We start from the raw sequence: 57,671 nt of genomic DNA, 5'->3' as shown, positions 1-57,671 counted from the left end.
GCACAGAGCGAAGAATCCGCGCTTCCTGTCATTACCGAGAGCGGGTTGCTCATCGGACGTTTAGATATGGGGCTGGCATACAGGCTGCAATCTGAACGGGCTGAATCGCAGATCATGGCTACCGCCGGTCTTGATGAAAATGAAGATCTTTTCTCGACGGTTCGGAAAAGCACCCAGAATCGTGCCATCTGGCTTGGCATTAATCTTCTGACCGCCTTCCTTGCGTCTTGGTTTATTGGCTTATTTGAAGCGACATTGCAACAAGTTGTTGCGCTGGCGGTTCTGATGCCTATTGTCGCATCAATGGGAGGGGTTGCAGGCAGTCAGACTCTTACCCTGATTGTAAGGGGCTTGGCTCTTGGGCAGATTTCGCGAGCAAACCTCAAACCGTTACTCACCAAAGAGGTTAAAGTTGGCGCACTTAATGGTGTGCTGTGGGCACTGGTGATTGGGATCATCACCGGTTACTGGTTCAGTAGTATCATGCTGGGGCTGGTCATCGGTCTTGCGATAGTCGCCAATATTATCAGTGCGGCACTTGCCGGTATCTTTGTTCCCGTTATTCTTGAAAAGTTTAAAATTGATCCTGCTTTATCCGGTTCGGTTATCCTGACCACAGTAACGGATATTACCGGATTTGTGGTGTTTTTGGGGCTAGGAACCCTGTTATTACTGTAACCTTTTCGGGGATTCAGATTCTGCTCTGAATCCCTTTTCTCTCTAAGCCCACTCGTATTCTTTCACAGCAATCATAATGCGTTGACGTTCCTAATATGTTATCCCGTAATTGAGGCGATATCGGGTTCAGCAGCCCACATCTGTGTCAAATGTATTCGAAATCGCCTGCCCCCCACTTAGTACTTCCTCCTTGAATATAGCGGGTTGGAATCACTCTGAATCCTGAATCCTGAAGTTACTGGCGTATAAGCACAACTGTCATAATTTTTTCGTATCATCAAAACAACCGGATGAACTTGTGTGGCAGCTAACCTGTTTTAGCGTTAGGAATGGATCATTTCCAATTGTTCTTAGTTAAAAGTTATTCCCATTTTTTGGGATTTTAACCCACTAATAATCTTTTAATTCTCACCTGATGAGAAAGTTGGTTGTATTATCATTTAAGGAAGATTAAAAACACCGCAGAGAATGATTGTGAATAAAAACACCTTGAGCCCGAATCAGCGATTACTTCAGATTTTAATGACAATATCTTCATCATCTGAGCCGCTGTCCGCGCAGATGATCAGTGATCAAACCAGTACGCCGATTAGCTCTGTTTACCGGTATATAACAACACTGAGAGAGTGGAATCTGATTGAAGAACAGCATGGCCACAAACGCTATATTATTGGCCCTGCTGCCCTGCAATTACTCAGTAATTTTCGTTCTTTTTCGCCGTTATCGGAAGGTGTGAGGCCGGTACTGAAACGCTTACAGAACCAGACCGGGGAAATGTCGGCCTATATGGTTCCTGTTGGTTTTTGTGCTTTATGTGTGGAAATGGTCGAGAGTCCTCATGCGCTGCGTTGTAGTTATCAGCAGGGGCAAAGTCAGCCACTTATCCTGGGCGCCTCGTCGAAGGTGCTGTTAGCACAATTTAGTGAAAAACGATTACTTGCTACGTTAGCGCATTTTGGGATCAAAGAAGAGTGTGAAAGAACTAAGTGGTTAGTTGAACTTCAACAAATAAAACAAGATGGTTATGCGTTGAGTACTTCAGAGTTTGACCCTGGGGTCTCAAGTGTTAGTGCCCCGGTCTTTCTGAATAAAAAAGTGGTGGGTGCTATTAGTGTTATGGCACCCGAAGAACGTATTAACCATAAAAAAAACAGCATTATATTTAACGTATTACAAGCGGCCCGAGCATTACCTCCAGAATGGTAATGCGATAGACCAGCAAGGGTAGGAGGCGAGATGATTTTTAAACAAGTTAACCAGTGGTTTAACCGTGTGTTTTCTCACGAGAACTACCATACGACAGCTACTTTTCGCCCTTATACCGAGCAATCGCGAGTAGGGGCAGTATTGTTTGGTGTCGCTTCAGATCTGAGTCTTGGACGCTATCGTGGCCGGCTGGGCGATAGTGACGGACCTGAAAGCATTTGCCGGATGTTGGCAATATATCATAAGTGTTCACCGCATTTACCGCTGTATGATGCTGGAATTATTGATGATTTGGATGGCCTTGAATTTAATGAGTTGCAGGCAGTGCAGTATAGAAAAGTGTCTGGTTTTTTGGCAAAAGGTCATTTCCCTGTCGTTATCGGGGGAGGACACGAAATATCTATTTCAAGCTACCAGGCACTCTCTGATTATGTTAATCAGCCAGGGTATATTGTGAATCGCGCCGAAGAATGTTCGGAATATAAAGAGCCGCTGGCACGAGTGGGGATCATTAATTTTGATGCAAACTTTGAACTACGTCCAACGCTGTCACCGAGAGTCGGTTCAGTGTTTCACTCTGTCGCGAGTTTTTGTACCCAAAATCATCGTCCATTTCACTATTTGGCGCTGGGAATATGCGAGCGCACAAACTCGCAAGCTTCATTTGAATATGCAGAGCAATTAGGTTGCCACTGGCTGCAAGACAAAGATATGACGATACGCAAGAAAAAAATTGTGCAGAAAAAAATCGACCTGTTTTTGAGGGGGGTGGATTATGTTCATATCAGTTTTGATCTGTCGGTTTTTTCTGCTGCAGTGGCTTCTGGCGTCAACTTATCTCGGATACAAGGTGCTGACTGGTCTATTGTGGAGTTTGCACTTAATCAGATTGTAAGCAGCGGTAAAGTGAGGCTATTGGATGTCGCAGAATTAAATCCAGAGTTTGATGATGGACACCAAACAGCGAAAATTGCGGCAAAAGTGGTCAGCACCGTTCTGGAGAAATATTCACTTTTAAACGAGTAAAGTCGTTGTATTAAGACTGTATTGTATTGTGATTAAAATTGATTGACTAAATAGGGTTTGATGATGCTCGATATAACGCCTTTCGAGTGGGAGGATATAATCACGTGTATTTTGTGCGGGTCAGTACTGGGTATAGAGCGCCAACTGCGAGGTAAGCCGGTAGGCCTTCGCACTGCAACGCTGATAACGATAGGCACGTACTGTTTTATCGCATTAGGTGTAAGCTTGTCTGATGATCGAGGCGATCATGCACGTGTGATGGCACAAGTGATCACGGGCATCGGTTTTTTGGGCGCTGGTGTCATGATGACTCGGGATGGACAGATCCACGGTGTGACATCGGCTGCGGTAATATGGCTGCTTGCCGCTCTGGGTGTCACGATTGGTTTGGGATATGGACAAACAGCCCTTATTCTTACGGTGTTGATATTAACAGTGTTACTCGGCGTGGATAAGCTTGAAAACAGTATGCTGGCCTTGCGCAAGGGAGTGCATGTTCATATTTCTCGTCGTGTGCAGCGTCGTAGAAAAAAGGTGACAGAGAAAAGCGGCGAGTCTAATTCGGGAATCGGTGAAAAGTTATAAATGTTACGGAATAACAAATCCGTGCTTCTTATATTCAAACCCTCCGCTTTGATGCGGAGGGTTTGTTAGCAAAAGAGATCGCCTCTTTATGGTTAATTCTTCTGACAGCTCGCCCAGAGGTGTAGCAAGTCAGTGGCAATGGTTGCTCCGGCTAATGCCGTAATTTCAGCATGGTCATAGGCAGGGGCGACTTCTACCACATCCATGCCAATTAAGTTAATACCCACTAAACCGCGAATGATCTTCAGTACTTTGTCTGAACTCAAGCCGCCGCATACGGGGGTTCCGGTACCCGGAGCATAAGCTGGATCCAGGCAATCGATATCAAAGGTAAGGTACACCGGACGCTTTCCTATAATGTCTTTGATCTGCTCAACAATCACTTCGACGGTTTGGTCATTGGCGCTCGCGGCATCAATTACATTGAAACCTAATGTATCGCTGTGCTCGGTACGGATACCGATTTGAACCGAGTGCTTAGGGTCGATTAATCCCTCATTGGGCGCATGATAGAACATGGTGCCATGGTCATATTTACTTCCCATCGCGTAAGTATCTGTATGGGCATCAAAGTGGATCATGGCCATTTGACCGTACTTTTTTGCATGTGCGCGTAACAATGGCAATGTAACGAAGTGATCGCCGCCAAAGGTCAGTAATGTTTTACCTTGTTGAAGTAAGCTATTGGCATGCGCTTCTAACCGCTCACTCATTTGCGCAGGATCGCCACAATCGAAAACCAGATCTCCACAATCCTCGATCTTTACTGTTTTAGTCAGATTGAATGTCCACGGCCAGCGCTTACCTTCCCATGCTAAATTGATCGATGCCTGACGAATAGCCCCCGGCCCCATACGGCTGCCTGAGCGACCGGTGGTGGCAAGGTCGAAAGGAACGCCGGTGATGATCACATCCGCATCTGACTGTTGCGGCATGAAGTTTAGTGGTTGACGTAAAAATCCAAATGCATTGGAATATAAAGAGTAATCGGCATGAGTTGCTAACGTTGCCATATCTCGCTCCATAATTATAAGCGGCGATGAAGAAGCCGCTTACAGACGAATTAATTAGACATTGGTGGATGGGTAAAAAAGAGCGTTCATAATCATGATGCTCTCTTTAACGGCCATTGAGGCTATATTTCAGAAGAAATTATTTGTTATAACAAATATCTTCCAAATAGGTATATCCGTGTAGGCCTTCTGCCAATTCAGCCAGAATGTCGCTATGTTCAGATTCAGGTAGATTTTCCTTAACCATATGTTCGTATTGGCGGAGGAATTTTGCTGGATCAAGATGAACGTAACGCAACACATCTCCGACAGAATCACCACGGTCGATATTTTCAATCTTATAGTGACCATTATCATCACAACGAACGACTGCCGTGTCTGTATCACCAAATAAGTTATGCATATCCCCAAGAATCTCTTGGTAAGCACCGACCAGGAAGAAGCCGATTCGGTACGGGTTTTCATCATTCCATTTAGGTACAGGCAGCGTACTTTCAATACCTTGCCCTTCAACATAGTGCTCGATAGCACCATCTGAATCACAGGTTATATCTAAGATTACAGCACGACTATCTGGTGCCGTATCAAGATTAGATAACGGCAATACCGGGAAAATCTGATCGATACCCCAGGCATCCGGTAACGACTGGAATAACGAGAAGTTAACAAAGAACTTATCTGCCAGCCGCTCGTGTAATTCGTCCAGTAAAGGGCGGTGAGCACGGTTTTTGGCTGACAACACTTTTTCCAGTTCATAACAAAGGCGTAAGCTTACTTGCTCTGCCCATGCGCGATCAACAAAGCTTATTAATCCCATATTAAATGAAGTATGTACTTCAGTGAGATCACTTTGGTTATCGTGGAATATTTCAACCAAAGAACGGTCAGCAGTATTGCCTGATAATTCTTTCCATGAACGCCACATGTTATGCAGGATCTGTGGAGCATCTTCTGCTGGTGCTGAAATATCTTCGGCTTTATAACTTTCTACGCCAATTACATCGGTGATTAATACCGCGTGGTGGGCCGTTAGGTTACGTCCGGATTCCGAAATAATACGAGGCATTGAAATATCGTATTCAGTACAGATATCGCCCAAGGAATACACCACGTTATTGGCATATTCACTTAGGGTGTAATTCATCGAGCAACTGCTCTGGCTGCGCGTGCCTTCGTAATCGACGGCTAAGCCGCCCCCCACATCAACCGTGGTAATGCTGGCACCGAGTTGCTGTAGCTCGGCATAAACCCGTCCAGCTTCGCCGACGCCGCTTCGAACGTCTTTAATGTTGGCGATCTGAGAGCCTAAATGGAAGTGCAATAGCTGCAAACAATCCAGCATGTCACGCTCGCGCAGTGCATCAATCACGGTTAAGACTTGTGATGCAGATAAGCCAAATTTAGACTTCTCGCCACCGCTGGCCTGCCATTTCCCTTTGCCCTGAGACGCTAAACGCGCCCGTAAACCCAGACGTGGAGAGACACCCAGTTGCTTAGCTTCTTCAAGAATGACTTTTAGTTCAGACAGCTTTTCAAGCACGATGTAGACTTCATGCCCGAGTTTTTCGCCAATAAGTGCCAGACGAATGTACTCACGATCTTTATAACCATTACAGACGATGACAGAGCTTGCCTCTTGCGCCATAGCCAGCACAGCCATTAACTCGGGCTTACTGCCCGCTTCTAAACCAAGTTGACGTTGTTGTTTGGCATATTGGCTCTTTAGAATTTCACTGACCACGGCTTCTTGCTGGTTTACTTTAATTGGATAGACCGCAAGGTAGCTGCCTTGATAGTTATACGATTCGATGGCCTGATTAAAGGCACTGCAAAGGCTGTCGACGCGGTTATGCAGAATATCAGGAAATCGAACCAATACCGGCAATGATGCACCTGCGGCAATTAATTCATCCGCTAAGTGCGATAAATCGATGGCATTGTTAGGATTGTTTTTATCCGGACAAGCAACAACCGATCCTTGCTCGTTGATATCGAAGTAACCTTGGCTCCAGTAGGGCGTGTTATACATTTCACGCGCATCATAAATCGACCAATCGCTCATTGTTATATATCTCTAAATGAAAAATACGATTGTTGCTGCAATAACACAGCAACCTTTTATATAGGCCATGGCGTTGAAAGATAATCCAACGTCGTCTAACGGTATTAAACAGATACCGCGGTACAGTAGGATCCTGTTTCACAAAATCTGTCGACTGCCTGGCAATACTTAAATTTAAAAAGCCTTCTGACGAAACACACAGGTGAGTACGTAAGAAAAAATGTAAATGAATAGCTCGCTGGGCCAATATGAGCGATGGTATTCCTAATAAGGTCTATACTGATCGAGCGGATTAAACAATTGATTTATTGTTAGTGCAAATTAAAAAGTTTCATCGTAACCACAAAAATAAATCATCTTATAATTTCTCGATTTTTTACTCATTTGGCATCATAGTTATCAGCCATTTAGTCAGGAGCCGAAGAACGCCAAACTTCCTCCTTTTTTTGGGTCATCCTTAAATTTACCTATCGTGAGTAACGTAATGAAAATTGGCATTCTTTCTCAAAACAAAGACTTGTACTCAACCCGACGCCTGCGCGAAGCGTGTGAACAACGAGGCCACCAAGCGGTTATTATCAATGCGCTTCGTTGTTATATGAATATAAACTCGATACAACCATCAATTCATTTTGAAGGCAGTGATTTAACTGGGTTTGACGCCATAATTCCTCGCATCGGCGCTGACATCACTTTTTATGGTTGCTCCGTATTGCGCCAGTTTGAGATGATGGATGTATTTTCGATTAATCAATCCATTGCGATTACCCGTTCTCGCGACAAACTGCGTTCACTTCAGCTGCTTAGTCGTAAAGGTGTAGGGATGCCGATTACTGGCTTTGCGAGCAAGCCTGATGATGTGGCCGATTTAATCAAAATGGTAGGCGGTACACCTCTTGTCATTAAGTTATTGGAAGGCACTCAAGGTATTGGTGTTGTCCTGGCCGAAACGAAAAAAGCGGCAGAAAGTGTGATTGAGGCCTTTATGGGATTAAAGGCAAATATCATGGTGCAAGAATATATTGAAGAAGCTGGTGGCGCCGACATTCGCTGCTTTGTGATTGGCGATAAAGTAATTGCTGCGATGAAGCGTCAGGCTGCAGATGGTGAGTTCCGATCCAACCTGCATCGGGGTGGCAGCGCTTCACTTATTCGTATCAGCCCGGAAGAGCGAAAAACGGCTGTGGCTGCAGCAAAAGCGATGAACCTGAAAGTTGCCGGAGTGGATCTTTTACGGTCGAAACGCGGCCCGTTGGTGATGGAAGTGAACTCATCACCAGGCTTAGAAGGTATAGAAGCCGCAACAGGAAAAGATATTGCAGGTATGATTATCGAGTATATTGAAAAGCACGCTAACAATAAAAGTTCTCGACATTTGCAACATCAATAGACAAGCTTTATATTGAACAGCCTTAGCGAATGTTCGGCCATTCGCAAAAAAAAAGCAGCAGGTAACCGCTGCTTTTTTGTTAAATAAAATATATTGCTGAGTCATTCAGCCACTTCACTTATGATTTACTAACACTGTATTTATGTTGGACATTGCATTGGAAAAACTTGAACTTCTATTTGTTTACTTGATGGCACACAAACTCCTGCTCAGCGTGCTGGGTATTGTATTTGTTCTAATTCTCCGACGGCTGACGATTACTCAAATTCGTGGTGATAGCAATTTTCTCAGCGCAGAACAGCGTAAATGGATTTCACGGACCAAAAACGGTGCATTTACATTAGTGTTGCTGACTCTATTTATCTTATGGCAATCCGAGATCAGTGAGTTTGCATTGTCGCTGACTGCAATTGCCGTTGCTGTTGTTGTCGCATCAAAAGAGATCATTTTGTGTTTCACGGGATCGATACAACGTGCCAGTTCGCGTTCATTCCGGATAGGTGATTGGATTGAAGTGGGGACATTATGCGGTGAAGTTATCGAGCACAATCTGATGGCGACCATGATTCAAGAAATTGACTTACATCATGGCCAGTATCATTACACCGGTAAAACGGCGACGATTCCCAATAGTGTATTCTTCAGTGTTCCGGTGAAGAACCTTAGCTTTATGAAACGCTACGTATATCATGATTTCTTTATAACTATTCGGGAAACCGTCAACCTTTATCCATTACTGCCGATTATGCTGGCAAAAATCGATGATCACACAGAAGACTTCATCGATGTCGCTAAGCGTTATAATTATGTCATTGAAAGACATGCTGGCGTCGATTTACCGGGAGCGGAGCCGCATATCCATATAACGAACACCGACACTGGTGAACAACTGGTTCATTTCATGTTGTTTTGCCCAACGTCGCGAGCATCAGAGCTTGAACAGTTGATCCGTGAGGACTTTATGATCTTGTATTGTGCCCGTTATTTGAATAAAGATGGAAATAGTTTAACGTCACAGAGTCAGTGTGCTTTGGTTTGATCTGGAATCTGTAAGGGCTGGTAGCCCACACGTTATTGAAGATGTTTGACGTTATAAGGCAGAGATGGCCGACCTCTCTGCCTTTTTTGCCTTGGCAATAGCGAGTACTTTATTTTATCTACTTTACTGACTCACTTCAGCTTTATGCACTACCTTAAAGAGAGACATTTCAACAGGGCCACAGCTGGGTACTTTAAACGAGAATAAACGCGCCTTTCGGGAGACTCCAGTTCTTACTATGTCAAATATGCTTGAAAGGATCTGCTATTCGTTCGAATATTGTCTTTAATTAAACTGGCTGTTATTACTCTGAATCCTGTAATTTAAGTATATTTATATCGTTGATGACAATATTAGGTTACTACGGAGAGTATCGTGATAGAGGTTTCAGATAAGATTTCAGCTGACGATTTAATTATGATCAAATCACATCTCAGTGAATATAATGAAAAATTCATGACCCCTGATTTCCGTGACTTAGGCGTATATGCAAGGGCTGAGAATGGTGAGTTGCTGGCTGGATTAATTGGTAAAACCGCATGGGGTTATTTTGAGATAAATTTTCTCTGGGTATCAGATAAGATGAGAGGGTGCGGTGTTGGTTCTCAGCTTTTACAAGCCGCTGAAAATGAAGGTATCAGGCGTGGTTGTAAATACGCATTGGTAGATACTTTTAGTTTTCAGGCGAAAGGGTTTTATGTTAAACATGGTTATTCTATCTTCGGTGAGATAGATGATTATCACGATGGACACACCAGATACTACCTTCGAAAAGATATCCAATGATCAATCAAAGGTGATGCGTTAATTGAAACATAAAAGCAATGACAAATAGCGGTATCAAGATTTTCCGCTTCATCAACCATGATTACGTAAGAATAAAACGGAAATTCAATGTATTGCAACTGAAGGAGTCGCAGCATGGATAACAGCAAGGAAGGTCTGATCTATGGGTGTGTTTTTGATGGCCAAGGCAGTGGCCGGGCTATTGGTTGGGCGGATATTGCACAATGGAAGCCCGAGCAAGGCATTGCCTGGCTTCACTTTAATTATACTAGTGAGCAGGCCAGAAATTGGTTAGAGCATGAAAGTGGTTTAGACAGCCTTGTGGTTGACGCTTTGCTAACCGAGGAAAGTCGTCCTCGAACCACTCAACTGGCTGGCGGGTTGTTAATTGCCCTGCGGGGCGTGAATCACAGCCCTGGTTCGGATCCGGAAGATATGGTCGGGATCAGGATTTGGAGCGATGGTCATCGAATAATTAGTACCCGAAGGCGCAAGCTACTTTCTATCGGTGATGTGATTGCTCGGCTGGAAGCAGGGGAAGGGCCTAAAAGCATTGGCGAATTCTTGGTTATTTTATCCGATAGATTAATAACCCGAATGGGAACGACTATTGACGATACGGAAGATCAGGTCGCGGCGATTGAAGATCAGATATTGAGTTCCGATAGCGACGGTCTGCGCAGTCAAATTACGTCGCTGAGGCGGATGGTGATCGCTCTGCGGCGCTACTTGGCCCCCCAACGTGAGGCACTGGCGCAGATGCAGGCGCTCAGGGGCTCTTTGATCAGTAGTGATGAGCAGCAGATGATACGAGAGGTGACCGATCACCTTATTCGTTATCTTGAGGATCTGGACTCGGTGCGTGACCGTGCTGCCGTGGCCCATGAGGAGTTGGCCAACCGCCTGACTGAGCAAATGAATAATCGGATGTATGTGTTGTCACTGGTCGCAGCGGTATTTCTGCCGTTGGGTTTTTTTACCGGATTGCTGGGTATTAATGTCGGCGGCATCCCGGGAGCAGACAATCCCTGGTCTTTTGGAATTTTCTGCTTGCTTCTTATTGTTATTGTCACGATTCAGGTATGGATTTTTAAGAAAAAGAAGTGGCTTTAGTTTTCTTTCATGAACACACCGATATCGCCAGAGCGGATATGCAGATCACGCTGGGGGAAGGGGATCTCGATCCCTTCTTTACTAAATGTTTTGCTAATCAGTCGGTTGAGTCGATCACGTATTGGCATAATATCGTCCGGAGAAGGGACAAACACCCGTAAGTCCAGATCAAGCGAGCTTTCTCCATGTCGCATGAAGATGACGGTAGGCTCTGGGATGGTCAGTATTTCGGGCTGCTCAGTGGCGATTTTCATCAGTAACTCACTGACACGGTCTACGTCGCTGCCATAGGCGACACCGATAGAAATAACTACCCGGTTGACGGTGTCGCTCCGGGTCCAGTTAATAACATCATTAGTGATCAGACTCCGGTTGGGAACCATCACCTCCTGGCGGTCGAAGTTTACGATAGTGGTGGCGCGGATGTTGATTCGACTCACCGTGCCGGAAAGGTTACCGATGGTAACGGTATCGCCGGGTTTTACCGGCCGCTCGACCAAGAGGATGATGCCGCTGACAAAATTCGAAACAATTTCCTGCAGGCCGAACCCGAGCCCGACACCGATAGCCGCCATCAGCCAGCTAAGCCGGCCAAGATCAAGGTGGAGCTCCGCCAGTGCAAAGAAGAAACCCACCAAAAAAATACTATAACGAGAAATAGTTAGAATGGCATATTTGATTCCGGCATCAACATTCCAATGCGGGAACACCCACAGATTAAACAGCCCCGGTAAAACCCGAAGAATCCAGATAGTGACAACAAGCAGCAGGATACCGCGCAGAATATCTCCGAAGGTGACAAATTCAGGCTCTGCACCCGTTATCCGTACTTTATAAAGCTGCATGTCATCGAAAGTCCGCAGTGCCTGCTCATTGATACCCCAGAGGTTGAGCAGCAAGATAGCACCCAGAATAATAAAGATCAGGCGCAATACTCTAACGTATTTAGTTCTCAGTTCCCGGTGGGTCACCAAATTGCCATGCGGCTCTGGCGTGAGCATTCTGCTACGTTTGACAAAGGCGTGCATTCGTCCCCGAAAAAGGCGATAGATCGGAGGTAAAAGCGTCAGTACGATCAGTGTGCCAGTAAGGCTCAGGGTAATAGATAGTGAAGCATAGTGATAACCTGCCACCTCAAGCAGGATGACCGCCCAGGCAAGGATATTCAGGATCCCATAAAGTAGCTTCCAGTGGCGGAATATAGGTTCAAATTTAAGTGTCTCCAGCGCATGTTGCACAAAGGCGGAGCCCGGGCGTGTCAGTTTATATACGCCAATGGCTGAGGTGATCAGAAAAAGAGTATAAAAAATGCGTGGCAGAACTTCATTTTCGAACGGAGGCTGCCGGAAAACATTCCACGGCAGAAGCCATATGAGGAAACCGAACAAAAACCATTTTAGTGCAGAATATAATGCGTTGGCGGCAGAGTGTGGGAACCCAAACTGAATCTCTGAAATACTACGGCGGGCAAAGAAAGAACGGCTCAAGAACCAGAGAAAGAAAAATAGCGAAAAATGCTCGAAGATCTGGCTGCTGACACTGCCTATACCGGCAGGTAGCTGGGCAGAATCTGCCAGACGGGCCACAACGTAAAAGTAGGCAGGGATCAGTGCCGCGCTGAGCAGCGCGGTGATAACCACCAGACCAGATAAATACAGTAGCTTACCTTCAGCCTGGACACGATCGTTAATGCTGTGACTGAAGCCGCGGAGATATGCTCTTGTCTGATATAAGCCGATGGGCAGTATCAGAAATAGTACTAATGTATAGAGCAGGTTGATCGGCGTTTTTCCGGCATTGGTCAGGCGTGACCTGATTTCGGGGGAAGCCAGTTTAGCGAGCCAGGAGGCATCTTTCATAATTTCGTTAGGCAGTATGACTAGCGTTTGCCATCCCAGAGGCCGAGAGTCACGTATCCAGAAAGAGGTGCTGCGAATAATATGCTCAAATTGATTAAGGTTTTCAAGTCGTTGCTCTGTTACCAATTGTAATTTTTGTCCCTGGCTGATCACCTCGGTGAGGGCGGCTTTTTCATCACGTAAAGTATTTCTGTACGTAAACAGCAATCCTTGGCTGGCAGCCTGAAACCGTCCTCGCTCGTTTTCATCAAGTTGGTCGGCAATCTCACTGCGCAGCAATTCAAATTGTTCTGTCAGACCAAGTAAACTGTCTGCAATGGTAAAGCGGCGTTCACGGTACAGGTTCAGCGTTTGGAACCTGTCGTTACGCAATGTTCGGATCAACAAACTACGGCGCTGGCTTATCTGCTGCAGGGTCAGTTTTATTCGATCCGCAGCCGCATAATTATCTGGGCTGGATAGCAGGTTTGTAATTGCGAGAAACTCATCTTTTTCGGCATTAAACCATTTCTCTTGCTCTGTCACATCTTGATTCAGGCTAATCAACAGCGACTGCAGCTCGCGGGTGTTTTTCTGAGAGCGGGCTATCTGGGCTTCCCACGTCGCGATAAAACGCTCACCGGGATTGTCAGCATTCTGAGCACTTTCCTCTTTCTTTATCAGTGTTTGTTCAGCTTGTTGGGCTTGTTCGGCAAGCCGCTGCTGTAATAATTGATGATAAGATTCAAGTTGTTGTTCCTGCCGATTGATTTGCAGTTCGGCAAGCTCTAGTTCCAGTTGCAGAAGAGGTTCGCTTTGTTGGTACCACTGGAATTGTGCTTCATATAACGTGGCAGCCTGCCGGGCAACGAGACTGTCGAGCCGGACGTTTTCAATTTGTTTTTCCGTCAGCAGGCGCTCTGCCGCAGCCTGCGGTTTTAACATCGTCTTAGACAGCATAGCTTCGCGTTGTTCGGCCTCCTGAACACGGCGTTGTACGGCTTGCAGCAGCTCAGGCAGATCTGCTTCTAGTTGCTGTTGCTGGGCTTGTCTTGCCAGCAGGTTGCTCTTGCGGCTACGCGCGTCATTAAGTCGGCTTTCCATGAAGACACTATCAGTTTGACTGGCTTCTGTTGAAGATTGCACAGGAGGGAGTGCGGCTATTTTCACTAGCTGGCTGTTGACCTGCTTAACTTGGTCTGCAAGGTCAGTTGCTTTTTGTTCGATAAGAAAGAGTGAATCTGCCTGGGCTATATATTCTTCCAATAGCGTAATGCGGCGCTGCCAGGTCGCTTTTGATTGCAGTTCCAGTTCACTAGCTTGGGGATCTTCGGGAAGGTTGGCTAATTCCTGTCTGGCTGAATCTAACAGTAGACGAGCCTGATCTGTCGATTTGATAGGCAAGCTGAGAACTTGAATTCGGCCTTCTTCTGCGCTACTGACTGGCGCGATAAAACTAAGAGTGGTAAGCAGGATCAGAAAGATGAAGAATTTTGCCGGAAAACTATTTTCAGAAAAGTTATGTGCAGGAAAATTATATGAGTTGATACGTGCTTTACGCAAATCATCCTGGCCCAAGTAGCAGCTTATTATCATTTCTTAATTCCTTATATCGCTGCCCAAGATCATCCGTTTTGAAGCATGAATACAATAGAAATAATAGTTGATGAGATAAGCAATCTGGAATAAAAAAGCTGTTATGTGAGCCGCCATTAGTTAATCGGCTCGTTTTTAAAGGTTAATCGAGAGACAAGATACATAAATGAGACAGCACGGAGTTATTATGGTCCCTACAGTAACTTATACTTAAACCAGCATACCTTTGATGGCCGATTTCGCTTGACTGAGAGGAAAGGTCATAGCCACGGATTATTTGTCGCTTGAAACTATGGTGTTGCTCACCAGAAACGGATGCGGTGAATGGCTCCTTTGAGTTGGAGGTTAAAATGAATGCACTGTGCCTGTTTGGTAATCTGCGTAGTCCCCCGAACCATGCGGTATTGCTCAATGCACTCCGTATGGCTGCTGTCAGTCAATGCGGCCTGACAATACTGATAGACGCTTATACTCGAACTCTGGATCACTCTTACCTTGACGTATTGGGATTCAAAAGCAAATTGCGCGAGCATGTTCAGCAGGATGCTGACTTCTATATTGCATCCACCTATGACCAATTATTAACACTTATTGAAGACGAGCAATTGGACGTTATCGTGAGTGTGGAATGTTTCCTGGAACCATCCTGGGAGCGCAGACTGACAGATGTTTTGAATGAAAGCGGCTCAGAGTGGTTACTGCTTGACTACTCGAAACCGACGGAGCGGCATCCAATTTTCAGCAAATTGGCAAAATTGCCCGTTTCCATCTTATTAATGCGTGATCAAAAATGGAAAAACAAGCCGGTGTTACTGGCGGCACTGGATCCCCTGCACCGGCACGATCGGCCAGCAACCATGGACCCAAGTATTGTCCGTATCGCCGACGCATTATCGTCAAGGTTCACTACCGGCTATAAGATTGTACATTGCTGCCATATCACACCTTACCTGGTGAAGTATGCAAAGCAAATTATGGCTATCCATTCTGATGCGCTCAGGAAATTTCGCGCTATGTATAAATTAGATGGTGTCTCTGTCGTCTTGATCCCTGGAAACCCTGAACAGCAGCTCCCCGAATATGCCAGGAAAGCCCGTTGTGACATCCTGGTCATGGGAGGGTTCTGCCGCAGCTCAATGTCAAATTTCTGGCTTGGTAGTACAACAGAAGCTGTCGTGCAGGCAATGCCCTGCGATATTCTGCTTGTTAAGTCAGATTGATTTTGATTTAAAGCCAATCGCAAAGAATGGATTACCTTGATACGTGACGTTTTTACATTTCCGAGTAATTTTATATGGTGAGATACCCAAGTTACCCCAAGATGTACGATTCAGCTCGGGAGCCAACATTTCAGATCGCTAATCATCACCATATGGTTTACTGATTTCATCAGTGGGTTGATCGAGTAAAGGGTCATTGTGTATTTGAGAAATGAAGGATTCAACACTTTGTTCAGCCTGAACAATAGTATCGAACTTAGCAATATGAAAGAGTGCATCCCCTTCATTAACTAAAGGTATATTGTTTCTGCCAATAATAATGCCATTCGTTTTGCTGATAACCTCGCTATCGTTCTGACTGAAAGGTGATGAGATTAATGCCAGCACATCGCCTTTTTTGACGCGCTGGCCCAGGCGCGCGATAAACAGGCAGGTACCGTCATGCTCTGCTCGTATCCAATATGACGCTCGCGCAATAACCGGGCTTGCTTTTTTCTTGCTGTGAGTGGTTTTTGGCAGCATGTCCAGACATCGCATTACATTTATGACGCCTCGTATACCTGCTTTGATCGAATGCATATCAAACCGGAGTGCTTCACCAGCTTCATACAGAATGATCGGAATTCCTTGTTTATCGGCACATTCACGTAAAGAGCCGTCACGCACCTTGGAATCAATAACGACCGGCGCACCGAAATTGAGCGCCATCAATTCGGCTACTTGATTGTCCAGGTTGGCCCTTATTTGCGGCAGGTTACTTCGGTGAACGGCTCCTGTATGTAAATCAATAGCATGGGTGCAATGGTTCATGATTTCCGTTCGAAATAAATAGGCCGCCCTTCCGCCTACTGAGCCTGAAGGGGTGCCAGGAAAACAGCGATTTAAATCTCGACGATCGGGGAGGTAGCGAGAGCGGTGAATAAAGCCGAAGATGTTAACAACAGGAACCACCACAAGGGTTCCCCTGATTCGATCTAAGGAATGGTGCTTCAGTAATTGGCGGCATATTTCAACACCATTGAGTTCATCACCATGGATGGCAGCCGATACCAGCAATACCGGGCCATCGCGTCTGCCATGGATCACTTCAATGACCAGTTCGAGACTGGTGTGAGTGTAGAGTTTGGCTACATCCAGATAGACTTTCTGACGTTGTCCCGGATTAACGGTAACTCCGGCGATGGTTATAGAGCGGCGTTTTACCTTACCAGTGATAGTCATTTGAGAATAAGTCCTTCTAATCCAAAGTGATCTTTTTAAACAGCATAGCTTATGATTAAGGCGATGCGGTAATTGTAATGGCTTCTGTCAATGTAGATAAATTTTCTTAGTTTTGAGTTAGGTTACAGTTTGAATTTGAACTGTGGGCAATCTTGGTCGAAGATTAGAGCTATAAGTTCAGAATTTACTGATTATAAAAAGAAAGGGAATCACCATGAAAATTGCCATTCTGTCCCGCAACAAAAAACTATATTCGACCCGGAGGTTAGTTGAGGCTGGCCAGGAGCGTGGCCATGAAATGCATGTAATTGATGTTTTGAAGTGCTATATGAATATTAATTCCCGCGCATCCTCAATTCATTTTGAAGGGCAAGCCCTGGAAGGGTTTGACGCGGTGATTCCTCGGATCGGTGCATCAGTGACTTTCTATGGGACGGCAGTATTGCGTCAATTTGAAACGATGGGGGTCTATTCAGTTAATGAGTCCGTGGCAATATCACGTTCACGAGATAAGTTGCGCTCATTGCAGTTACTTGCTCGTAAAAACATAGGCCTGCCAATCACCGGGTTCGCAAATAAACCCAGTGATATCCCAGATCTTATTGATATGGTAGGGGGGGCGCCTTTGGTCATCAAACTACTGGAGGGCACTCAGGGGATCGGAGTCGTTCTTGCCGAAACCCGATCCGCTGCCGAGAGTGTGATTGAGGCTTTTCTTGGGCTGCATGCCAATATTATGGTCCAGGAATATATCAAGGAAGCCCGAGGGGCTGATATTCGCTGCCTTGTGATTGGTGATAAGGTTGTCGCCGCCATGAAACGGCAAGCGAAAGAAGGCGAGTTTCGTTCTAATCTTCATCGGGGAGGTTCAGCCAGCCTTGTAAGGATCACACCAGAGGAGAGGTCTACGGCGGTTCGTGCTGCGCGAACGATGGGACTGAATCTGGCAGGGGTTGATCTGCTCAGAGCTATGCACGGCCCTGTTGTTATGGAAGTGAACTCGTCCCCGGGTCTGGAAGGAATTGAAACGGCGTCAGGTAAAGACGTGGCAGGTAGCATCATTATGTTTTTGGAGCATAGTGCCAAGCTCGGGAGTACAAGAACCCGGGGTAAAGGGTAGTCGTTAGTATTGTGATACTGCATTAATTAAAGATTTATTAGTCAATAGGCAATATTTATTACCTCAGCGGAATGGCATTTTTCCTATATTCGCCAGAAAAGCTCAAGAGAGCCATTGGAGTGAGTGGAGTGCCTGTCTTGATTAAGCTCACGGGTGACTGTTGCAAGGCTTAGGCTCAAACCCCATTTGGGTTGGTAATAGACAAAACCCGCAACAGCTGTTGCTTGTAAATGCTCAATGTGAGCATCTGGTATGTCGTCGGGACGATCCCCTTCAACGGCTATATCATTAAAGCGGTAACGCCCTTCAATACCCGCAAACAGATAGTAGCCTGATGCGCTGGTCGACAGCACGCTGACATCGAAAAACTTACCGGGGGTGAAACCTACACTACCAAAGTTAGCACTTAAATCACGTCCCCATCTTGCTACAGCACCCAAAGCCACTTCACTCTGATAGTTACCGATATTGACACGGCCCACGCCACTGACATCATATTGTTCCATTAACCAGGCCTGCTCTCGCGTAAGCAGATGATCGCCTTGATAGCCTAGGTTGAAAACCACCTGATTTTTAATTTGGAAACCCCATCCCATGGGTTTATCAGAACCGATAATGGCGTGGATGAAGCGTTGCCCTTCTTCAGCCAAAGCATTGGGGCCGACTGTTCCTAGCATGAAACTAAATTTATCGACCCGGGCCGGGGAGTATTGATAGATACCGGTTTCGAAAAATAACAATCCGGCATAAGGGTGTTCATCGGGTACCGGTTCGGTTGCTTCAATATCTTCCGGTGTCCATATTTGCTGGCCAAGACGTAAATTCCAGCCTTGCAATGTGGCTGAACCGAGCGGTAATAAATGGGCTAGCTGACGAATAGGAGATGGTGCGTCTGATGTTAGTGTGTCGCTAGCCGTTGAATTGAACTCAAGAAAAAGGCCGTTGGTGTAATTCTGATCGGTAGTGACAATACCGTCGTTATCAATAGCAAACGAGAGGCTACCAGAGTTGTAAGCCATAACGGCAGGTGAAAACAGTGAGCAAACGGTAAGGATACCCAGATAAATTTGTTTCATTTACAGTCCTTGGCCACAAGAGGCAGGATAAACAGAGCATTCCGGGTTGATTGATGTTGCTAATTAGTTAATTATTTATCGAATTGCCTATTCATAATAGCGGATACAATGACCGAATCGCCAATAGAATCAGGTTGTGAGATAACTTGTAACTTGGTCAGAATGCCCCAGGCTATAATCAGTACACAAAATGTTAAAGGAATACGGTATGTCCACATTGCCCTCATCATTAGTCACGACAAAGTGGTTGGCTGAACATTTAGATGATCCAAATCTGATTCTGCTTGATGCCAGTTGGTATATGCCGGGTTCAGCAAGAAATCCTGAACAAGAATGGCGGAATTGCCATATTCGTGGCGCGAGATTTTTTGACTTTGATACCAAAATTAAAGACCCCGATGCAGACTTACCGCATATGCTGCCTTCGCCAGAGCTGTTTGCCCAAGAAGTTTCTAAACTGGGCATCAGCAATCAGAGTATGATTGTGGTATATGACAGCCACGGCCTGTTTTCAGCTCCGCGAGTGTGGTGGATGTTTAAAGCGATGGGGCATGATAATGTCGCAGTACTTAACGGCGGATTACCGGCATGGCTGGCAGAGCAGTATCCAACTGAAAGCGGTGAGGCGGATAAACCAGAGGCTTCTCAGTATGCAGCCTCTTTATTGCCGCAATGGGTTATTAGTGCCGATAATCTGCAATTGTTACTTAATGATCCTGATACGGTTGTTTTAGATGCCCGTCCGGCAGCGCGCTTTGATGGAACAGAGCCTGAACCAAGAGCTGGTGTAAGAAGTGGCCATATGCCAAATGCCAAGAGTTTGCCTTTTACTTATTTAATTAAAGACGGATTCTTTCTAGACAGAGATCAATTGGAATCATGGTTTAACACGGTTGCTGCCGATCCCGAAAAGCGGTTAATTTTCAGTTGTGGCTCTGGTGTCACAGCTTGTGTACTGGCATTAGCTGCTGAACTGACAGGGCGGAAATTACTGACGGTTTATGATGGCTCCTGGGCAGAGTGGGGAGCATCATTAAAGTATCCTGTTTGTCGTTAGGAACGAGAAAGCCGACCGGTATTATCCCGATTGATAATACCTGCCGGCTTTATCTCTGATCACCTGACCTTGAGGTAGCCCCGCTGCTCAATAATGGTTTGCCCTGCATCTGAGTTAACATAGTTTAAAAAGTCTTTCGCATTATCGCTTAAGTTCTTCTCTTTATAGAGCATCAGGAATGGGCGTGAAATTTGGTATTGGCCTGACTCGAGATTATCGATATTCGGCTTAATGCCTTCAAATGACAGGGCTTTAACCGAATCATCAACAGAGCCAAGTGAGACATATCCAATAGCATGGACATTCCGGGAGACCAAGCTTTTCACCATGCCATTGGTATTGACAACTAAAATCTGCGGATTGATGTCAGAGACAGTCTGCTCTTTAATTTGCTGTGTCAGCCCCATAAAATCTTCAAAAGAAAAGCGTGAGCCAGATGCGTTATCACGGCTAACGACAGCCATTTTTTTATCTGTGCCTCCAACGTCTTTCCAGTTGGTGATTTCACCGCGATAAATTTTAGACACTTGATCTTTTGTCAGATTAATAACGGGGTTCTGTTTATTCACCACTAAGGCAATGCCATCATGAGCGATGGTGACCACCTTAATATCAGGACTGATTTCGGCGGGTTTTAAAGAGCGGGAGCTCATACCAAGTTCCGCGGCATCTTGTTTAACGGCTGCAATTCCAGCTGATGATCCTATCCCCTGAACAGCGATAAAGGTTTCATTGTGTGCCTGAGAGTAGGCTTCAGCCAGTACTTCAACGACATGACTGACAGATGTAGACCCGGTTACTGTCACCGTATCAGCCTGCACATTAAATGCAAAGCTGGCACACAATGCCCAAAGGGTCGTTGCCCTGAACAACATTGACTTTCTCCATTTATAGTGAATTTGCAGCACATCTTATTACGAAGATATGACAGTTATGTGAAGGAGAAATCTGGTTTGTTTGTGTTCAGCTGTTGAGTTCTCGTGATTTTTCTTTGTACATTGCCCTGTCAGCTCTTGCAAGAATGACATCGGGATCACTTAAATTACCGGGATAGTAGGGAGCGAGGCCGATACTGAGGTCGATGTTAAACGATTCTCTCATATCGGTTGTGGCGTTGAAGAGTTTTTCGCCCCATTCGTCGTAAAGCGACTGATCTTCTGATGGCATTAAGACGACAAACTCATCGCCACCGATGCGAAAGATCTGGCTGCCGATTGGTGCGGTTATGATTAATTGCCTGGCTATCGTGACAAGCAGTTCGTCACCTTGCTTATGGCCATGGTTATCATTAACCTGCTTGAAATTATCGACATCAATATAGGCTAAAATACCGCGTTGGAGGTTAATGGCCATTTTGTCGAACTGGCGAAACAGCGCCCGACGGTTTTGTAATCCTGTCAGGTCATCATGTAAAGCCTGACGACTTAACTCCCTTTCTAATGTTCGTGCTTTCGCGATCTGAGCGTTAAGATCGTCGATTAGGCTAAGGCGCTGATGCAGCATTTTACTAAAACAAAAACACATCAGAAAAACACCGATCTGCATAAAAGCATCATCAGTTTTATTCAGTAGCCAGTGATCGTCTAATTCGGGAATTTCATCTAATAAATCGGCAATGACGCCGAGGGAATAGCTTCCTAGCGCGAGCAAAAGCCATAACTTCATCTCTTCGCCGAAATCTTCACGTAACAGCATCGCAATTAGGCTCAGTGTCAGAATTGAAATAACCATTTCAAAGCTTTCACTCGATGCGACGAAGGCAAAAAGTAACATACTGGTACAAGCAAAGATGGTTAAGCGCATTGGGAGTTGAGAAATCTTGTTCATGATCTCCCTTAGGCGTCGATCAATAAATGACTTTGTAAGATTCTGTCAAAGAGCATGAATAGGTACAAGAGGTTTAAAAATGAATGTGAGAAAAACACGTTGAGATCTTTGATAACGCAAAAAGTGAAAATCAAATGGGTTGAATTCGACTCTATATTTTTTTTTGTATACGACAAAATGGAATGTTGCCTGCAAATTAAATGGCGGAAAGTGTTCGTATTTTGAGCGTTGTATCATAAAGATGAAATAACGTTTCAAACTCAAATAAGTTCAAAAAACAGACGGTCACTTTAATGCAACCATTAATTTAAATCTAACACATTGATTTTACTTAAGTAAAAAATATTCCTTTCATTCATATTATCTTCCTTAATTTCTTTTGATAGATCTCATTTTTGCAATCAATGTTTGACGGATAGTTGTTTGTCAATCTCTCTGATATACAAGGGTTGTAACAAAATATTTCAGTTAACAATATTGTAACAAATTGTGTTTTATGTTTATCCTAAGTAATGATTAGGAATTGTTGTACCGCAGTACATAGACACAACAATGGAGAGGTCGGGAATTATGCTAACAATGGCAAGATCAACACAACCGAACAAAGCGCTAATTTCCGAAAGGATCCAAAAACTGATTAAAGGGCTATCTAACGGCGTTTATGAGCGTGAAGAAACGATCAAGCTTTGCTTGCTTGCCGCACTGGCAGGTGAAAGTGTATTTCTTTTAGGTCCTCCAGGTATCGCTAAAAGCCTGATTGCTAAACGTTTAATTCAGGCTTTTGATAACAGTAGATTTTTCGATTATCTGATGACCCGCTTTTCAACACCGGAAGAAGTGTTTGGTCCTTTGTCGATCCAGGAATTGAAAGATAATGGCAAATATGTTCGCCTGATCGAGGGTTACCTGCCAACGGCACAAATTGTTTTCCTCGATGAAATCTGGAAAGCAGGCCCAGCCATCCTGAATACCCTACTGACTGTTGTTAACGAACGTACCTTTAAAAATGGTCAGGATGTACTTCCAGTTCCTATGCGTTTACTTATTACGGCATCGAATGAATTGCCGGAAGAAGATAGTGGTCTGGATGCCTTGTACGATCGGATGTTAGTCCGTGTCTTCGTCAATCGAATTCAAGAAAAACAGAATTTCAAAGCGATGTTGATGGGTGAAAGCTCAGCGGCTCAGAATATAGATCCGGCCTTAACCATTAAAGATGAAGAATACGAACAGTGGCAGGCGCATATTGACGAGGTAACGCTGTCAGAAGATATCTTTGAAAAGATCTATCAGCTTAAATCAATGATCGAACAGCGTGCTGAAGCCGGCACCGATATGCCGTCTGAAGATAGCGAGCTGTATATCTCTGATCGCCGCTGGAAAAAATCGGTTCGTTTATTGAAAGCCAGCGCTTTTTTTAATGGCCGTGACATGATTAATCCGCTTGATTTGTTGTTATTGCAAGACTGCCTGTGGCATAGCCCGGAATCACGCCGTGTTGTACGGTCTTTGTGTCAGGACTTTGCGGTTGAAAAAGCCTTTGACCAGAGTATATCTAGGGCCAATGCAGCAGAAGCACAAAACATCATCGACGAGGTTCATGATGATATTGCCGCGCAACTGTGCCTGACTTTCAGTCGTGAAACCATGATGCGTAAAGAATGGTTTAAATATGACTTCAGCACCGCTAAGCGCTATAACGTCAATAATAACCCGCGAATGATTAAGCTGGTTATGCTGCAGAAGAACACATCTGTTTCAGAAAAGGAAAAAGGGGACAGCCGTTGGGTATATGTCGACGGTGATGAGTTTGAGAAGAAGATTAAAACCGGTCAGTGTGATGTGTATGGCTTTGTAAATAAAAATACCCACCTGTGTCGTCTGCAGTTTGAAATTAATGCCCAGCAACGGCTTGTGACTAAAGATATTGCAAACCGTTCTGTGCTGGTAGGGCTTGCCGGTACAAAAGGTATCACTGTTGCCCAGCAACAACAGTGGCAACAAGACGTCGATAAAGCTTCAAGCAAAACACTCGATGCAGATCATAGTATTAAGGTCTCTCGCAGCAGTTTCCGTGGTGCGTTACCACATAATTTTATTGATAAAGACCTGCCGGTACTTATCGAGCAGAGCATTACCGATGCTGCGGACTCAGTATCAGAGCTCAAACGGCTGATTGATAAAAGTGCCTTACGTATTTCGCATTTATCTGAGTATTTCGAATAAGTAAGGGAGCAGTCTATGCCAGTATCTGAAGGCCTTAACCTAGCATTAATGCTCTCCGAATCAGGGATCATCGATAATGCTGTACATGAGATGATGATACGCCCCCAGCTGCTAATGGCGGCTGAAGCAAACGCTGGTGTTAAAACCGCGATGAAAAACCAGATCATGAAATGGCGTGGTCAGGTAAAACATCGTATGACCAAGACCAGTGTGGAAGAGCATTTCCAACAGGAAATGGATCTCTACCAAGAGGCCCGCAATTGGGATCCGGATTATTTCTTTGATCAGGCTGACAATATTGTAAAAAAGCTGGAAGGCCATTCTGCGTTTTACTTTAAAGCGAAAAGCCTGGTTGACAAAGAGCACCAGAAACACAATCCAATGTTTCAAAGCTATTTTTGTAATTTGTGGTATCAACATTTATCACAGGCATTGCAAGAAGCGCAGTTGACGGAGCTGGAACAGCATAAAGAGAAGCTGCTGGCAGATTTGTATCAGCGTATTGAAACCATGCAGCAGGTGGCAGAAGTCACGGATGCGGGGGATGAAAAAAAAGCAGGCCGATTATGGGATATGGCCAGAGCAAAGCTGACCCGGACAGATGTCAGTACCATGAAATCCATCGCCAGTTTTTTGAAAAAGAATAATGGATTGAAGGAAATCGCCGAAAAATTGGGCCGCATGGCGAATGAAATCGATGATCCGAGTAAAGAGCGGGTAAAGGCAGAAGATTTGCGTATGGTCGAAGAGCGCAGTGACAGTGTCACTGATGATATTGTCGGGGTCCATGAGAGTGATGACTTGTCGAAATTGTTACCCAATGAAGCAATGTTTCTTGCGTATCCAGAGTTGGAAGTTGTCTTCTATAAGCATCTCGTTGATAAACGCCTGATGAATTACCGGGTACAGGGCGCACAGCGAAAGCTCCGCAAAGTGAAAGCATATAAGCGCCAAACCAAACACGTAGAGCGAGACAAAGGTCCGTTTATTGTTTGCATTGATGCGTCAGGCTCTATGTCTGGTTTCCCTGAACAATGTGCGAAAGCACTGGCTTATGGCCTGATGCAGATTGCTTTAGCCGAAGATCGCGACTGTTACGTGATTATGTTTTCGACCCAGCAAATCACGTATGAGCTGACCAAACAGGATGGTTTAACTGAAGTACTGAACTTCTTATCTTATTCTTTCCACGGTGGAACCGATCTGGGGCCGGTGTTGGATCAGTCGATTGATTTGATGAGTCGCGGGAAATATAAAAATGCCGATTTGGTTGTACTATCAGATTTTATTGCCCCTTCACAGCCGGCGGAGATGCTCAAGCGTATCAATAAGCTTAAAGAGCAGAAAAATAGATTCCATGCGGTGAATTTATCCCGTTATGGTAATCCGGCATTAATGTCGGTATTTGACCACTGCTGGTCTTATCATCCATCACAGCTGGGTCGCTTATTGAAACGGCGCTGAGAAGCGCCGTTATCACTTTCTACTGAGATATTCAGTAGCCTCAATATGCTCATGTCACTCGAAATGCCGGCTCTTGGGGGGCTCGGGTATACACAACCTCAATTCATTATTAAATTCGGCTGAATTTCAAGCAGTCAGTAATGGCAGTGCTTGTTGTTGTTGCGTCTCATGCTAATCTGCCTTAATAGAGATATCATTAAATTGAATAAAGGGTGAGGGAAGATCATGGATTTTAACTTTTCACAGAATGAAGCTCGTGTGATCGGTTGTTTGCTTGAAAAGGAAGTTACCACTCCAGATCAATACCCGTTGACATTAAATGCGCTGACAACGGCCTGTAATCAGAAAAGTAACCGCGACCCGGTATTGGCATTGGATGATGCCACGGTACTCGATACGGTTGAACAGTTAAAAGAGAAACGTATTGTCAACGATGTATCAAGTTTTGGTAGTCGTGTCGCCAAATTCCAGCACAGATTCTGCAATACAGAGTTTGGTTCATTAAAATTTACCGAACAAGAACGAGCTGCAATTTGTGTTATGTTATTGCGCGGACCGCAAAGTGCTGGCGAAATCCGTACTCGTACCAACCGCTTATGCGGTTTTAGTGATGTGAAAGAAGCGGAGGCGGTACTTGATGGTCTGGCTTCACATCCCAATGGTCCTTATATCGTTAAACTGCCTCGTGAAGCGGGTAAGCGAGACTGCCGCTATATGCATTTGTTCAGTGGCGAGATAGATCTTGAAACGTTAGCGACGCAAGCGTCACCGGCCGCTGCTTCATCAGAGACTGTCGAACGGCTTACTCAGCTGGAAGAACAGGTATCGGCGATGAAACTGGAAATTGCCGAATTGAAAGAGATGCTGGAATCGCTCACATCATAATTTGCTTTTAGTTCCTCATTACAGACGTTTTGGACGTATCTAGGAGCGACGCCTGTTCACAATGGACCATAAATACAATGGCAGCCCAGCCAAAAACGGTAACACAATCATTGATGAGCCCACCAAGCCTCAGCCGGTATTGTGGTCTGTTTATCTTATTCGGACGGCCTCGAGCAGTTTATATTGTGGCGTAACGACTGACGTACAGCGTCGCTTTACCGAACATCAGAGCAGTAAAAAAGGGGCGAAGTATTTAAAGGGCAAAGGCCCTCTTACTTTAGTCTGGTCTGAAGCTGTCGGGGATAAACGCAAAGCCATGCAACTGGAATACCGGATCAAGCGTCTGTCTAAGGCCAGAAAAGAAGCGATAGTGGCTAACGATATGTCGCTAGAGACGATATAAACAGCAAGAATAGGGTTGGTTTTAACTGGTAATTGTCCAGGTTGGCATAATAACGTATCATCATGCATCTGCTATGGATTGGTTTGATATTGTGGTTATTAAGCTTCGTTTGTTTATTGTTTCGTTATGTTGCTTACCATTGACGGTAATGGGGTCAGATGTCGCTACTTCAGACAACTTGCGTCAAACGCGAGATGTGTTGAGAGATAAATTGGTCGGGATCTATACAACGTTTCAATTGAAAGAATCGATTATTCAGGGCTGTGATCGTTTAGATAATGATGTCAGTAAACAGCTGAAACAAGCTTTTACTGAATACGGCGCTGTTGCCAAAGAGTATATTGACGAGGGAAAAAGACTTTTGACAGAAGAGCTTTCTGCCGTCGATGCGATGGAGTGGAAAGCGATACTTGCCGATTCTCAGAAACATTTTCAGTCAACATTTAGTCAAATGTCTGTATCACAACTGACGCTTGAATGTCAGCAACTGACGAACGAGATGAATGAAACCAATAAACGCGTTATCACATTGAAAAAACAATAAAAATTGCAGTATATTCTCCTCCTTACTACACTTCTTAATATACCGGTTAGGTGTTACTCTTATGGCGCAAAAAGCCACAATTTATAAAGCCCATATCAATATTGCTGATTTGGATCGTCATGTCTATCTAGATATGAACCACACTATTGCCTGTCATCCTTCAGAAACGCTGCAACGTATGATGCTGCGCCTGTTAGCATGGGGGTTAAATGCTGATGAAAATCTTACGTTTACCAAAGGCGTAAGTTCTGCTGACGAACCCGATCTTTGGCGCAAGAGTCTAAGTGATGAAATGGAATTATGGATAGATCTTGGCTTGCCGGATGAAAAGCGTATCCGTAAAGCATCCAATAAATCTAAGCAGGTTATTATCTTTGCTTATGGCGATCGTGCGGCACCAATCTGGTGGCAGCAAAACAAGATTAAAATTAATCAGTTTGATAATGTTTCTGTCGTCTATATCAACGATGAAACCCTGGCCGAGCTAGAAGCATTGATTGAACGTTCTATGCAGCTTCAATTGACGATTGAAGGTGAACAAGCCTGGTTGAGCACAAATATGGGAGATTGCACCATTATCCCTGAATGGTGGCACCGCTAGGTCTAGCTTGTGTAACGTATAACACCGATCCCGCAGACAAAAATCACTGTTTTGTCTGCGGGGTCTGGTTTTTGAGTACCTGATATCAACCAGGAGCCGTTTTTATCTTTGTATCGAGGGCCGTTGTGAAACGCGTTCGTACCAATCTTGAATATGAGGGAACATTTCATCAATGGTAATTTCGAGGTTCGTAATAAAACCGCACATCACAAAAGCGGTGATGTCGGCAACAGAAAACTTGTTTCCTGCGATATAAGCCGAGTTCGCTAACTGTGCATCGAGTGTCGGCAGGAATTCAACCACCCGCTGGCGTGATTCATGCCCCCAGCTTTCAACGCAATTCTCTCTGTCTTTATAGATCCCGCTAATGTTTCGGAATGCCTGCATGGCCGTATACAGCCCTTGAAACTCGACGATACGTTGCCACATTTCTACCTTCGCTCGTTCTTGCGGGGTATCACCGAAAAGAGAGGGAGTGGATGGGTACATTTCATCGAAATAACGACATATGGCAATGGACTCGCAGATCGTCGTGCCGTCATCTAATTCTAAAACCGGAATGCGGCCATTGATGCTTTTGGCTTTGAACTCATCAAAGAGGTTTTCACCGCCACGAATATCAACGTTAACCCGGTCGATTTCAATTCCTTTTTCAGCCAGGAAAATACTTACCCGGCGAGCACTTGGAGCGGGAGCCAGTTCGTAAATCTTCATGTTGTTCCCTTTATCTGATGTTCGGCTAGATTATAACTTATGCAATTGCCGAGCGAATAGTCAAGAAATGGATTGAATTTTAGATGCTTAAGGTTGGTTAGCCTCTTATGCGGAACGGCATTCAGCTTTAACGGCATTTAAGCCTTGCTGCCAGAAGGCGACTTCCATACGGGTCGCCGTCTTGAATATTTCGCATAAACGCTGACCGCGCGGGCTGTTTAGTGGAGTGTCAGCGATCATTAAATCGAGACGTTCCATGCCAGATTTAGCACCGTTCTGGAAATCGTCACTACTGTATAGCTCGATCCAGCTATAATAGGGATTCCCTTCCATCACCGTCCTTTCATCTTTGAGCAGCTGCTGGCCAATCTCTGCATAACCAATGGCACATGGTGCGAGGGCAACGTACAGATCAACCAGGTCACCCGCCATGCCGGTTTCAAGTACATAGCGCGTGTATGCAACGGTGCCAAAATCTTCCTGCTCAGCTTCCATATCTCTTTCAGTCAATCCCCATTGCGCGCAGTAGGTCATATGGTGGCAGGTTTCATTTTCGATAAGGGCATGTAAACCCGGCAATGGTGCACGCATTTCTTCTAAGGTCTGCGCCTTGTAAATTGCCAGCGCATAGGCGCGGGCATAATGCTTTAAGAAAAGAAAATCCTGTTTCAGATAGTGCAGGTAAGCCTCATTGTGTAGTTGTCCGCTCGCAAGCTGATCTACAAAGCTGTGTTGCGTATAGTCAATCCAGGTTTGATGACAAGCGCGAATTAGATCCTGATGATTCATTTGATTTAACCTTTTAGCATAACGATGGGCTTCGTACTGAGTGCCGGAGCCCCGATAGAGTGATTATTGCAAGGCGGTGAAACCGACAATTACAGTGTCGGTACGTAATCCTTCGCTCGCGGTGCGTTATCAATGATTTTGTGCTGATACATAAATTGTGCGAAGTCATCGTAACGCGCTTCATCAACGGCTGACGGACGCAGTGCGAAACGAGGCAGGGTGTCACGCCATGCACGGCGGTTCAGTTCGTTGTTAAGTGTGTCGGGAGAGTAAGCGACAAACTCTTCCCATGCCTGATCGGGGTGGTTGATGATGTACTGGGTTGCCAGTTCAAGAGCCCGGTTGAATTTTTTCAGTATGTCTCGGTCATAGCTGTTTTTGTTCGCGACGACGATTAGCTCATCGTATGACGGTACACCGTGCTCTTCGGGGAAGAACGCCTTGGCTTTGTAGCCTTCCAGCTCAAGCTGATTAGTCTCAAAGTTACGCAGCCCGCCCCAGATAGCATCGACTTTGCCAGATGCCAGTGATGATGACAGTGCCCAGCCAACATTGATGATTTGAACATCTTTATAGTCGACGCCTTCGCTATTGAGCATAGTACCGATCGTCGCTTCTTCGTTACCAGCGATGGCGATACCTATTTTCCTTCCTTTCAAATCTGCCAGTGAGTTGATTTTGTTGTTGTCCAGTACCATCAATGTATTCAGTGGTGCTGCTATCAATGTGGCAGAGCGGATCAAAGGCAGACCGGCTGCAACATCTATCGTGAGGCTGGTTTGGTAAGACACTGCTAAGTCAACTTTGCCCGCTGCCACCAATTTGGCCGGCATACTTGGATCCGCCGGCTCCTGGATGGTGATGTTCAGTCCTTGGTCGTTGAAAAGACCGTTCTCTTTTGCGATGACAATCGGGCCATGATTCGGGTTGACGAACCAGTCGAGCATTAACGTCATGTTTTTAGTTGGTGCGCTAAAAGCGGGAGCACTAAAGACAGAGGTGGAAAGCGCCAGAGAAATCAGGCTTTTAGCCAGTATTTTTTTCAAGGTTAATGTCCTTTTTATTTCATTAGTATTGAGGTGGTTTTACGTTGTTTTTCATATTGCTATGAGTTTGAAATATTAGGTTAATTTTGCGGTTCCATTCATTGTTTGGATTGCCATGGTATCGCTCGCTTAAGCAGTAAATCGGCAGCAAAGTACAAGCCGATTGAAAAAGTAGCCAGGATCAACAAAGCGGCAAACATTTCATCGATCATCATGCGGGCATTGGCTTGCAACATCAGGTAGCCCAGCCCTTCACTGGAGCCCACCCATTCACCGACAACGGCACCAATTGGCGCGACAACAACCGCAACACGGATCCCCGATGCCAGCGCGGGTAAAGCTGCAGGTAAGCGTACATGCCACAGCAGTTGCCATTTTGAAGCGCCCATGGTTTTAGCCAGATCCAGATAGCCGGAAGGTGTGTGCCTTAATCCGTCGTAACAACAGGTGGTCACAGGGAAAAAGATGATCAATGCCGCCATCACGACTTTGGAGGTAATGCCATACCCCAGCCATAGCATCAGAATAGGTGCGATGGCAAAGACAGGAATTGCCTGGCTGGCAATTAACACAGGTAGCAACCAGCGACGCAGCGGATCAAAGAGCAGCATCTGCAGAGCAAAAAACAGGCCCATTGACAGGCCTAGCAATAAACCCAGTAGCACTTCAGCGGCGGTAACCCAGGTGTGATTGAGCAGAACGTCATGGCGCTGGATAAGCTTGTCGAGTACAGCTATCGGGCCCGGTAAGATAAAACTCGGTAATTGAAATGTTACGACAGTCAGTTGCCATACCCCGAGGATCACTGCGCTGCTGATAATCATGCGAGGCAGTGGGTGGGGAGACGATTGTAAGTCAGCCATAATCCTGCTCCAGTTGCTCGATAATTTTTTGTTGTAATGTCGCCAGTTCAGCATCAAATTGGCGAGGAGGTGCTGATGACGGTGCCGGGAGTGAACGGACAGCAGCGGGAGTTCCCGTCATCAGCAATATTTGATGACCCAAGCGCAGCGCTTCTTGCGGATCATGGGTGATCAGCAAAACGGTTTTATCAGCCAGCAACTCAGCCGCGAGGTTCTGTAGTTTATGGCGGGTAACAGCGTCGAGGGCCGAGAAAGGTTCGTCCATTAACAGCAGTGGTTTATCCTGCATCAGGGTTCTGGCCAAAGCGACACGTTGGCGCATTCCGCCAGATAGGCTATCGGGATAAGCACTGGCATATTCGGCGAGGCCGACTCTGTGTAACAGATCGAGCGCGCGCGCTTTCTCATCGGCATTCGGCTTGCCTTTCATTAAACGAATACTGAAACAGACGTTCTCTATTACACTCAGCCAGGGCAGTAGTAAATCTTGTTGTGCCATATAGGCCACCTGGCTTGCTGGTGTTTTCCCATCACATGTTGTTATTTCACCTTGCCACTGTGCTTTGTCATCCAGCAAACCAGCCAACAGGCGTAAAAGGGAGGTTTTACCACAGCCACTTTTGCCGAGAATACAGGTCCATTTACCTTTCGGCAGGGTTAGACTTAAGTTTGCAAACAGTGGAAACGGGCTGGTGTGATAATGGATCTGGCCGTGTGTTAGCGTCACCTCAACCCCGGGTATTGCCGATATTGCAACCGTCATAGTATTACCGTCATGCTCCGTTATTTTTTAGTTACGCGTCAGGGGTGAAATGACCAGCAAAGAAATGGTGCACGGGGCCATGACCGGAACCAATTTCCAGCTCATCAGCATGAAGGATTGCTTGCGATATATAGTTTTTGCCATGGGTTACCGCGTCGAGCAATGGATAACCTTGCGCAAGATAAGAAGCGATTGCCGCCGACAGGGTACAACCTGTGCCATGGGTATTCCGGGTGGCAATGCGCTTGGTACTCAACCGATGCACATCATCGGCCACAATCAGAAGGTCGGTACTATTTTCTTCTTGTTCCAGATGCCCGCCTTTTAACAATACCGATTTAGCCCCCAGATGACGAAGTGCCTCAGTCATGGTTACCATGTCACTTTCAGTGGTGGGACGCTCGCAGTTAAGCAGGGCAGCGGCTTCGGGCAGGTTAGGGGTGATCACATCGGCCAGCGGGATCAGTGCTTCTTTCAGGGTTGAGATGGCTTCTTGCTGTAAGAGTAAGTCACCGCTGGTGGCCACCATCACCGGATCGAGAACCAGATACGCAGGCTGATACTGGCGTAGTTTGTTCGCCACAGCGCGAATGATCGTGGCATCACTCAGCATACCGATTTTTACTGCTTTAACATCTAAGTCGGTAAATACCGCATCAAGTTGCTGTTCGACAAATTCTGGGGAAACAGGGAATATGGCTGATACACCGAGGGTGTTCTGGGCTGTAAGTGCGGTGATCACTGAGCAGGCATAACCGCCAGTTGCAGAAATCGCTTTGATATCGGCTTGGATGCCGGCACCGCCTCCGCTGTCAGAACCCGCGATGGTCAGTGTGATTGGTGTTTTCGACGTTGCTGTCATGACTACCCCTAAAAAATGCTGCGCAGGGGTAACAACAGGTGCCGTGAAGAGCAGGCCATAAATCGTGGCCAGAGGGGGCACTACTGTTAGTTCCCTACGCCAGTGCTAACTGGATCAGGTTCAACGGGTCCCACCGAAGTGGTCTCAGCCTTATGGCTCCCCGACTAACTACTTGTTCAATAAACAATCTAAATCACACTTAAAAAGTGAAATGTAAACCGTTTAGGCATATATCCTAACACCTTTTTCTGGCTTGGGGCCATTTTTATTATGGTGCTCAACAGCGTCAATCATCATTGCAGCTATAGCCAAGTTATCTCAAGATGCGGAATTCTTGCGTAAATGAAAATCTTGAGGTTGGCTGGGTGGAAATCTGTATGCTTATACTTCAATATTTTTTCGACAAAGCCTTTGGGAACAATACCTGTTTATATTATCGGATAATCCCTATTTAACCGTCACAACTTCAATTCCTCGTTCAGATAAACCCTGGATGCAACTGGCAGGGAAATGGATGTCAGTAATAATTTTATCGAAGCTGTCGATATCAACAGCATGAAAAGTTGCAACTTTGCCGTACTTTGATGAATCACTCACTAAGTAATTAACCCGAGAGGAAGCAATAACTGCTTTTTTAACGAGTACCTTATCTTCACTCGGTGTCGAGATCCCACGCTGACTCCAAGATGACGTTGACACAAAGGCAAGATCAATATTTATCTCATTCAGCAGTCGCGCTGCTTTTTCACCCACACAAGACTGGTTCATCCGATCGATCTTACCACCCGTATGGTAGAGGTTACATTCGGAATTATTCAGTAAGAATGCCGTAATTGCAAAATCATTGGTCACCACCAGTAAATCATCGCGATGCACTAAATGATGAGCAATTTCTAATGTTGTCGTACCTGCATCAAGATAAATCGTTGCATTAGGCTCAATAAGGTTAGATGCATATAATCCGATGCCCGCTTTTTCATTGTTGTTCTGGCCGATTTTAACATCATGAGATAACTCAGAATGAATCATTTCTGTCAGCTGAACACCACCAGATACCGACATAACACGGCCATCAACTTCTAGCTTAGCGATATCCCGACGAATCGTCATATGGGAAACCTGCAACTGCTGTGTCAGGTCGTGAATACCTATAACTTCTTGGTTGCTGAGTAGAGCCAGAATTGCACGTTGACGTTCTGCTGGGATCATAAGATTTTCCGTTACGGTTGTATTGAGTCGGGCTAATTGACTTATTTTAACATTATATCACTATCGATGTGAATATATGTGAGGCTGTCTCAGCAAAGAATAAATATTCATACTCTTGTTTTATATAAAAATTTATAAGAAATTTCGTATATCTACGTATTAACGATGCAAATGAACTTAACAAAAATAACCAAATAAATTCAGCCTATGTTAATTAATGTGACGCAGGCGCTGGATTAACGTCAGGGAAATACCATAGAATCACAAACAACAACACAAATTAACAAAAATTAACAAGGTGATGTATGAATATACAAAAAGTACAGTCAATTGCCGTGATTGGTTTGGGCTCGATGGGTATGGGGGCCGCAAAATCGTGTATTAAGGCCGGGCTGGATGTTTATGGTGTTGATTTGAATACTGATGCGCTGGCTGAGTTGAAAAATGCAGGCGCGGTAGATATATCCCATAACTGTGCTGACTTTGCTGCAGATTTGGATGCCATTCTTCTTCTCGTTGTTAATGCAAAACAAGCAAAGTCAGTGCTATTTGAAAATGGTCTGGCCGATAAACTTCGGCCAGGTACTGCAGTCATGGTTTCTGCCACTATTTCAGCTGATGACGCCAAAAACATTGAAGCTAAGTTGGCAGAGTCTGAACTTATCATGCTTGATGCGCCAGTATCAGGCGGGGCAGTAAAAGCCTGCCAGGGTGAAATGACAATTATGGCATCGGGCTCAGAAGAAGCCTTTATAAAACTCCAGCCGGTTCTCAATGCGACCGCTGGTAAGGTTTACAATATTGGTAGTGAAATTGGCATGGGCGCTACCGTTAAGATCATTCACCAGCTTCTTGCTGGCGTTCATATCGCCGCCGGCGCAGAAGCGATGGCATTAGCTGCTCGCGCTAATATTCCACTGGATCTGATGTATGACGTCGTAACAAATGCAGCCGGTAACTCCTGGATGTTTGAAAATCGAATGAAACATGTTGTTGAAGGTGATTATACACCAGCATCCATGGTCGATCTTTTTGTCAAAGATCTGGGTTTAGTTGCCGACACCGCACAAGGCCTGAAATTTCCCCTTCCGTTAGCAAGCACCGCACTGAATATGTTTACCAGCGCCAGCAATGCCGGTTACGGACAGGAAGATGACAGTGCCGTCATCAAAATATTTGATGGTATTGAACTGCCGAAGAAGGAGAAATAGCCATGTTATTAGGTGTCATTGCCGATGACTTTACAGGTGCTACCGACATTGCCGGCTTCCTGGTCGAAAACGGCATGCGTACGATCCAATTAAACGGCGTCCCTTCGGCTGATATTAACGTCGATGCCGATGCTGTCGTTGTTAGCCTGAAGTCACGATCTTGTCCTGTTGATGAAGCGGTGAGCTCATCACTAACTGCACTGGAATGGCTGAAAAGCAAAGGCTGTAAACAATTTTACTTCAAGTATTGCTCAACGTTTGACAGCACGGAAGAAGGCAACATCGGCCCTGTAACTGATGCGTTGCTTGATGCGCTAAACACTGATTTTACGATCATATGTCCGGCGCTGCCAATTAATGGCAGAACCGTATTCAACGGACATTTGTTTGTCATGGGCGAGCCTCTGGACGAATCAGGTATGCGACATCACCCGGTGACCCCAATGACCGATTCTAGCCTGATCAGGTTGATGGATAAGCAAGCCAAAGGCCAAGCAGGCCTGGTGAATTATCAGGATATTGATCAAGGTGCTGATCATGTAAAACAATGTTTTGAGCAACTCTCTCATCAAGGCAAACGTTATGCCGTCGTTGACACATTTAACGATGCACACCTCGCAACGTTAGGCAAGGCAGCCAGTGAATTAACACTTGTGACTGGTGGCTCAGGGTTAGCTGCCGGCATTGCAAAAAACTGGACTCAACAACTCAGTGATCAGTCATCAGCGAAAGAAGCGGGTAAACCAACGGCTGGAAAATCGGTTGTACTGTCGGGTTCCTGCTCAGTGATGACAAATCAGCAAGTCGAACAATATAAAACCAGAGCGGCTCACTTCGCCATCGATGTGAAAACGTGCTTAGAAAATACTACTGCTTACAGTGTTGTCGTCTGCCAGTGGGTACTTGAACATTTGAATGAACCGCTGGCACCGATGGTGTATGCCACAGCCTCAACCGATGAGCTGAAATATATTCAAGAACAATACGGTGCTCAGGCTTCTAGCCATGCCGTTGAACAATTCTTTAGTCACCTTGCTCATCAGTTACATGAACAAGGCGTGACTAACTTCATTACCGCCGGTGGTGAAACCTCTGGTGTCGTGACTCAGAGCCTTAACGTCAGCGGATTCCATATCGGGCCACAAATTGCACCGGGTGTACCTTGGGTAAAAGCCATTGATAGCGAACTGTCTTTGGCACTGAAATCCGGTAATTTTGGTGATGTGAACTTCTTTGAAAAAGCACAGGGGTTCTACCATGAATGAGCACCAGCAACGGCTACAAATGGTCACTCTGGCACGCTCAATGTTTGAGCGTGGCTATGCGACAGGTGGTGCGGGTAACCTGTCGGTAAAATTACCTGACGGCACGTTTTTAGCGACACCAACGGGCTCATCGTTTGGTCGTCTTGATGCTGAGCGCTTGTCTGTTGTTGATATCAACGGTAATCATCTATCAGGGGATAACCCTTCAAAAGAAGTCGCGTTCCATCTGGCTATTTACCGCAACAGTCCCGATTGCAATGCGATTGTTCATCTTCATTCAACATACTTAACGGCATTGTCTTGCCTCGAAGGCTTAGATCACGATAACGCGATCACGCCGTTTACTCCCTATTTTGTTATGCGGATAGGTCAGTTACCCGTGATCCCTTATTACCGTCCGGGTGATCCGCGGATCGCAGAAGAACTGTCAAAACGTGCAAGTGACTACCGTGCTTTTTTACTGGCAAACCACGGCCCGGTAATCACGGGTAAAGATTTAACTGATGCGGTTGATAACGCAGAAGAATTGGAAGAAACCGCCAAACTCGCATTGATGCTGGATGGCAAAGCGATTCGCTATCTGACTCAGCCTGAAATTAAAGAATTAGAAGGGAGAGGAAAATAATGGCTAAGTTTGCTGCAAACCTGACGATGTTGTTCACTGAAGTACCTTTCATGGAACGATTTGCTAAAGCCAGTGAAGCTGGTTTTAGCGCCGTGGAATATCTTTTTCCCTATGCCTTTGACGCGCAAGAGCTGGCTGGCGAACTGAGAAAATATCACTTAGAGCAAGCCCTGTTCAATATGCCTCCAGGTGATTGGAGTGCAGGTGAGCGCGGATTTGCTGCCATTCCAGGACGAGAAGCAGAATTTCGTGCCAGTGTTGATACCGCGCTTAACTATGCGTTAACGCTGAAATGTAAAAAAGTGCACGCTATGTCTGGCATCATTGACAATAACTATAGCTATCAACAACACGTAGATACCTTTCTTGGCAATATCCGTTATGCCGCAGAGGTGTTTGCTGAACACGACATTCTATTATTGATCGAACCGCTGAATAATCGTGATGTACCAGGCTATTTTATTGCCCATCAGCGTGATGCCGTTGAGTTGATCAAGCAAGTCGAGCGTCCTAACGTAAAGCTACAACTCGACCTGTATCACGCCCAAATCATGGATGGTGATTTAACCACTCTTATCAATGACGTCGCTTCCTACACCGGTCATGTTCAGATTGCATCAGTGCCAAACCGGCATGAACCCTCTGAAGGTGAATTGAATTACCCCTACTTGTTTACAATTCTCGAACAGTCCGGCTATGACGGATGGATGGGCTGCGAATATAACCCTCGAAATACAACGGAGGAAGGACTGGGTTGGGTAAAACCGTACCTTTCTGAAATACAGACAAACCACCACAGATAGATCTAAACCTGTGTGTAAGGTTCATGACTTAGGTTGCTGAACCTACTCGCTAAAACGTGAAACAAAAATAATACACAGAGCTGGCAAAGCCAGCCAAATTAAGGATATAGGATAATGGATGGAGCAATCTTTGGGATCATTTTCGGTATAACCGTCATGATGCTGTTAATCATAAAAACCCGAGTACCTGTCGTTCTTGCCATGGTTATCTCATGTTTAATCATGGGGCTCTTTGCCGGCATGGCACCCACAGATCTTGTTAACTCGATCAAAGCTGGCTTCGGTGGTGTTCTTGGCGGCATCGGACTGATTATTGCCTTTGGTGTAATAATGGGCGCATGCTTCGAGAAGTCAGGAGCCGCGGTACGAATGGCGAAAACATTTGTCAAACTATGTGGTAAAGGCCGTGAAGATCTGGCTCTTGGTTTTACTGGCGTATTAGTGGCAATTCCTGTTTTCTGTGATTCAGCTTATGTGCTACTGCACTCTCTGGTTAGAGCGATTTCAAGAAATACCGGGCGATCGGCTGTTGGTTTAGGTGTCACACTCGCATTAGGCCTGCTAATTACTCACGCCTTAGTGCCGCCAACACCCGGTCCAGTTGCCGTTGCGGGTATTCTGGGGGTTGATCTTGGTATCTACATGATGTGGGGTTTAGCTGTTTCAATCCCGATGATGCTGCTATCACTTATCTATATTCGCCGGGTTGGCAAAGAATACTACCGTGTACCCAATGGCGAAACTTGGATTACAAACAAAGCTGACTGGGCAAATTTAGAGAATGTGACAGAAACAAAAGATGAGGAATTACCAAGTAACTTCCTTTCATTTGGCCCAATTTTGATCCCTATCATTTTGATTCTGGCTAACACTCTCATGGGGCAAGGCGACACCGCCTTCCATAGTGTGCTTCAGTTGGCGGGTAATCCAGTGGTTGCTGTCGGCATCGGTGTTCTAATGGCGCTTTATGGCTTAACAACCCAAATTGATCGCAAAGAAATGATCCATTCGATGGATGATGCACTCTCAACTACCGGTCTTATTTTGGTGGTTACTGGCTGTGGTGGTGCGATGGGAGCGGTATTAAAGGCATCTGGCGCAGGCCCGCAAGTTGCCGAAGCTATTGCGAGTAGCGGTATTCCACCTCTATTAGTTCCTCTTGCCATCGCTTCTATGCTTCGTCTGATTCAAGGTTCTGCTACCGCATCTATGATGGTAGCAGCGACAATGACACTGCCTCTAGTTGAAACCCTGGGTTTAGATCCTATCTTTGTTGCACTAGCTTGTGCAGTTGGTCCCGTTGGTTTCTCACACTTGAATGATTCATACTTCCATATCATCAACCGTACACTGGGTATTACCGAATTATCTGATCAGTTGAAAATTTGGAGTTTGACCTCAACCATTGCCTGGGCAATTGGTGCAAGTCTTATCATGTTACTGAACATAATTTTTGGTCAAGGCGGAACAATGATTGATCCGCTGATCCCATTGGCGGTGTTGGGTGTAATCATGTTGTGGATGAAAACGCGTGATGTTCAAACAACAACAACCGTCGTTGGTTCGTAACAAAATAACGGTAGTTATTACAGGTAATGCTGAACGTTAGTACTACTTAAATAATCCCTGACCTCTCGTGGGTTAGGGATTATTTGTATTCGTAAAATGACGGTAATAGCCGAATACCATAATGGTCGCCTTAATGGCTTTGCTCGATAAAATCGTAAATCGATGTCATGTTCTCGTTGAGCTTCCTGCTATTACTGCTGCAGCAAGTGGGGCGACGACGATGATGGTTACGATACCAGTCAGTAATAGCACTGTAGCTAGCATCGCCGTAGCACCCATATCATCTTGATTTTCCATAAAATATCCCTTCAGTTAATTGTCATGAAAAATGCCAGCACTGAGACTGAAGCCGCCAACACCAAGGACATATCCAAAGTCATACCAACCGCCATTGTTATAAATGGCATAGATGGCGATATCGTTACAAAGCAGAGAACCAAGCCACGCGAAGATGATGATCAGCCCGTGCCATAAGCCGTAGAAAAAGCCGACGGGTTCCACTGACTCGGCTTGGCTGAAACTGATTGAATCTGCACACCCAATTAGCATCAGTGTAAATAACACAACTAGGATTACTTTCTTCATATGCAGATGCTGTCCTTTTTAATGCAGTGAGTGGGGGGAGCACTGTATTTCTTATAAGAATAGCAGCGTGAAGCACATAATTGGGTAACCCCAAGATCCTTAAGCCAAGGCGCAGCGCAGGCTATGCCGCCGGCGACGATGAATGTCCGGTCTGTATGGGAAAGAATATTTAATGCAATCATTTGATAAGATTGGAAATTATTTATGTCGTGGGTGTCGGTGAACTTTTTCGCTGGCGAACTTCGGCCTTAGCTCGAGCATGCCTGGAAAAGTCGTATCAGGAACAAGACGAATTTGTCTATTAATGAGGGGGGGAAACCATACAAGTTGCTGAATTTGACTACACTTTGAGCATGCTTGTCATAACAGTTCAGCCACTGCTGTAAGGATACGTGCTATGCAGGTCAACTCAGAAAGTCTGCCAGGTCAAGAGCCGGAGCAGATAGCGCAATCAGTACTGAATGTCATTAAAGAACTCGTTAAAGAACTGCGGCAAGGGCAAGAACTTTCCAAGCCCATTCAGCTTGATTGTGATTTTGATCGTGACTTGGGTTTTGACAGTCTTGCGCGGGCCGAGTTGATCCAACGTATCGAGCAGCAGTTTAAGGTCAACCTGCCAGATGAGACACTGGCCGTGATAGAAACCCCGCGGGATTTGTTACGGGAACTGCTCAACGCACAAAGCCACGACACCGCTTTAGTCTCTGAGCAAGTAATCCGGCAGATTAAGCTTGGGGTCGTTGAATCTGCGCCTGATCATGTGGAAACACTTCAACAAGTTCTTGACTGGCATGTGAAGGCGCATCCGGACCGTCCGCATCTTTATGTGTATCAGAATGCCGATCAGCTTACCGAAATCAGTTATCGGGCATTGCGGGATGAAGCGCTGCGGATTGCATCCGGGCTGGTGAAACAGGATGTGCAACCGGGTCAGTGCGTTGCCATTATGCTGCCAACCAGTAATGACTATTTTTACAGTTTTTTCGGAATACTGTTTGCCAGAGCGATTCCGGTGCCGATCTATCCCCCGGCCCGGCCTTCACAGATTGAAGATCACTTAATGCGCCATGCCCGTATTCTGCAAAATTCTCAGGTGCGTATCCTGATCACTGTCCCGGAAGCCAAACCGCTTTCGCAATTGCTTCGGTTACAGGTTCCATCCATTCAGGCCGTAGTCACGGTTGATGAGTTAAGGCATCCGCCCGAACCGCTCTCAACGGGCGAGGCTCAGAGCACAGATATTGCTTTTTTACAGTATACATCGGGCAGTACCGGAAACCCCAAAGGGGTAGCGTTGACACATGCCAACCTGCTTGCTAACGTTCGGGCGATGGGTAAAGTGGTGCAGGCAGATTCGAGCGATGTTTTTGTCAGTTGGCTGCCGGTATACCACGACATGGGGTTGATCGGTACCTGGTTTGGTAGCCTTTATCACGCCATGCCCTTGGTGATCATGTCACCCTTGCTGTTTTTGTCAAAACCTCAGCGCTGGCTGTGGGCGATACATCACCATCGCGGCACCTTGTCACCGGCCCCCAACTTTGCCTATGAGTTATGTATCAACAAAATCGACGATGCCGAGCTTGAGGGGTTAGATCTCAGCAGTTGGCGGTTGTCATGGAATGGCGCGGAACCGGTCAGCCCCAGTACGATACGTCGTTTTACTGAACGATTTGAAAAATATGGCTTTCGCCCTGAAACCATGTCTCCGGTTTATGGATTGGCAGAATGCTCGGTTGGTTTAACTTTCCCGACTAGCGTTCGTCTTCCCCTGATTGATCGTATCAGGCGTGAACCTATGGAGCGTTTTGGCCGGGCGATTCCGGCGGCAGCCGATGAGACGAATGTTATACAGGTCGTGGGCTTGGGACAGCCGCTGCCGGGACACCAGATCCGTATTGTTGATGAATTTGGCCGAGAGCTACCGGAGCGGGAAGAAGGAGGGCTGGAGTTTAAAGGGCCTTCTGCTACCCAGGGGTATTATCAGGATCCGGAGAAGACGCAACAGTTGTTTCATGGTGAATGGTTGGATACCGGTGACCGCGCCTATCTGGCCGGTGGCGAGCTGTTTATCACCGGACGGAGCAAAGATATTATTATCCGTGCTGGTCGAAATATTTATCCCCATGAGTTGGAAGAGGCCGTCTGTAATATTCCCGGGATCCGAAAAGGCTGCGTCGCGGTATTTGCCAGTCATGATAGCAAGTCCGGCACTGAACGGTTGATTGTATTGGCAGAAACACGTGAAACTGACAAAGCGCAGCAGCAGCGGCTTCAGCAGGAAATAAACAATCTTTCTCTGGATCTGCTGGGCAGCCCCGCAGATGACGTGGTGATTGCCCCCCCTCATACCGTCCCTAAAACATCCAGTGGGAAAATTCGCCGCGCAGCATGTAAAGATCTCTATGAGCAAGACAAACTGGATGCCCGTCAACGTGCTGTGTGGTGGCAGACGCTTCGTTTGATGATGGCAGGCATAAAGCCTCAGCTGAGGCGTTACTGGCGAATAGTTTCAGATTTTAGTTATGCGGCTTACATGTGGCTGGTTATGGCCGTCCTGGCGCCATCAGTCTGGGCCCTTGTTGCGGTGGTTCCAAATAAACGCTGGTGCTGGTCGGTTACCCGACTTGGCGTACGCTTACTGATCTTGTTTACCGGGACGAGGGTAACCTTTAAGGGGCAGGAAAACCTGCCGGCCGATACCAACCCCTGCATCTTCGTTGCTAACCATTCCAGCTACCTTGATGGAATGATAATGGCGCTGGTAGCCCCGACTACATGTAGTTTTGTCGCCAAGGCTGAACTATTGAAAAATCCATTCGCCCGTATTTTCCTGACCAGGCTGGATACGGAGTTTGTTGAGCGCTTTGATATGCAAAAAGGGGTGACCGATGCCCGGCGGATATCGGGCAATGCCAGAAGTTGCCGATCCCTGTTCTTTTTCCCTGAAGGCACCTTATATCGAATGCCCGGCCTGCACGAATTTCATATGGGGGCGTTTATTGCTGCGGTTGATGCTGGCCTGCCAGTTGTGCCCATCACCCTTTGTGGCACACGTTCAAAACTGCGCGGTAAGTCTCTGTTTCCCAGACGGGGAGATATCAATGTGACAATTGGTAAGCCGCTGACTCCGCAAGGAACCGACTGGAATGCGGCTCTGGCGCTGAGGGATCAGGCCAGAGCCGACATTCTGAGCCATTGCGGTGAACCTGATCTGGCTCATACCATAAAGTAAGAGTAATTACAGACGGTCAAAATATTGAATATAAAGAGATATGTTGAGCGCAAGAACCGTTATTTTCTCCTTGCTTTCTACGTTTATATTCATATTTTCTTAAACCACCTCCAGATGCGAAGTTCAGAGTGTCCTCTGGATCTCAATTCGAATAAAAAATGAAAAAATGGCGAATCCTTTCAAACACTGAAAACGTTCGGACTTAGATATTTAGAATATGAGATATGTGTCTAAAATTTGGCCGAAAAGGAATTTTCATGATGATTATTCAACCCGTGTCATTAAAAATAACCAGAAGCAACTAAATGAAAAAATTCACGTTCTCAATTTTTATAGTATCAGGGCTACACTGCGAGGAGACTTAACCTCGTTAAGTATGAGTAATTAGTTTTATCAGATAAATAATACACTGGCGGGTAGTGCATAACCTTTAGGTTTTATCTTTATTTTTCAAAGGATTTGATTGATTTCTAATTGATAAGGCGCCAACGGTGAGCGGAAATCGTCACAATCTGCAAAAGGAGTTGTACATGTCTGTTTTGCGTCAATTGTCTGACAAAATGACAGCTAAGCCATATTTAATTGCTATAACACTGACACTGCTGATTTCAGTTTGGATGGTATCCGGACAACTATCTCAGACCGAAGATGTTGATACTGCTATTGGCAAAGAGTCAAATGAAGTGCTTCCCCATGTCAGAACGAAAGAGGTTAAGGCTGAATTGGTTACCCGTAGCGTGACCCTCTATGGCCGAACGGAGCCCGATCGTAAAACCACGGTTGCGGCTGAAGTGCTCGGACAGATCATTGAGGTAGTGGCAGAGCGTGGTAGCGTTCTAAGAAAAGGGGATTTGATCGCTCGTATTGATAAAAACGATCTTCCTCAGCAACTTGATTATGCTCAAGCCCGTCTCAAACAGAGAGAAATAGAATTTGATGGGGCCAAAAAATTGAGCGCGAAGGGGTTTCAAGGTAAAGCCCGCCTGGCAGAGACTGAGGCATCACTGACACAAGCGCGTGCCGATTTAGCTAAACTGAAACTCATGCTATACAAAACAGAGATTCGAGCACCTCAATCGGGAATACTCAACGAACGCTATATTGAAGAAGGAGATTTTGTTTCTGTAGGAACTGTGGTTGCCCTGATTACTGATATCGATCCTTTGATCGTTCGGGCCGATGTTACCGAAAAAGATATCTACGCTATCAAGTTAGGTCAAAAGGCCGTAGTTCGTCTGCTGAACGGGCAGGAGGTGGAGGGTGAACTACGCTATATCTCACGGGTCTCAAATGTTGAAACCAATACATTCAAGATTGAAGTCAGCATTCCCAACCCAGACTTTACACTCTGGGCAGGCGTCAGTGCCGAACTCAGTTTGCCGTTGGAAAAAACTCGAGCTATTAAGGTTTCTCCTTCATTAATGGCATTGGATGAGGCCGGTAATATTGGCATTAAAACGGTGAAAAATGGCGTGGTCAGGTTTCACCCGGTTGACTTAGTTAAAACTGAGAAAGACGGCGCCTGGCTAGGTGGTTTCGAAGAGAGCGTTGAGGTCATTATTCTCGGGCAAGGTTTTGTAAAGGCTGGCGATCATGTCGTAACCACTAAGGTGGAGAATTAACTCATGCTAAGTGTTATTGACGCCGCCCTGAGCCGGGGCCGTACGGTTGTTGTGTTATTGTTGCTTTTGCTGGTTGCTGGTGCAGTTAGTTACAACCTGATCCCGAAAGAATCTGATCCCGATATCCCGATACCGTACGTGTATGTTTCCATCGAACATAGCGGTATTTCGCCTGAAGACGCGGAGAGGATGCTGCTGCGTCCTATGGAGCAAGAGCTACAGGGGCTGGAGGGGCTAAAAGAGATGAAGGGCTCAGCCGTCGAGGGCCACGCGTCAGTTTTTCTAGAATTTCAGCTGGATATAGACCAGAAACAAGCGTTAACCGATGTTCGTGAAAAGGTTGAATTGGCTAAGAGTCAGCTTCCTGCGGGTACCGACGATCCCACCGTTCATGAGATCACCATGGCAGGCTGGGCGCCGGTCGTGACGGTGGTGTTGTCTGGCTCAGCGCCTGAGCGGGCGCTGATCATGCTGGCTCGGGATTTACAAGATAAGCTGGAAACCTTAAAAGAGGTGCTGGAAGTTGAGATTGGCGGCGACCGGGATGAAATGGTAGAGATCTTGGTCGATCCTCTTCTGATGCAAAGCTACAGCCTCGATCAGGAACATATCTACAACTTATTGTCACGTAACAACCGCTTGGTTGCCGCCGGAACCATGGATAATGGTCGAGGACGTTTTCCTATTAAGGTGCCTTCTGTTTTCGAAAATATTGCTGATGTACTTTCATTGCCGATCAAGGTTGATGATGACCGGGTGATCACTTTTGGCGATATTGCTCAGATACGTCGTGTATTTACTGACCCCAATTCGTTTGCCCGGTTAAACGGTAAACCGGCTGTCACGCTAGAGGTAAAAAAGCGTGCGGGACAAAATGCGATTGAAACAGTAAATAAAGTGCGTGAAATCGTTGCGAAAGAGTCAGAGCTTTGGCCTGCTAACGTGCAGGTGGACTTCACCGGAGATACCTCGGAATACGTTAAAGATATGCTGGCTGATTTGCAGAACAATGTTGCCTCGGCGGTGTTGCTGGTGGTGATCGTGATCATCGCAATTCTGGGGATACGCAGTGCCGCTTTGGTCGGTATTTCTATTCCAGGCTCGTTTTTGACCGGTATTCTGGTGCTGTCAGCCTTTGGGATGACCATGAATATGATCGTCCTGTTCGGGTTGATCATGGCTGTTGGCATGTTAGTTGATGGCGCTATTGTTGTAACTGAATTTGCTGATCGCGAGATGAGCGAGGGAATACACAGAAAACAGGCTTACAAAAATGCTGCCAACCGCATGGCGTGGCCTATTATTGCATCCACGGCAACCACATTAGCAGCGTTCGCTCCTTTGTTATTCTGGCCCGGATTGATGGGCGAGTTTATGAAGTATTTACCGCTGACTTTGATCTTTACCCTCACCGCCTCTCTGATCATGGCCTTGATTTTCGTTCCCACACTCGGGACGCTTTTTGGTAAGCCAAGATTGATTTCAGCGGCCGGTAGGGCTCAGCTCATCGAAGCCGATCAGGGGGATATTGCTAAGCTTAAGGGGTTTACTGGCTTTTATGTCAGAACCCTAAAAGTGGCAGTCTACAGGCCCTGGATGAGCCTTAGCGTAGCTTTGCTGTTCTCTGTCGTGGTCTTTATGGCTTACGGCGTGTTTGGTAAAGGGGTAGAGTTTTTTCCGGATACCGATACTGGTGCCTTCAATATAACGGTGAGATCGCAGGGTGATCTTTCTATTTTCGAAAAAGATGCCGTGATGAAGGAAGTCGAGGCCCAGTTGTTGGATATGGAAGAAATAGAAACCTTGTACGGCAAGACAGGAGGGGTGGATGAAGTTGGTTATATTCGAGGTAATCTGACCGACTGGCAAGAACGGCGCAATATCGACGAAATCACGGCAGAAGTGTTTGAGCGAACTGAACACCTGGCCGGCATCGAGCTTGAGGTTCGTAAAGATGATAATGGCCCACCATCGGGTAAAGCGCTGCAGCTGGAGATCAGCTCCCGTTTTCCAGAGTTATTGCAGCCGACCCTGGAGAAGGTGAAAGCAGAGTTGGAGCATCACTCTGCTTTTACCAATATAACGGATAATGGCGATAAACCCGGAATTGAGTGGCAGATCAAGGTTGATCGGGAAAAAGCGGCACGTTTTGGTGCCGATGCTACGCTGGTGGGGGCCAATGTACAGTTTGTGACCACCGGGTTAAGAATCGGCAGTTATCGTCCCGATGATACCGATGATGAGATTGATATTAAGGTTCGTTTCCCAGAGGAATACCGTCATGTAGATAGCTTGCATCAGCTTAGGTTGAAAACGTCTACGGGTCAGGTACCTATCAGCAATTTTACCGAACTTAAGGCGGCTGATAAGCAGGGCGTTATCAATAAAGTGGATGGCCGGCAGGTAATCACTTTAGAAGCGGATTTGATACCCGGTTATAACTTAAATGAGGTGTTGCCTGATTTAATGGCCAGAATCCCGACATTAGGACTGGATCTCAGGGTCAATTTGAAATTGAGGGGCGAAAACGAAGATCAAAAAGAGTCTGAGGCATTCTTGATCAAGGCTTTTGCGGTGGCACTGGCTGTAATGGCACTGATTTTGATCACCCAGTTCAATTCATTTTATCAGGCATTCTTGATCCTCAGCGCGGTGATCTTTTCAACCGTCGGGGTTTTTCTGGGTTTGCTGCTTACCCAGCAAGCCTTTGGCGTCGTTATGGGGGGGCTGGGAGTGATATCTTTGGCGGGTATTGTGGTCAATAATAATATCGTTCTTATTGATACCTTTAATGTGCTGTGCAAGGAAGGGGTTACGCCGATGGAAGCGATCCTAAGAACGGGTGCACAGCGCCTACGCCCGGTACTGATGACAACGGTAACTACGATTTTAGGTTTGATGCCGATGGTACTGGAGATGAACTTCGATCTCTTTAATCGAAATATCGAATTTGGTGCCCCCATTTCTAAGTTCTGGGTTCAGTTGGCGTCGGCGGTTGCTGGGGGACTCGCATTTGCAACGTTACTCACGCTGATACTTACCCCCTGTATGTTAGCGCTACGAATAAACCGTAAAGACAGAGAGTTTCAATCATCCATAGAGCTGATCCCCGAGTCAAAAGATCTCAGGTTGAATAAGGTCAGCAACGGTTAACGATCAAGACATAATCGCAATATTAACGCCACGAAGGTTTGGTTTAAATCATTTACTGTATTATACAGCGTTAGCAATTATTCCCCTGATGGTACTATTGGTTGATAGTACCATCTTTTTTTTAATCTACTGATTAACAGAATCATAATAATCAACTGAAAGTAAACGGAAAAAATTGTATTCTTTTTTACAGCATAACCTGAATATTTATGACTATTATTTAATGTGCTGGTCGTTTTATTCTTAACATATAAATATCGACTTAGCGTACAGTTTACGATGAGCCGGTCATAATGTTAAAGCTTGTTCATTTTTATGTGTGATGCTAGTTGGAGATAACTAATGAAATACAAAATTGTCTGCGATAAACATGAGTTTGAATTTGAAAACAAAATAAACCTTCTTCTTGGGCAAGGGTGGAAACTCTATGGTGAAATTGTAGTTAGCCTGGTGGGTTCACCTGATAAATTAACCTGCTGGTATACTCAGTCGATGGTTAAAGATGATTAAAAATGTGTCAGCAATTTCTGTAAGGATACGGTTTTGCTGGCCATCATATATGAGATATATCCAGTGTCTGTCTACACCCTGATTTTGGAGTATAATGCTGCGACGTATATGTCACAGGTGGAAGCGAGTGACGAAAAGGCGGCCTTAATAGAATGGGCTGAAGAGTTAGATGTCTGTACTATCGACGGCTTTCCCTTAGACGGCGCAGATCAACTGTTAAAAAACCTCGAAGCTCAAGCCCTGTCACCGGTCGTTAAGTTGGTAAATGTGTGGAATTTAACCTTTGTTGTAGGGCATGATCTTGCAATTTTGCATCTGATTAAAACTGAATTGCAGATCGATGGTTGAATGATAAATGACGTTTTTAAAGTAGAGAAGTTGAAGAGGAGGGCAGTCCCCCCCTCCTAGTTCTCGGTCGCAGAATTAACGGATAGGCGGAGCGTACTGAATGCCACCATCTTGCCATAGCGCGTTTACTCCGCGTTTCATTTCAAACGGTGAGTGTACGCCTACCGTACGTTCGAAACTCTCACTGTAGTTACCGACTTGTTTGATAATACGGTAACCCCAGTCGTCACTCAGTCCCAATCCTTTGCCTTTAGGCCCGTCTAGACCAATGAGGTGACGGATATTCGGGTCATTAGAGTTCTTCATATCATCAACACTGATTGATGATACACCTAGCTCTTCCGCCGCCAGCATGGTGTAGAGCGTCCATCTGATAATGTTGAACCACTGATCATCGCCTTGGCGGACGACCGGGCCTAACGGCTCTTTAGAGATAATTTCAGGTAAGACAACGGCACCAGCAGGATCCTCTAAGCTCTGACGAAGCGCATAGAGGGCTGACTGATCGGTTGTCAGAACATCACAACGACTGGCATCAAAGCCTTCAACGGCTTGCGCCTCTGTATCATACATGACTGGCGTATATTTCATTTCACGAAAACGGAAATATTCGGCGAGGTTGAGTTCTGTCGTGGTGCCAGATTGGACACAAATTGTTGCGCCATCAAGCTCTGTTGCACTATATACACCAAGGTTCTTTTTAATCATAAAACCCTGGCCATCGTAGTAATTAACACCAGTAAAACGGACTCCCAAAGCGGTATCGCGATGCATTGTCCAGGTGGTATTACGCGCTAGCAGGTCAACGTCTCCTGATTGAAGAGCGGTAAAGCGTTCTTCCGTTGTTAGCGGGATATATTTTACTTTTGTTTTATCGCCAACGGTTGCAGCTGCAACCGCTTGACAAAATTCAACATCCAGTCCTTCCCACTCGCCTTTTGCATTCGGGTTAGAGAATCCCGGTAGCCCGTTGCTGACCCCGCATTCAACGTAGCCTAGCTTTTGGACTTTTTCTAAGGTTTGATATTTATCGGTACTGGGATTTGTCGCTGTCAGTTGTTTTTCGAGGCTGGCAATTTTGTCTTGCAATGGTTTGATAACATCTGGATCAGACGTCTTTGCTACAGGGAGTTCTGATTGCTTCATTTGTTGCTCAAGTGTTTGGATTTTTGCTTCGAGTGATTTGATGAGTTCTTTGTCCTGAACGTTGGTTTTATCACAGCCGGAGAGAATTAATGCTAGGGTCGATATTACGAAAGAGAATTTTATCGTTTGCTTCATCGTTACGTCCTGCCATTTTTATAGAAATAAGAGAGACCAAAAATATTTGATTTTTTATAAAGAGCATCGATGTAATAAAGGTATATTATCCGTATCCATATTGAGTATAGGAACAGATTGCAATTCTTCTAGTAATTGGTGGGTAAGAGAACAATAGTTCGGGAATCGGCTTTAATTAAACCAATCACTTAGAATCAAATACATCGAGGTCGGGAGAAAATTAAAGGTAATAATCGACATTCGGCAATGTTCCAGTCAGTCCGCTTCCATGTCAAATGTACTCGAAAAAACGACTCATTCCTCTGTACATTTTCCTCGAATTGAGCTGGTAGAGAGCACTCTGAATTCAGCATCCAGAAGTCACTTGGCTATAGGTGTGATTTCTTTGCGGTGGAAACAAGTTCAACCATTGCTTGCCAAGTCTATGGGGCATGCTAGTTTTAATAGTAGTCTATCAACGACATGCCGGAGAAAAACAAAATGAGTGAAACCAAACAGGCATTATGGGAGCTAGAATACCGACTTGAACACCATCCCGAGATTTTTAAGAAAATTAACTATGCCCAGTTAATTGAGCTAGGTAAGAAAATAAACCAAGGTGTTAGCAAAAAAATAGATGTTCCTGATCTTACTCCAGCTGACATAAAAACGACTGTCGATGCCTTTAAGGGGTGTCTGGAGTTGGCTGTGATTGTAAAGGAGTCAGAAATCGCCACCATTCTACTTGAGCAATCAAAAAATATCACAAAAGTCCTCGAAGGCTACTCTATACCGGAAATTGATGCGCAAATTATTACAAAAGATGAGATCAAAGAGCTTGTGGCATTAGCTGAATCAAATGATTTAATGGAAATGCTATTAGGTATAAATAAAAATAGTCTCAATGAGAAGAAGTTAGAATCATATTTAAAAATTAGTGTTGATGATCCGGGTACAACTCCGGATGAAAACACCCTGACGCCTGACGAACGTAATCGAAGACTGACGGCACTCATAATAATGAATAAAGCGGTATCAGGCGGCCTGCTGAGCTGTGGAAATATTGGCTTGGGCGCGCTTTCTGGCATTCTTTCCACTATACCAACGTTGACAAATCCAACTTTTCCACTGATTCCAGGTTTAATTACTTCTACCTATACCGGCATAAACGGAATACTATCAGCCATTAACGACCTGAATAACCTGCCATAAGAGAGAAATCTTTCAACACCATGGCTGTGATAAAAAGAGCACGTTCATCGTGCTCTTTAAAGGACGTCCATACCCAGTAAACAATTAAGCTCTCATCAGCCAGAATCCTGCATTTGGAAGTGACTTCGGTCTATTTATCGGAGATTAATTCGACTGAGTTGTGATATTTGGATTTTTTCCCTGATTCAGAATACAGAAGGTGTTGTCTTTAAGTGCAGATTCAAGCGCGGTGAGGGATGGGATGTCCATTTTTACCCAAGTAAAACTAGTTCCTAAATCCATTATGGAATGAGCATCAGAACCACGCACTACGGCGATGTGAGAAGCCGCTTTTTTCAACTCTGGATGGACGGTATCGAGATGAGACGTATTAAGGAACTGCGCGGCATCAATGAGATTGAGTGATTTTTGTATCTCGGGGTTAACATTTCGAACATTTTCCAGCAGACCTTTTGACCCCTCGATATGAGCAGGGATTGCCAGCCCACCGGCCTGCTTGACGTCTGCGATAACGGTTTCAATTGACTCGATAGTCGATGTTCGCTCGGGATCGCCAAAATCATCGACAATGCCGCATGCGCCAAGTAGCGTTGTGATGTGGTTTGAATCTACGCTTGGATCAAAAAGTGCCAGCAAGTGGGTATGACTGTTTCCGGTTGATACCGTGATCTCACATCCTGGAAAAATATGCAGAGGCCGGTACCATGGTTCTGACTTGTCCAGGGTGATGTATGTTTCTTTCAGCTGGTTAATCCAACAGCCTGAGTTATGGTCGGTGACGGCCACACAGTCTATATCGGCTTGCATTACAGCTTTTAGCCACTCCGCTTCATTAGGAATTTCTTGATCAAGATAATCAATAGAGGCTGGGGTATGAGTATGAAAATCAAATTTGTACCACTGACTTCCAATAGCCGATTGAGGCATTAAGGCCATTCCTTATTAAGTTCACCAAAATTGGCTGACTAATTTTAAAAGTATATTGGCGTTCATTTTATGATCGTTATCGCATATTCCCATTTAGGCGGTGTCTATTTCAGTGTTGACTATCTCATGGCGATAAGTAAAACAATCATGACAACAATCGTGTATGCGGGCTGCCTTTTAAGTTTCCGTATCGATTTTCGATGCATTCACTCACCGACAATCCCTTTTCAGATAATTCACATGCGGATTCACAAGCTTGAAGCCGAGAATTGATGTTTTAAAATTGTAAGACTGTCACGCGGTGGGGGCAGGGTAGGAAAATGCCAAAAGGTTTATTTGCCATACTTTATCTTAATGCTACTGACAAAGCTGTGGCACTCAAGGCTAGACGAGATTGTTGTCATACTCGGCTAACCTTGAGTGATTGCAATGCAATGAAATCAATAACACGATGATTATTTGACTAATGGATTAATAGTCATGATTCAATAAATCTTACAGTTTTTGACCTGATATAGTAATGATCGTCATTGAACGTGTAGGTTCTTGTTGATTTCCCGTTTCTTAGGTTAAAAATCTCTCAACCAGATATCTTTATGCTCAGACATTTTATTTTTACGCTTTTTCTTACCGCAGCCTTCAGGTTTTGCCATCGGTTTATTTGACGCTAAAATCGCGTCACTGATAGTTTCATCGACTTCAAAACCCACCACTTGCTCACGTTCAAGTCTGATCTTGTTCTTCTTTTCGATGATGTTGAAGTGATGGTAATCATCATAATCAATAAGCGATAATGCTAAACCTACTTCACCGGCACGGCCACTTCGGCCAATACGGTGCATGTAATCTGATGGACTTCTTGGTAAATCAAAATTGATTACCACTGGCAATTTTTCGATGTCTAGACCACGAGCAGCAATATCTGTCGCAATTAACACTTCTATCTCGCCTGATTTAAAAGCATCAAGCACGCGAGTACGAGCACCTTGCCCTTTATTACCATGAAATACTTCTGCGGAAATACCCCGTTTAGAGAGTTTGTCAGCTAAGTGCTCACAGCTATTTTTTGCATTGACGAAAATCAGTGCTTGTCGCCACTGATGTTGCTTGATTAAATGCGCTAACAAGGCTGTTTTTCCACCCTTATTAACGGTAAAAACGCGCTGTACCAGGGTACTGGTATCAGTGCTCTGCAATTGTATTTCAACAGGGTCGTTAAGCAACTCTTGAGTTAAAGCCTGTACTTGCTCAGGAAAAGTCGCTGAAAATAATAACGTTTGAGTTTGCTTTGGCAATAAACTCAGCAGTGCTGATAGTTCATCAGTAAAACCAAGACTTAACATACGATCAGCTTCATCAAGCACTAAGGTTTTAACCTTATCTAGCTTAATGGCATTACTTGAAATTAAGTCGAGTAATCGACCAGGTGTTGCCACCAAAATGTCGGTACCGCCACGTAATGCAAGCATTTGAGTATTCGCGGATACACCACCAAAAACAGCAACCGTTTTAATCGTGCCGTTAAAGTGCACGGCATAAGACTTAATGTTGTCAGAAACTTGTTTTGCCAATTCACGCGTTGGCACTAAAATCAGCCCGGTAACATAGTTGCCTTTACTGCTTTTGCTATTCAATGGCTTTTCAGCGTGTAATTGCTGCAGCATAGGCAGAGCAAAGGCGGCCGTTTTACCTGAGCCTGTATTTGCCCCTGCAATTAAATCACGCCCTGCTAATACACTTGGGATAACTTGTGCTTGAATAGGCGTTGGCTGTTGATATTCAAGTTCAGTTAATCGAGCTAACAAGGGTTGAATAAGGCCAAGTTCAGTAAAGTTGTCTGGAGTTGTGACAGTAGTCATTAGTATAAAGGGCTCAAAGCTAAAATAATCGCCGGTATTTTAACGTATTTATGCCCCGTTAAGTAGATTAATGAAGGCTATATTTCCTTTAGTTGTTACAGTTAAATTAGACAGACAATAGCTAAGTGATATGTCAGGCCGAGAGCATAAGTTGATTTTTTGTTAAAAACGTAAATTACCATCAATTTATAGAGCGGTTATACGGTTAAATTCCAAAAAATTACCGGTATTTTTGGTTGCTGATGTACATATTTCATATCGATGAGTTGGTTTGATTTAGCTTTGGATGAAAACTAAGTATTCATGATCTCACCCTGATTCTTAGAGCTACCCACAGCCTTTAATGCGGGCATCACTGAGGTCGATGAAACTTTATTTCAACACTAATAGTAAGGCTAAAGAAAGTTGACACGCAAGTCGGAAAATGCGGAATGAAAGTACTTGCCAGTTTACGTCGGATAAAATTTAAATGGCTTACTTTACCTTAGTTTTAGAACAGCTGTAATAAAATAACATAGTGGCTAATTAGTTTTAATTTCCAGAGTATAGCGTTTCTTTTTATCCTGACTTGTCATCACATTTACCTTTGGCAGTAATGAAAAACGACATTAAAAAAGTAGAACTAGATCTTGTTTAGTAACTTACTGTTTAATAAACAGTATTTACATTCTATTGATAGCTCTGCTTTTTGTATTTACATCAGAGTTATTGTTATTTTTTTGCTTTATTATTGTAAGGTCATTGTTTTATTTTCGATATTAAAGTTTGTTTAAATTACGCATTACTTTTAAAGCAACAATTTTTTAACGTTGCGATATCCGCACCGTTACACGAATGTGTCCCCGTCACATATTGTAATACTCTTCCAGTTTGTCCTTGTTTAATCCCCTATATTCATCTCATCAAATCTCCAATGCTCTACACATATAATAAAGGATTGATAACGATGAAAAAGGTTTTGTTCAATGTTGCTGCTCTTACACTGGCTCTTGCTACTGCTGGTGTTCAGGCAAAAGACTATGAAATTGTGAACGTCGTGAAAGTATCAGGTATCCCTTGGTTTAACCAAATGAACAAGGGTATTGAGCAGGCTGCTACTGATTTTGGTGTTAATGCCCGTCAGTTAGGTCCATCTACTCCCGATCCCGCACAGCAGGTGAAGATCATTGAGGATCTGATTGCTAAAGGTGTGGACGCTATAACGGTTGTTCCTAATGATGTAACGGTATTAGAACCCGTATTTAAGAAAGCGCGTGAGAAGGGCATTATTGTACTTACTCACGAATCACCAGATGGCCACAGCGCCGACTGGGATATCGAAACCATTGATAATCAAGCTTATGCGAAAGCGACAATGGATGAACTTGCGAAAAATATGGGCAAGAAAGGTGGTTATGCCGTTTATGTTGGTTCATTAACCGTCCCACTGCATAATAACTGGGCAAATCTAGCGATTGATTACCAAAAAATGGCTTACCCAGACATGTATGAAGTGACAAGCCGTATGCCTGTTGCTGAAAGTATTGATGCTTCGTATGCTGCAACGAATGACTTAATGAAAGCACACCCAGACATGACGGGTATTGTTTCTTATGGATCACTCGGTGCCATTGGTGCAGGTGAGGCCATTAAGAAGAAACGCGCTAAAAACAAAATGAGTACTGTGGGCATTATGATGCCAAGCCAAGCGGCACCGTACTTGATGCGTGGCGAGATTGATAAAGGCTTCTTATGGAATCCCGCCGATGCAGGTTATGCGATGGTTGCCGTAGCGAAACAAATGCTGGACGGCCAAAAAGTGGTTGATGGTGTGACTGTTGATAATCTTGGTGTTGCAGAGATTGATCAAGAAAAGCGTGTGATTAAATTTAATAAAATCCTTGTAGTAGACAAGTCAAACGCTCGTGACCTAGGTTTCTGATCACATTATTAATATTTTGTTCAGGGCAGTGCAATACTGCCCTTTAGCTGGAAATCCATCATGTCAAACGAAGCATTTATTACCTTAAAGCGTGTATCCAAGCATTTTGGTTCCGTTAAGGCCCTTGATGGCATCAACTTAACTTTCAATAAAGGTGAAGTGCATTGCTTAGCAGGGAAAAATGGTTGTGGAAAAAGTACCTTGTTCAAAGTGATCTCTGGGGTACATGCACCTGAAAAAGGTGCAGAGATTGTACTTGATGGGAAAACCTATTCCCGCTTGAACCCGCAGCAATCTATAGAACATGGGATTCAGGTTATCTATCAAGATCTATCTTTATTTCCTAATCTTACTGTCGCTGAAAATATTGCCGTGCAAGATCATATGGCATGGACGAAAGGCGTAGTTAAGCACGCACGTTTAGATGCGATAGCCAAGGCTGCGATGGATAAAGTGGGGGTATCACTTCCTTTAACAAAACGAGTAGAGCAACTTTCTATTGCAGAGTGCCAGTTGGTCGCTATTTGTCGTGCAATGGCGTCTGATGCCAAGCTTGTCATTATGGATGAACCGACGGCTTCTCTGACTCGAACAGAAGTAAATAGCTTAATTCAGGTGGTTGCGGATTTAAAGTCTAAAGGTATTACTGTTGTGTTTGTTAGTCACAAGCTGGATGAGGTCATGGAGATTTCTGATCGAATTACGGTTATTCGTGACGGCAAAACCATTGGCACGTATCCAGCAGAAGAAATGAATAGTGATGAACTGGCGTTCTTAATGACAGGGCAACGTTTTGAGTATTCTCCGCTAGGCGAATATAAACAGCAGGGAGATGTGAAATTAGAGGTCACTAACCTGACTAAAAAAGGTCAGTTTAATGATATTAATCTTCAAGTGCGTGCTGGTGAAATTGTTTCTATAACAGGGTTGTTAGGTTCTGGTCGTACTGAGTTATGTTTGGCTTTATTTGGTATGACTCGACCAGATAGCGGTCAAATGAAGGTTAATGGCAAACGTGTTGAATTTAGTTCTAACAGAGAAGCGATTGCTCATGGCATTGGTTATGTCTCGGAAGACAGAATGAGCACTGGGTTAGTTATGGAACAATCCATACAAGACAACACTACAGCGACAGTTCTGTCTCGATTGAAAAAGCCGAATGGTTTTCTTGATCATGCAAAAGCGACAAACTTAGTGAAAAGACTCATATCTTCTTTATCAATTAAAGTTGCTGATCCTATGTTACCAGTGACCAGTTTGTCGGGCGGTAATGCTCAACGGATTTCTATTGCTAAGTGGATTGCGGCTGAGCCTGATGTGTTGATTCTCGACTCTCCAACAGTG

General features: G+C 45.1%; 48 protein-coding genes, 1 pseudogene and 1 riboswitch (2 of these 50 running past the window's edge). Of the genes and pseudogenes, 30 read left to right on the top strand and 19 right to left on the bottom strand.

Translation table 11 applies throughout. From position 1 onward, the window contains the following. From R3289_RS11650 to R3289_RS11635, 4 genes are all read left to right on the top strand, one after another. Positions 1–678, top strand: partial view of a magnesium transporter gene (locus R3289_RS11650; protein WP_318925670.1) — the 3' portion only. The gene continues 669 nt to the left of window position 1, outside the view; only the last 678 of its 1,347 coding nucleotides appear in the window; its start codon lies beyond the left edge, outside the window; it ends in the stop codon at positions 676–678. A gap of 468 nt (positions 679–1,146) precedes the next feature. After that, positions 1,147–1,884, top strand: a complete 738-nt coding sequence (locus R3289_RS11645; protein ID WP_318925669.1) for an IclR family transcriptional regulator — start codon at positions 1,147–1,149, stop codon at positions 1,882–1,884. A gap of 30 nt (positions 1,885–1,914) precedes the next feature. Further along, on the top strand, positions 1,915–2,910 hold the full coding sequence (locus R3289_RS11640; protein WP_318925668.1) for a formimidoylglutamase: 996 nt from the start codon (positions 1,915–1,917) through the stop codon (positions 2,908–2,910). A 60-nt stretch (positions 2,911–2,970) separates the two neighbouring features. Further along, positions 2,971–3,495 carry an MgtC/SapB family protein gene (locus R3289_RS11635; protein ID WP_318925667.1) on the top strand — a complete coding sequence of 175 codons (525 nt, stop codon included), beginning with the start codon at positions 2,971–2,973 and terminating at the stop codon, positions 3,493–3,495. Between the two features lie 92 nt (positions 3,496–3,587). Here R3289_RS11635 and speB read toward each other — a convergent pair whose 3' ends face one another. Together speB and speA are read right to left on the bottom strand one after the other, a co-directional pair. Further along, positions 3,588–4,508, bottom strand: coding sequence for an agmatinase (gene speB / locus R3289_RS11630; RefSeq protein ID WP_318925666.1), 921 nt, complete (start codon positions 4,506–4,508; stop codon positions 3,588–3,590). A 139-nt stretch (positions 4,509–4,647) separates the two neighbouring features. After that, positions 4,648–6,570 (bottom strand): biosynthetic arginine decarboxylase, encoded by a 1,923-nt coding sequence (speA, locus tag R3289_RS11625; RefSeq protein ID WP_318925665.1) that lies wholly within the window; start codon positions 6,568–6,570, stop codon positions 4,648–4,650. A gap of 484 nt (positions 6,571–7,054) precedes the next feature. Between speA and rimK (R3289_RS11620) the strand changes: the two genes are divergently transcribed. The 4 genes from rimK (R3289_RS11620) (at position 7,055) to zntB (ending at position 10,898) form a co-directional block, all read left to right on the top strand. Then, entirely contained in the window at positions 7,055–7,960 is a 906-nt protein-coding gene (rimK, locus tag R3289_RS11620; protein ID WP_318925664.1) for a 30S ribosomal protein S6--L-glutamate ligase, read from the top strand. Positions 7,961–8,117: 157 nt separating this feature from the next. After that, a complete protein-coding gene (locus R3289_RS11615) occupies positions 8,118–8,999 on the top strand; it encodes a mechanosensitive ion channel family protein (RefSeq protein WP_318925663.1) in 882 nt (293 codons plus the stop codon). Between the two features lie 375 nt (positions 9,000–9,374). Beyond that, the gene (locus tag R3289_RS11610; protein WP_318925662.1) at positions 9,375–9,785 is read left to right on the top strand and encodes a GNAT family N-acetyltransferase; all 411 of its coding nucleotides are present in this window, start codon (positions 9,375–9,377) and stop codon (positions 9,783–9,785) included. A gap of 135 nt (positions 9,786–9,920) precedes the next feature. Beyond that, positions 9,921–10,898 (top strand): zinc transporter ZntB, encoded by a 978-nt coding sequence (gene zntB, locus R3289_RS11605; protein ID WP_318925661.1) that lies wholly within the window; start codon positions 9,921–9,923, stop codon positions 10,896–10,898. Here zntB and R3289_RS11600 read toward each other — a convergent pair. Beyond that, a complete protein-coding gene (locus tag R3289_RS11600) occupies positions 10,895–14,332 on the bottom strand; it encodes a mechanosensitive ion channel domain-containing protein (RefSeq protein ID WP_318925660.1) in 3,438 nt (1,145 codons plus the stop codon). The genes zntB and R3289_RS11600 overlap by 4 nt on opposite strands. 350 nt (positions 14,333–14,682) lie before the next feature. On the opposite strand from R3289_RS11600, the gene R3289_RS11595 reads away from it, so the two are divergent. After that, entirely contained in the window at positions 14,683–15,552 is an 870-nt protein-coding gene (locus R3289_RS11595; RefSeq protein ID WP_318925659.1) for a universal stress protein, read from the top strand. Between the two features lie 138 nt (positions 15,553–15,690). Here the strand turns inward: R3289_RS11595 and R3289_RS11590 are convergent, their stop codons facing one another. Next, entirely contained in the window at positions 15,691–16,773 is a 1,083-nt protein-coding gene (locus tag R3289_RS11590) for a succinylglutamate desuccinylase/aspartoacylase family protein (RefSeq protein ID WP_318925658.1), read from the bottom strand. Between the two features lie 214 nt (positions 16,774–16,987). Here R3289_RS11590 and rimK (R3289_RS11585) point away from each other — a divergent pair, with 214 nt between their 5' ends. Next, positions 16,988–17,893, top strand: coding sequence for a 30S ribosomal protein S6--L-glutamate ligase (rimK, locus tag R3289_RS11585; protein WP_318925657.1), 906 nt, complete (start codon positions 16,988–16,990; stop codon positions 17,891–17,893). An 83-nt stretch (positions 17,894–17,976) separates the two neighbouring features. Here rimK (R3289_RS11585) and R3289_RS11580 read toward each other — a convergent pair whose 3' ends face one another. Then, complete coding sequence (locus R3289_RS11580) at positions 17,977–18,969, bottom strand: lipid A deacylase LpxR family protein (RefSeq protein WP_318925656.1); 993 nt, start codon at positions 18,967–18,969, stop codon at positions 17,977–17,979. A gap of 208 nt (positions 18,970–19,177) precedes the next feature. Between R3289_RS11580 and sseA the strand changes: the two genes are divergently transcribed. Next, positions 19,178–20,026: a 3-mercaptopyruvate sulfurtransferase gene (sseA, locus tag R3289_RS11575; protein ID WP_318925655.1), complete on the top strand. Its 849-nt coding sequence runs from the start codon at positions 19,178–19,180 to the stop codon at positions 20,024–20,026. Positions 20,027–20,085: 59 nt separating this feature from the next. Here sseA and R3289_RS11570 read toward each other — a convergent pair whose 3' ends face one another. Further along, entirely contained in the window at positions 20,086–20,901 is an 816-nt protein-coding gene (locus tag R3289_RS11570) for a phosphate ABC transporter substrate-binding protein (protein WP_318925654.1), read from the bottom strand. A gap of 88 nt (positions 20,902–20,989) precedes the next feature. Further along, positions 20,990–21,853: a GGDEF domain-containing protein gene (locus R3289_RS11565; protein ID WP_318925653.1), complete on the bottom strand. Its 864-nt coding sequence runs from the start codon at positions 21,851–21,853 to the stop codon at positions 20,990–20,992. A 570-nt stretch (positions 21,854–22,423) separates the two neighbouring features. Between R3289_RS11565 and R3289_RS11560 the strand changes: the two genes are divergently transcribed. The 6 genes from R3289_RS11560 to R3289_RS11535 all read left to right on the top strand — a co-directional run bounded on the left by R3289_RS11560 (position 22,424) and on the right by R3289_RS11535 (position 27,976). Further along, entirely contained in the window at positions 22,424–24,079 is a 1,656-nt protein-coding gene (locus R3289_RS11560; protein ID WP_318925652.1) for an ATPase RavA domain-containing protein, read from the top strand. A gap of 15 nt (positions 24,080–24,094) precedes the next feature. Further along, positions 24,095–25,543, top strand: coding sequence for an ATPase RavA stimulator ViaA (viaA, locus tag R3289_RS11555; protein ID WP_318925651.1), 1,449 nt, complete (start codon positions 24,095–24,097; stop codon positions 25,541–25,543). A 225-nt stretch (positions 25,544–25,768) separates the two neighbouring features. Beyond that, on the top strand, positions 25,769–26,428 hold the full coding sequence (locus R3289_RS11550) for a YceH family protein (RefSeq protein WP_318925650.1): 660 nt from the start codon (positions 25,769–25,771) through the stop codon (positions 26,426–26,428). Between the two features lie 61 nt (positions 26,429–26,489). Next, positions 26,490–26,831: a GIY-YIG nuclease family protein gene (locus R3289_RS11545; RefSeq protein ID WP_318925649.1), complete on the top strand. Its 342-nt coding sequence runs from the start codon at positions 26,490–26,492 to the stop codon at positions 26,829–26,831. A gap of 73 nt (positions 26,832–26,904) precedes the next feature. Further along, the gene (locus R3289_RS11540; RefSeq protein WP_318925648.1) at positions 26,905–27,375 is read left to right on the top strand and encodes a hypothetical protein; all 471 of its coding nucleotides are present in this window, start codon (positions 26,905–26,907) and stop codon (positions 27,373–27,375) included. A gap of 61 nt (positions 27,376–27,436) precedes the next feature. Beyond that, positions 27,437–27,976, top strand: coding sequence for a YaeQ family protein (locus tag R3289_RS11535; RefSeq protein ID WP_318925647.1), 540 nt, complete (start codon positions 27,437–27,439; stop codon positions 27,974–27,976). A gap of 102 nt (positions 27,977–28,078) precedes the next feature. Here the strand turns inward: R3289_RS11535 and R3289_RS11530 are convergent, their stop codons facing one another. From R3289_RS11530 to R3289_RS11500, 7 genes and pseudogenes are all read right to left on the bottom strand, one after another. Beyond that, positions 28,079–28,690 carry a glutathione S-transferase gene (locus R3289_RS11530; protein ID WP_318925646.1) on the bottom strand — a complete coding sequence of 204 codons (612 nt, stop codon included), beginning with the start codon at positions 28,688–28,690 and terminating at the stop codon, positions 28,079–28,081. Between the two features lie 105 nt (positions 28,691–28,795). Continuing rightward, positions 28,796–29,479 (bottom strand): TenA family protein, encoded by a 684-nt coding sequence (locus R3289_RS11525; RefSeq protein ID WP_318925645.1) that lies wholly within the window; start codon positions 29,477–29,479, stop codon positions 28,796–28,798. Between the two features lie 89 nt (positions 29,480–29,568). Then, a complete protein-coding gene (locus tag R3289_RS11520; protein ID WP_318925644.1) occupies positions 29,569–30,525 on the bottom strand; it encodes an ABC transporter substrate-binding protein in 957 nt (318 codons plus the stop codon). Between the two features lie 98 nt (positions 30,526–30,623). Next, positions 30,624–31,352: pseudogene (locus R3289_RS11515) on the bottom strand (ABC transporter permease); the annotation flags it as partial. Between the two features lie 28 nt (positions 31,353–31,380). Then, complete coding sequence (locus R3289_RS11510) at positions 31,381–32,151, bottom strand: ABC transporter ATP-binding protein (protein WP_318925642.1); 771 nt, start codon at positions 32,149–32,151, stop codon at positions 31,381–31,383. A 31-nt stretch (positions 32,152–32,182) separates the two neighbouring features. Next, the gene (gene thiD, locus R3289_RS11505; RefSeq protein ID WP_318925679.1) at positions 32,183–33,013 is read right to left on the bottom strand and encodes a bifunctional hydroxymethylpyrimidine kinase/phosphomethylpyrimidine kinase; all 831 of its coding nucleotides are present in this window, start codon (positions 33,011–33,013) and stop codon (positions 32,183–32,185) included. Between the two features lie 74 nt (positions 33,014–33,087). After that, positions 33,088–33,186, bottom strand: a riboswitch (TPP riboswitch). A 274-nt stretch (positions 33,187–33,460) separates the two neighbouring features. Next, entirely contained in the window at positions 33,461–34,222 is a 762-nt protein-coding gene (locus tag R3289_RS11500) for a DeoR/GlpR family DNA-binding transcription regulator (protein WP_318925641.1), read from the bottom strand. 311 nt (positions 34,223–34,533) lie between these two features. Between R3289_RS11500 and ltnD the strand changes: the two genes are divergently transcribed. The 5 genes from ltnD to R3289_RS11475 all read left to right on the top strand — a co-directional run bounded on the left by ltnD (position 34,534) and on the right by R3289_RS11475 (position 39,695). After that, a complete protein-coding gene (gene ltnD / locus R3289_RS11495; protein ID WP_413466694.1) occupies positions 34,534–35,433 on the top strand; it encodes an L-threonate dehydrogenase in 900 nt (299 codons plus the stop codon). Between the two features lie 2 nt (positions 35,434–35,435). After that, positions 35,436–36,698, top strand: coding sequence for a 3-oxo-tetronate kinase (gene otnK / locus R3289_RS11490; RefSeq protein ID WP_318925639.1), 1,263 nt, complete (start codon positions 35,436–35,438; stop codon positions 36,696–36,698). Further along, the gene (locus tag R3289_RS11485; RefSeq protein WP_318925638.1) at positions 36,691–37,323 is read left to right on the top strand and encodes an aldolase; all 633 of its coding nucleotides are present in this window, start codon (positions 36,691–36,693) and stop codon (positions 37,321–37,323) included. Before otnK ends, R3289_RS11485 begins: the two co-directional genes overlap by 8 nt. Continuing rightward, positions 37,323–38,126: a 2-oxo-tetronate isomerase gene (otnI, locus tag R3289_RS11480; RefSeq protein ID WP_318925637.1), complete on the top strand. Its 804-nt coding sequence runs from the start codon at positions 37,323–37,325 to the stop codon at positions 38,124–38,126. The genes R3289_RS11485 and otnI overlap by 1 nt, the downstream gene beginning before the upstream one ends. A 114-nt stretch (positions 38,127–38,240) precedes the next feature. Then, positions 38,241–39,695: a GntP family permease gene (locus R3289_RS11475; RefSeq protein ID WP_318925636.1), complete on the top strand. Its 1,455-nt coding sequence runs from the start codon at positions 38,241–38,243 to the stop codon at positions 39,693–39,695. A 165-nt stretch (positions 39,696–39,860) separates the two neighbouring features. Here R3289_RS11475 and R3289_RS11470 read toward each other — a convergent pair whose 3' ends face one another. Together R3289_RS11470 and R3289_RS11465 are read right to left on the bottom strand one after the other, a co-directional pair. After that, a complete protein-coding gene (locus R3289_RS11470) occupies positions 39,861–39,992 on the bottom strand; it encodes a hypothetical protein (protein ID WP_318925635.1) in 132 nt (43 codons plus the stop codon). 15 nt (positions 39,993–40,007) lie between these two features. After that, a complete protein-coding gene (locus R3289_RS11465; RefSeq protein ID WP_318925634.1) occupies positions 40,008–40,280 on the bottom strand; it encodes a hypothetical protein in 273 nt (90 codons plus the stop codon). A gap of 397 nt (positions 40,281–40,677) precedes the next feature. Between R3289_RS11465 and R3289_RS11460 the strand changes: the two genes are divergently transcribed. The 5 genes from R3289_RS11460 to R3289_RS11440 all read left to right on the top strand — a co-directional run bounded on the left by R3289_RS11460 (position 40,678) and on the right by R3289_RS11440 (position 49,148). Further along, positions 40,678–43,515 carry an AMP-binding protein gene (locus R3289_RS11460; protein ID WP_318925633.1) on the top strand — a complete coding sequence of 946 codons (2,838 nt, stop codon included), beginning with the start codon at positions 40,678–40,680 and terminating at the stop codon, positions 43,513–43,515. Positions 43,516–44,045: 530 nt separating this feature from the next. Beyond that, the gene (locus R3289_RS11455) at positions 44,046–45,137 is read left to right on the top strand and encodes an efflux RND transporter periplasmic adaptor subunit (RefSeq protein ID WP_318925632.1); all 1,092 of its coding nucleotides are present in this window, start codon (positions 44,046–44,048) and stop codon (positions 45,135–45,137) included. Between the two features lie 3 nt (positions 45,138–45,140). Further along, complete coding sequence (locus R3289_RS11450; RefSeq protein ID WP_318925631.1) at positions 45,141–48,290, top strand: efflux RND transporter permease subunit; 3,150 nt, start codon at positions 45,141–45,143, stop codon at positions 48,288–48,290. A gap of 342 nt (positions 48,291–48,632) precedes the next feature. After that, positions 48,633–48,800 (top strand): DUF1737 domain-containing protein, encoded by a 168-nt coding sequence (locus R3289_RS11445; protein ID WP_107283094.1) that lies wholly within the window; start codon positions 48,633–48,635, stop codon positions 48,798–48,800. Between the two features lie 63 nt (positions 48,801–48,863). After that, positions 48,864–49,148, top strand: coding sequence for a hypothetical protein (locus R3289_RS11440; RefSeq protein WP_318925630.1), 285 nt, complete (start codon positions 48,864–48,866; stop codon positions 49,146–49,148). Positions 49,149–49,223: 75 nt separating this feature from the next. On the opposite strand, the gene R3289_RS11435 is transcribed toward R3289_RS11440, so the two are convergent. After that, complete coding sequence (locus tag R3289_RS11435) at positions 49,224–50,429, bottom strand: transporter substrate-binding domain-containing protein (protein WP_318925629.1); 1,206 nt, start codon at positions 50,427–50,429, stop codon at positions 49,224–49,226. Between the two features lie 480 nt (positions 50,430–50,909). Here R3289_RS11435 and R3289_RS11430 point away from each other — a divergent pair, with 480 nt between their 5' ends. After that, positions 50,910–51,620, top strand: a complete 711-nt coding sequence (locus R3289_RS11430; protein WP_318925628.1) for a hypothetical protein — start codon at positions 50,910–50,912, stop codon at positions 51,618–51,620. A gap of 144 nt (positions 51,621–51,764) precedes the next feature. Here the strand turns inward: R3289_RS11430 and R3289_RS11425 are convergent, their stop codons facing one another. Both R3289_RS11425 and R3289_RS11420 read right to left on the bottom strand, forming a co-directional pair. Further along, positions 51,765–52,547 carry a PHP-associated domain-containing protein gene (locus R3289_RS11425; RefSeq protein ID WP_318925627.1) on the bottom strand — a complete coding sequence of 261 codons (783 nt, stop codon included), beginning with the start codon at positions 52,545–52,547 and terminating at the stop codon, positions 51,765–51,767. A 569-nt stretch (positions 52,548–53,116) separates the two neighbouring features. Then, positions 53,117–54,406, bottom strand: coding sequence for a DEAD/DEAH box helicase (locus R3289_RS11420; RefSeq protein WP_318925626.1), 1,290 nt, complete (start codon positions 54,404–54,406; stop codon positions 53,117–53,119). Between the two features lie 946 nt (positions 54,407–55,352). Between R3289_RS11420 and R3289_RS11415 the strand changes: the two genes are divergently transcribed. Both R3289_RS11415 and R3289_RS11410 read left to right on the top strand, forming a co-directional pair. Further along, positions 55,353–56,327 carry an autoinducer 2 ABC transporter substrate-binding protein gene (locus R3289_RS11415; protein ID WP_318925625.1) on the top strand — a complete coding sequence of 325 codons (975 nt, stop codon included), beginning with the start codon at positions 55,353–55,355 and terminating at the stop codon, positions 56,325–56,327. A gap of 60 nt (positions 56,328–56,387) precedes the next feature. Then, positions 56,388–57,671, top strand: partial view of a sugar ABC transporter ATP-binding protein gene (locus R3289_RS11410; protein WP_318925624.1) — the 5' portion only. Its footprint extends 210 nt past the window's final position; only the first 1,284 of its 1,494 coding nucleotides appear in the window; it begins with the start codon at positions 56,388–56,390; the stop codon falls past the right edge of the window.

The sequence above is a fragment of the Photobacterium sp. genome, assembly GCF_033720175.1.
Lineage (GTDB): Bacteria > Pseudomonadota > Gammaproteobacteria > Enterobacterales > Vibrionaceae > Photobacterium.
This window is presented reverse-complemented; position numbering and strand designations above follow the sequence as displayed.

Excerpts from the sequence above, each read along its gene's own strand:
- R3289_RS11645 (WP_318925669.1), top strand. The coding sequence starts at position 1,147 with ATGATTGTGAATAAAAACACCTTGAGCCCGAATCAGCGATTACTTCAG.
- R3289_RS11640 (WP_318925668.1), top strand. The coding sequence starts at position 1,915 with ATGATTTTTAAACAAGTTAACCAGTGGTTTAACCGTGTGTTTTCTCAC.
- R3289_RS11635 (WP_318925667.1), top strand. The coding sequence starts at position 2,971 with ATGATGCTCGATATAACGCCTTTCGAGTGGGAGGATATAATCACGTGT.
- speB (WP_318925666.1), bottom strand. The coding sequence starts at position 4,508 with ATGGCAACGTTAGCAACTCATGCCGATTACTCTTTATATTCCAATGCA.
- speA (WP_318925665.1), bottom strand. The coding sequence starts at position 6,570 with ATGAGCGATTGGTCGATTTATGATGCGCGTGAAATGTATAACACGCCC.
- rimK (WP_318925664.1), top strand. The coding sequence starts at position 7,055 with ATGAAAATTGGCATTCTTTCTCAAAACAAAGACTTGTACTCAACCCGA.
- zntB (WP_318925661.1), top strand. The coding sequence starts at position 9,921 with ATGGATAACAGCAAGGAAGGTCTGATCTATGGGTGTGTTTTTGATGGC.
- R3289_RS11600 (WP_318925660.1), bottom strand. The coding sequence starts at position 14,332 with ATGATAATAAGCTGCTACTTGGGCCAGGATGATTTGCGTAAAGCACGT.
- R3289_RS11595 (WP_318925659.1), top strand. The coding sequence starts at position 14,683 with ATGAATGCACTGTGCCTGTTTGGTAATCTGCGTAGTCCCCCGAACCAT.
- R3289_RS11590 (WP_318925658.1), bottom strand. The coding sequence starts at position 16,773 with ATGACTATCACTGGTAAGGTAAAACGCCGCTCTATAACCATCGCCGGA.
- rimK (WP_318925657.1), top strand. The coding sequence starts at position 16,988 with ATGAAAATTGCCATTCTGTCCCGCAACAAAAAACTATATTCGACCCGG.
- R3289_RS11580 (WP_318925656.1), bottom strand. The coding sequence starts at position 18,969 with ATGAAACAAATTTATCTGGGTATCCTTACCGTTTGCTCACTGTTTTCA.
- sseA (WP_318925655.1), top strand. The coding sequence starts at position 19,178 with ATGTCCACATTGCCCTCATCATTAGTCACGACAAAGTGGTTGGCTGAA.
- R3289_RS11570 (WP_318925654.1), bottom strand. The coding sequence starts at position 20,901 with ATGTTGTTCAGGGCAACGACCCTTTGGGCATTGTGTGCCAGCTTTGCA.
- R3289_RS11565 (WP_318925653.1), bottom strand. The coding sequence starts at position 21,853 with ATGAACAAGATTTCTCAACTCCCAATGCGCTTAACCATCTTTGCTTGT.
- R3289_RS11560 (WP_318925652.1), top strand. The coding sequence starts at position 22,424 with ATGCTAACAATGGCAAGATCAACACAACCGAACAAAGCGCTAATTTCC.
- viaA (WP_318925651.1), top strand. The coding sequence starts at position 24,095 with ATGCCAGTATCTGAAGGCCTTAACCTAGCATTAATGCTCTCCGAATCA.
- R3289_RS11550 (WP_318925650.1), top strand. The coding sequence starts at position 25,769 with ATGGATTTTAACTTTTCACAGAATGAAGCTCGTGTGATCGGTTGTTTG.
- R3289_RS11545 (WP_318925649.1), top strand. The coding sequence starts at position 26,490 with ATGGACCATAAATACAATGGCAGCCCAGCCAAAAACGGTAACACAATC.
- R3289_RS11540 (WP_318925648.1), top strand. The coding sequence starts at position 26,905 with ATGGATTGGTTTGATATTGTGGTTATTAAGCTTCGTTTGTTTATTGTT.
- R3289_RS11535 (WP_318925647.1), top strand. The coding sequence starts at position 27,437 with ATGGCGCAAAAAGCCACAATTTATAAAGCCCATATCAATATTGCTGAT.
- R3289_RS11530 (WP_318925646.1), bottom strand. The coding sequence starts at position 28,690 with ATGAAGATTTACGAACTGGCTCCCGCTCCAAGTGCTCGCCGGGTAAGT.
- R3289_RS11525 (WP_318925645.1), bottom strand. The coding sequence starts at position 29,479 with ATGAATCATCAGGATCTAATTCGCGCTTGTCATCAAACCTGGATTGAC.
- R3289_RS11510 (WP_318925642.1), bottom strand. The coding sequence starts at position 32,151 with ATGACGGTTGCAATATCGGCAATACCCGGGGTTGAGGTGACGCTAACA.
- thiD (WP_318925679.1), bottom strand. The coding sequence starts at position 33,013 with ATGACAGCAACGTCGAAAACACCAATCACACTGACCATCGCGGGTTCT.
- R3289_RS11500 (WP_318925641.1), bottom strand. The coding sequence starts at position 34,222 with ATGATCCCAGCAGAACGTCAACGTGCAATTCTGGCTCTACTCAGCAAC.
- otnK (WP_318925639.1), top strand. The coding sequence starts at position 35,436 with ATGTTATTAGGTGTCATTGCCGATGACTTTACAGGTGCTACCGACATT.
- R3289_RS11485 (WP_318925638.1), top strand. The coding sequence starts at position 36,691 with ATGAATGAGCACCAGCAACGGCTACAAATGGTCACTCTGGCACGCTCA.
- otnI (WP_318925637.1), top strand. The coding sequence starts at position 37,323 with ATGGCTAAGTTTGCTGCAAACCTGACGATGTTGTTCACTGAAGTACCT.
- R3289_RS11475 (WP_318925636.1), top strand. The coding sequence starts at position 38,241 with ATGGATGGAGCAATCTTTGGGATCATTTTCGGTATAACCGTCATGATG.
- R3289_RS11470 (WP_318925635.1), bottom strand. The coding sequence starts at position 39,992 with ATGGAAAATCAAGATGATATGGGTGCTACGGCGATGCTAGCTACAGTG.
- R3289_RS11465 (WP_318925634.1), bottom strand. The coding sequence starts at position 40,280 with ATGAAGAAAGTAATCCTAGTTGTGTTATTTACACTGATGCTAATTGGG.
- R3289_RS11460 (WP_318925633.1), top strand. The coding sequence starts at position 40,678 with ATGCAGGTCAACTCAGAAAGTCTGCCAGGTCAAGAGCCGGAGCAGATA.
- R3289_RS11455 (WP_318925632.1), top strand. The coding sequence starts at position 44,046 with ATGTCTGTTTTGCGTCAATTGTCTGACAAAATGACAGCTAAGCCATAT.
- R3289_RS11450 (WP_318925631.1), top strand. The coding sequence starts at position 45,141 with ATGCTAAGTGTTATTGACGCCGCCCTGAGCCGGGGCCGTACGGTTGTT.
- R3289_RS11445 (WP_107283094.1), top strand. The coding sequence starts at position 48,633 with ATGAAATACAAAATTGTCTGCGATAAACATGAGTTTGAATTTGAAAAC.
- R3289_RS11435 (WP_318925629.1), bottom strand. The coding sequence starts at position 50,429 with ATGAAGCAAACGATAAAATTCTCTTTCGTAATATCGACCCTAGCATTA.
- R3289_RS11430 (WP_318925628.1), top strand. The coding sequence starts at position 50,910 with ATGAGTGAAACCAAACAGGCATTATGGGAGCTAGAATACCGACTTGAA.
- R3289_RS11425 (WP_318925627.1), bottom strand. The coding sequence starts at position 52,547 with ATGCCTCAATCGGCTATTGGAAGTCAGTGGTACAAATTTGATTTTCAT.
- R3289_RS11420 (WP_318925626.1), bottom strand. The coding sequence starts at position 54,406 with ATGACTACTGTCACAACTCCAGACAACTTTACTGAACTTGGCCTTATT.
- R3289_RS11415 (WP_318925625.1), top strand. The coding sequence starts at position 55,353 with ATGAAAAAGGTTTTGTTCAATGTTGCTGCTCTTACACTGGCTCTTGCT.